The following is a 57,671-nucleotide window of genomic DNA, read 5'->3' on the forward strand; positions in this document are numbered from 1 at the left end:
AGGCGTTTGTGCTGGCGATGGTGATCCTAGTATTTTCAATCATTAGCATGAAAATCACCAAAGCGGAGGAGCCGATCGTATGACAAATCCAGAGACGATAAAAACGGGCGTCGGTACCCGGCGTCCACAAATCGGTGTACCCATGCAGAAGCGATTAGCGAATGTACTGTTTTATACGGTTGGCAGCATCATCGCGGTCATTATGTTTTTGCCCTTTTATTGGAGCGTGCTGACCTCGTTTAAACAAGACGAAGACATGTTCACCCTGCCGATTAAATGGTTTACGGCGAACCTGACGTTCGAGCATTATTACAACGCGTTTACGACCGTGCCTTTTGGCCTTTATTTCTGGAATTCCTTTATTCTTGCGGCAGCTGGGGTGTTATGTAACCTGTTCTTCGGTTCGCTGAGCGGCTTTGCGTTTGCCAAGCTGAAATTCCGGATGAACCAGCCGTTCTTCCGCATCCTGCTTGTCTCCATGATGGTGCCGGGGATCGTGACGATGATCCCCAGCGTTTACGTGCTGCGCCATATCCCGCTGGCAGGCGGCAACGACTTGTTCGGCAGCGGGGGGTACGGGCTGATGAACTCGTTTTGGGGTATTATTTTGCCGGGGGCATCCGGGACGTTTGCGGTATTTTTCATGCGACAGTTCTTTCTGACCCTGCCCAATGACATGATGGAGATGGCGCGGATCGAAGGCTGCGGTGAATTCAAAATCTTCTGGCGCATTTACTTGCCGCTGACCAAGCCGGCGCTGGCTACACTCGGGATCTTTACGTTCCAGGCCGGCTGGAACGGCTTCCTCTGGCCGATGATCGTCCTGAACGATCCGTCGAAGGCGACGATTCAGATGGGGCTGCAGGCTTTTTCATACAATTATCAGACGGACTATGGGCCGATGATGGCGGGGGCGCTGGTGGCGATCCTGCCGATCCTGGTGCTGTTCCTGCTGCTGCAGCGGTATTTTATCCAGGGGATCGCGTTTAGTGGAATCAAGGGCTAGGACAGAGGGGAGAGATCATATGAAGACCACCACGAAGGAAACTGAAATCACGCAGCAACGGGCCGACTTGGCTCAGACGGCGCTGGACGAATTATTCTGGAACGAAAAGATCCAAATGTACAATATTCAAACGCCTTGTGAAAACGGGGCATGCAACGAGATTTTTCATTACTGGTGGATGGCGCATGCGGTGGATGTGCTGGTCGACGGACTGCGGCGCACGGGGGACCGGCGATATGCCCAGCGGCTGGAGCAGCTGTACGACGGACTGCTTCAGCGCAACGGCGGCGCATGGCCCAATGAGCTGTACGACGATATGGAGTGGATGGCGCTCGCTTGGCTGCGCGCCTATCAAGCCACGGGCGAACCGCGCTACAAGGAGGTCTCCCAGCTGCTGTGGCAGGACATCCAAACCGGATGGAACGAGCAAATGGGCGGCGGGATCGCCTGGCAGAAATCGCAGCTCGACTATAAAAACACCCCGGCCAACGCCCCTGCCATCATCCTGGCGGCCCGGTTGTACCAAGCGTTTGGCGATCCGGACGATTGGGCTTGGGCGCAGCGGATCTATGAGTGGCAGGCGGCGAACCTCGTCGACCCGTCCACCGGGTTGGTGTGGGACGGTATGAACCGTACCGGGGATGGGACGATCGACAAGGATTGGCGGTTCACTTATTGCCAAGGCGTCTTTATTGGAGCTTCGGTGGAGATGTACCGGGTAAGCGGTGATACAGCCTACTTGGAGGCGGCGCTTCGCACGTTCCGCGTCGTCCTCCAGGAGTTTACCTCCAGCGAGACCGGCCTGCTGCCGGAGGAAGGGGACGGCGATGCCGGACTGTTCAAAGGCATCCTGATCCGCTACTTGGTGCAGTTGGCTCAGGCGGCCCCGGACCATCCCGAGATTGCCGAGTACGTCGCCCTTCAGGCGGAACGCGCCTGGAGCCGGCTGGCCGCTCCGCAGCAACCGCGGTTCGGCACGGATTGGAGCTGTGGTCCAGCACCGGAGGGGGCCGTGTCCCTCAGCTCGCAGCTAAGCGGCGTGATGCTGATGGAGGCGGCGGCAGCGCTTGAAACGGGTGCGGATCAGGCGGCCTCGGAGCTAACGCCGGATGCTGCGCCCCAAGGGGAGATGCCGTGATGGATCGCCGCGAGCTAGGCTGGGCCCAACTGGCGGACCGCATGCACCGCGACCTGTTCGACTGCTACGGGAATGAGCAGACCGGCATCCTGGACCAGTGGTATCCGCGTACGGCGGGCCGGGCCGGCGAAAATTTCTACTACTGGTGGCAAGCCCATGTCCTCGACGTGCTGGTGGATGCTTACGAGCGGACCGGCAACCCGGCGCTGCCCGATCGGATGAGGCAGTTCTGCCGCAGTCTGGAGCGTTATAACGGCGGGACGTTCACGCAGAATTATTACGACGACATGGAGTGGACGGCGCTGGCGCTGCTGCGGGCTTACCGGGCGACCGGTGAGGCGTGGTATGAGGAGAAGGTCCAAGAGCTGTGGGCGGACATCCAAACGGCTTGGAATGAGCATTGCGGCGGGGGGATGGCGTGGAAGAAGGATCAACTGGATTACAAAAATACCCCAGCCAATGCGCCTGCTGCGATTCTTGCCGCCCAGCTTTACGGCTTGTTCGGTCGGCCTGACGATCTCGCTTGGGCCAAACGGATATACGATTGGAACAAAGCGCATCTGGTTGACCCTGCGACCGGCTTTGTTTGGGATGGCATGAACCGCACTGGGGACGGAACAATCGACAAGGACTGGCGGTTCACCTATTGCCAGGGCGTCTTTATTAGCGCGGGAGCGGAATTATACTTCTACACCGGCGAATCAGCCTACTTGGAGGATGCAAGGCGCACCGCAGCCGCCTGCTTCGAGGAGCTGTGCGAGCCTGATATTTGCCTGCTTCCCGCGGAAGGCATCGACGATACCGGGTTATTCAAAGGCATCCTCATTCGCTACCTCGACCGTCTCTTGGAGATCGACCCAGAGTGTCCACGCGTGCGGGAGGTTATTTTCGCCAATGCGGAGACTCTTCGATCCAGCGGGCTGCTTGAGAACCTGGCGCTGTGCGGCCCTTCTTGGAAGGAGCCGCCGACCTTGCCGGTTCAGCTCAGCGTCCAGTTGAGCGGCTTGATGCTGCTGGAAGCGGCGGCAAGGCTGGAGGCGCGAAAGTGAGGAACATGTCATACAGAACCGCCGGAAGCGAACGTACGGCATAACGAGCATAACGAGCACAATAAGCACAACGACTACGAGACAACACGGAGGAGATTAACCATGACTGAGCAACTGACTCAATCCGATATTATTGTCTTGGTGGAGACGAAAATGAAGCATCGCCCGAAAATCGTGGAGATGTTCAAACGGTGTTATGAAAATACGCTGGAAACCACCATCCATCGCCACGACGACGGGACGGTGTTTATGCTGACCGGCGATATCCCGGCCATGTGGTTGCGCGATTCCGTGAACCAGCTTCGGCCGTATCTGATCCCGGCGGCGCAGGATGCCGGCTTGCGCGAGATTATCGAGGGCGTGTTGAGAACGCAATACCAATCGATCCTGCGGGACCCGTATGCCAACGCGTTTAACGAATTTGAGAATTTCCGCGGCCATCAGACGGATTTGACTGAGATGTCCGGCTGGATTTGGGAACGTAAATACGAGGTGGATTCGTTATGTTATCCTCTGCAGTTAGCCTATCTTTATTGGAAAAATACCGGGGAAACCCGCCACTTCACGCCGGAATTTAAGCAAGCGGCCGAGTTGATTTTGCAAACCTGGCGGACTGAGCAGCGGCATGAGGAACTGTCAAAATACACGTTCGTCCGGGAAAACAGCGGGGAAACAGATCGGCTTCCGGGACCGGTCGGCTATACGGGGATGACCTGGTCGGGCTTCCGCCCGAGTGACGATGCCTGCAAATACGGGTATCTCGTTCCGTCGAACCTTTTTGCCATTGTGGTGCTGGGGTATTTGTTGGAGATCAATGAGAAGTTTTTCGGAGATGACGCTTTCGCCGATGAGGTACGTGCGCTGCGAGAGGACATTCGGCAGGGGATTGAAAAATACGCCATCATCGAGGATGCGGAGTTCGGGAAGGTGTACGCGTACGAGGTTGACGGGCTTGGCGGCGTGAATCTGATGGACGATGCCAACGTGCCCAGCCTGTTGTCGCTGCCTTATCTCGATTACTGCAGCAAAGACGATCCGATCTATCTCAACACGCGCCGGATGATTCTGAGCCGCCGCAACCCTTACTACTATGAAGGAACGTATGCCAAAGGCATCGGCAGCCCGCACACTCCGCCAGACTACATTTGGCACATCGCCTTGTCCATTCAGGGAATCACCGCGCTGGAGGAATCGGAAAAGCTGGAGATTCTGGATATGTTCGAGCGGACCGATGCCGGAACGAATCTGGTGCATGAAGGGTTTCACAAGGATAATCCATCGGAGTATACGCGGGAATGGTTCTCCTGGTCCAACGCCATGTTTGTTGAATTCGTGCTCAGTTTATGTGGTCTGGAAATTGCCATGTGCTAGCTTTCGGGTAAGGAAAACAATCCGAAAATGGAGAAGGTTACGGGAACCGGCGGCTGGCAGGAGTTTAAGGTGTTCTCGGCGGAGGTCACCGCTCCGGTACGCGGCAAGCATATCGTTTTCCTGTACTTCAAAGGCTCGGATTGGCTGTTTAACCTGGATAAGTTTACGTTGGCGATCCCGCCGTATTTACGGCACCGCCTGTTACGCCTGAGCCGCCTCGTGACCACACCCCACCAGGAGAGGTTGAGCATGTGCGAGCGGTAAAGGAAAATGGACAGATTCGGCTAACATGGGACGGACCGTATGATATGGACGGCGTGAAGGTGCAGATCCGTCTGCTCAAGAACAAGAAGAATGTCTCCAATGGATATACCGTTTCGCTGGGAGATTTGCTCAAGAAGTAAATAAAAACAGACCGGGGCGGATGTGGGATCCTGCCTTCGGTCTGTTTTTCGCGATTAGAATTAGCGTCTTAAATATTCTGCGCGTACTCTGGTGCGGGAACTTTGGTTAAGACAACGTACAGGCTGGCGGGCTCCGTTCCGTCATTCCGGTAGGAAAAGGCTTCCGCTCCTTCCAGATGCAGTGCTTCACCCTGATTCAGCGGCGAGGTTGCTCCGTCCACCGTGATCGACCCGCTGCCTTGCAGGGCTAGAATAAATACGTCCGTATTCGGATGCGTGTGGGTTGGCAGCTCTTGGCCCGGCATAAAGTTCAGCACGAACACGACGCTTTCGCCTTTTTTGAAGGCGATCCGTTTGGAGAATTTCTCGGCTTGGAAGTCCTGAAGCTGGGCTAATGCTAATTTTTCCATCTTGATGATTTCCTCCTTGTAACGGTCGCGTGGACCGGATCGTTTGGCTGGGTTTCTCCGGTTTGATCGCCGGAATCCCTGCTCCTTGTCTCCTATGTTAGCATCGAGTTGCTCCTTTCTTCTTGATTCAGATCAAGTTTGCGAAAAAATGCCCCTATTTCAAAACTCTGTGAAATGGCCACTACTGCAAATTGGAGTAAATTGGAGAAAGGGGATATGGATGTTTTTTGAAAATGTGGTGAAAGGAGTAACGCTCGTGAAACGTTTTCCGGGGATGGATCAAGAAGCGGTCATGATGGAGATTAAGCAGCTCAAGCAGAAAGCTGACCGGCTGCTTGCGATGTCAATTCGGCTGAATCAACCCAGCTTGGCGGACGAAGCGGAGCGGTTGTACCAGCAAATTGACAGGTTGGCTTTGCTCACCGGGTAATTTGACACATTTCATCCTAAGCCATACGTTTAAATATAGCTCTCATGTAAAATAACATCACATCCGAGTGGATGGATGTTATTTTTTTTGACGTAAATGTATTGACAATCCCTTTTGAACGCCTATAATTAATCACAAGAATAATAGTTTAATCAATCACACCCAAGAGTTATGATAGAATACCTGACATGAAGGAGGGTGTGAGTATGGCCATCTCAACCGCTGGCGAATGGAAGCAGGACATTTTGAGGATTTACAACGCGATAAATAAGCAAATCTTTAACGTGGGTGTAAAACAGCAAAAAGTAGATTTCGTCGGCAACAAAATTGTGATTATTTCTTTGAACGGGCGAGTGCCTGTCTTAAAGCTATTGGATGAGGCTTATCCTCACTCCACGAGGCAGCTGGATTACTTGTTGTTTCAGGTGTTCAAGCGGGAGATTAAGGCAGCCCTCGAACGGCAATTTCAACTGAATATCGTCGCCGTACTCAAAGATTACGATGCAGAGACCGAATTTTCCGGTACGATCGTTGTCTTGGATCGCGACGTGGAGGATTATCTGAAGGAGTCGTCGGAACTTCGCTAATCGAAAGAGCCGACCAATCGTCAGTTTGGACTCGCAGCGCTATTGTTAGGAGGCGCTATGGGTTTTGACTGGCGATTTTTTTATATCAAAAAATGAAAATTTCAAGGAGTGGAGGCGTGGAGCATGCAACCCAAAATCGAGATTAACGGAGTTAGTAAATGGTTTCGCCGGAACGGCCGAGATATCCCGGCCATGCAAGAAACGAGCCTGAAGATTGAAGCGGGAAGGTTTGTCAGCATCATTGGCCCAAGCGGTTGCGGCAAGTCTACCTTGTTCAACATCATTGCCGGACTCATTCCACCCTCTACCGGAGAGGTGCTTGCGGACGGGGAGAATATCGTGGGGAAGACGGGATATGTCGGTTACATGCTGCAAAAGGATATGTTGCTGCCGTGGCGGACGATTCTAGACAACATCATTCTGGGGATGGAAATTCGCGGCGTCCCTAGAAAGGAAGCGGTGGATCGAGCTTTGCCCCTGATGGAGAAGTATGGACTCAAAGGTTTTGATAAGCATTATCCCAAGGAATTGTCGGGAGGTATGCGGCAACGGGCTGCGCTGCTGAGAACGTTGCTTTACGACCGCGACATCATCTTACTGGACGAGCCGTTTGGCGCGCTTGATGCACAGACCCGGCTAACGATGCAAAATTGGCTGTTGCAAATTTGGACCGACTTTGGAAAAACGGTGTTGTTCGTCACCCACGACATCGATGAAGCAATTTACTTGTCAGACGATATTTATGTCTTCTCTTCGCGGCCGGGCCGGGTCAAAACGAAAATCACGGTCACGATGGAGCGCCCGCGCAAAACGGAGGATATGACGTCCCCGGATTTTATGGAACTGAAACATCTCTTGCTTGACCAGTTATCGGCGGGACATGCGGAGGAAGAACTCGCGCTTTGACCGTTTGGATAAAAAAATAACGATCTAGGAGGGATGAAGTGTGGAAGAAACTGTGCGTAAATCGACCTTTGTGATCCATTCTCTATCCACCGATGCGGCGGTAACGGTAGCCGAAAAAAAGCTGAAGCCCCCGTCTGCCTCAAATTCAGCACCGCTGATTTATGACGAGGAGGCAGCGGAGCGGAAGAAAGCCCGCAGAATCGGCTGGGGAAGGGTGGCCGTAGGGGTTCTGCTGTTCATCATCTGGGAGGTGTTTACCCGGATCGGTTGGCTGGATTCTTATTATTGGAGCAGCCCGAGCGCGATATGGCAAACGACCTGGCTGCAAGTGGCAGAGGGCGGGCTGCTGGGGGATATCGCCTATACAGCAGGCTCAACCGTGCTGGGCTTTGTGTTCGGCACATTATGCGGAGCTTTGTTGGGCTTGTCCTTCTGGTGGTCACGGAGCTATGCCGGCATTAGCGAACCTTACTTGATTATATTAAACGCGATGCCCAAGCTGGCTCTTGCGCCTGTCCTCGTCATTTTGCTGGGAATCGGCTTCTTCTCCAAAGTGGCGCTGGCTTTTTCCATGACGGTTGTGGTATCTGCCTTGTCCGCCTACAGCGGGGTGAAGAGCGTGGACCCGGACATGGAGAAGCTGATGTATTCGCTTGGGGCCAAACGCTGGCAGGTGTTTACCAAAGTCGTCATTCCATGGTCGATGCCTTGGATCATCAGCAGCTTGCGTATCAACATTGCTCTGGCGCTTGCCGGGGCCATCGTCGGTGAATTCATCGCCTCCAGCCAAGGCGTTGGACGCATGATCATGTATGCGGGGACGATTCTTGACATCAATCTCGTGTGGGTTGGCGTAGTGGTTTTGTCTGTGCTATCCATGGCTATGTATTGGGGAGTTGTACTCTTGGAAAGAGGGTTGTCCAAAGGTTTCGGCGTCAAGTAGCGGGAAACCTGTCAGTCAACCGGAAAGAAAATGTTCATGAGGGGGAAGTTGGATGAGAAAGAGCAGACTGTTACCGTTATTATTGGGATTGGCTTTGACGGGCAGCTTACTTGCAGGATGCGGAGGGAAAAGCGAGCCAACGGAGGAAGCGGCAGAGGGGAGCACAGAGCTCAAAAAGATCGTCATCGCCGAACCGGTTCATTCCACGGGATATCTTCCGCTCTATTTGGCTCAACGGGAAGGTTACTTTAAGAAACGGGGATTGGATGTAGAAGTGATTCAGGCTGCCGGCGGCGCTCACGTCACGGCGGTGGTTAGCGGGGACGCATGGGGCGTCATCGGTGGAACGGAGTCCAATGCGCTGGCAAACAAGAAAAATTCCGATCCCATCGTGTCGATCGTCAACGTCGTTAACCGAGCCAACGTATACTTGGTAGCCAAGAAGGGGCTGGCTCCGGCCGGCAGTTCAGAGGCGGATTTGAAGGAGTTCTTTAAGGGGAAGAAGATCAACGCCGGACGTCATGGCGGTACTCCTAATTTGCTGATCCGTTATTTGCTGATCTACTTGGGACTGGATCCGGAGAAAGATGTCACTCTGCTTGAGCCGGCGGATGCCTCGACGGTCGTGACGATGGTGCAGCAGGGAGCGGCAGATATCGGCAATGGGGCGGAGCCGCAAATTAGCGACGGGATCTCCAAGGACGTCTGGGGCGAACCCTTTTATAAATTCCATGACTTCGGCGATTTCTCCTATTCCGTGCTCAGCGTGAAACAATCGACGATCGATAAAGATCCGGAAACGGTGCAGTTGTTCACCGACGCTATTATTGAGGCGCTGAAGGTGGTTCAAGAGGATAAAGAACTAGCGATGAAAAACATGAAAGCCGAGTTCCCTACGTTATCCGATGATGCGATTCAGGCCTCCCTTGACCGCGCCTATGCGGACAGCCTATGGAGCAGGGATGGGTTCATTACGGAAGCCGCAGTGAAACAAGACATGGACGTGCTGATCAAAACCGGGATTTATACGGGCGATTACTCCTATGACCAATTGGTCGACATGCAGTTCGTTAATTCATCCAAGTAAGGAAAGGGAAGGTGAAGCGAAGTGAATTTAGAGCAGAAGCTAATGAACAGCCGGACAGCCATCGTGGTGGTAGATGTTCAAAATGATTACTGTCACCCGGAGGGAGCTTTAGCCCAAGCGGGTAATGACGTTGGTGCCGTGGCCGACATGATGCCGAATTTACATCGCTTGCTGGCGGCGGCCAGAGAATTTGGGGTACCGGTGATGTTTATCCAGACCTTTCATGAAGAAGCGACCGATTCCGAAGCTTGGAAAGAACGATCTAACGGAAAATCGATGGCGGTATGCCGGAAGGGCACCTGGGGGGCGGATTTCTACGAAGTTGCCCCCGAGCCGGGTGAGGTTGTCGTGAACAAACACCGATACAGCGCTTTTGTGAATACTCGGCTCGATTCGATCCTGCGGAGCCAGAAGATCGAAACGCTGATCATGACCGGTGTCAGCACCAATGTGTGCGTGGAATCGACGGCCCGGGACGGTTTTATGCTGGATTATCACATCGTGCTGCTTCGCGATGCTTGCGCCTCTTATTCCAATCAAGCTCATGAAATGACGATCAAAAATATCGAAGGATATTTCGGTGAGGTCACGGACACCCGGGAAGTGATTTCCTTGTGGGAACGGGCTTGGAAGACGACCGTGAACCCAATGACAATGACACAAGTGTAAAGCAGGTGCAGGCATGGGCATGAACGGCAAATACCGTACACTGGTTCAATATATCATTTGTACGGGAGCCTTTTTATCTAACTGTTCCGCCGGCATGTTCAACATCGCGCTGGTTGATATCGCTAGAGATTATCAGATCGGTCTTGCCTCCGCGCAATGGGTTGTTACGGCTTATCTGCTGGTCATTTCCGTACTCCTGCCGGTGATGGGGAAACTCGGGGATATCCGGGGACGGCGGTCCGTGCATAATCTGGGTTATCTCGGTTTCGCGTTAGGGGCGCTTGGCTGCGCGCTTGCCCCGTCACTGGGCTGGCTGATTGCCTTCCGTATCGTGCAAGGCCTTGGCGCTTCGATGTATCAGGCGACGAACATGGCGCTGATCGTTTCTCTGTTTCCTCCTGAAAAGAGAGGGAGAGCCTTAGGGATGATCAGCACCTTCGTGGCCGCCGGTTCGATGATCGGCCCCAGCCTGGGCGGTGTACTGATTCAATGGATATCTTGGGAGGCATGCTTCTGGCTGCTGGCCGGTACCGCGTTAGTGGCTTGGATGATGGCCCAGCGGTTTATTCCGAAGGATCAGCCGGAGGAGCAAGGGCACATCGATGTAACCGGAGCTCTGCTGTTTGGGACTTCGTTAACCGGCCTTGTCACAGCGATTCATCTAAGCTCGGAATGGGGATGGGGATCTCTGCCTGTGGTCGTGTTGCTGCTGTTGTTTGCGGGTTGTGCCGCCGGGTTTGTGATGTGGAGTCTCTCCACCAGCGACTCCCCCTTCATCGATCTCAAGCTGCTCGGCGATGCTGCGACGAATACCGGGCTCTGGATCACCATCGTTACGTATATGGCCGCGTTTTCGGCGCAACTCGTATTGCCGGTGTTTCTTCGCCATGAGCTTAGCACTCCGCCGGCGATGGCCGGATTGATGATGATGGGTTATCCGCTGGCGTTGATCGTCGCCTCCCCGTTATTTGGCAGTTTGTCGGACAAGCACGGTTCCTTACCGTTGTTGACGGCCGGATTGTTGGCGATGTCCGGGACGTTAGTTGCTTTAGGTTTTCTTTCCTCCTCGTATCCGATGTTTCTATTAATTACATTGATTGTTTTGCTGGGTGCATCCATGGGGATGATCACTTCGCCCAATACGAGCCTGGTGATGGGCCGTGTGGATCCTGGTCACTTGGGGTTAATCAGCAGTTTACTCGCGTTGTCGCGTAATCTTGGCATGATATTCGGTACTGCGGCAGGCGGCGCGTTCATAGCCGGCGCAGACGGTTATCGGATGGTTTTCGTCCTTTGTCTCGCGTTGGTGTTAGGTTCCGTAGTTCTTCTGCTTGTTACCGTTCGTCAAGCACGGCACCGTCGTCGCCATGAGGAGACGGTATCGCCATCCTAAAAAAGCCATTGCCTGGACGTTAACGTCTGGGCAATGGCTTTTTGGCGTGATTCGCTTACAATGTGACCCCCGTTTTGAAAATAGCCAGCTCGCGGACCTCGTTCTGCTCGTTCCGGGTGGGTTGACCGCTGGCTACCGCGATAACGTAATGGATAAACTGCTCCAGCACTTCTTCCATCGGCGTATCCAGCAAGACCCCGGCGTTGAAGTCCATCCAGTGCTGTTTCCGGGCGAACAGTTCGTTGTTCGTGGCGACCTTGACGGTAGGGACGAAGCTGCCAAACGGCGTCCCGCGGCCGGTCGTGAAAAGGACTAGCTGGCAGTCGGCGGCGGCCAGCGCAGAGGAGGCGACCAGGTCATTTCCTGGTGCCTGCAGCAGGCTAAGGCCTTTCTTGCGCAGCTTCTCGCCGTATTTCAGGACGTCGACCACCGGGGCGGTCCCGGCTTTTTGCGTGCAGCCCAGCGATTTGTCCTCCAGCGTACTAATGCCGCCGGCTTTATTGCCGGGCGAGGGATTTTCATAGACAGGCTCGCCGTAGGACAGGAAATATTGCTTAAAATCGTTGATGAGAGCAACAATTTGCTCGAACACCTCTTGACTCTCCGCGCGGGCCATCAGCATCTGCTCGGCCCCAAACATCTCGGGAACTTCTGTTAGAATCGTAGAGCCGCCCTGCGAAATGAGAAAATCGGAAAAAGCGCCGAGCAGCGGGTTGGCCGTAATGCCGGAGAAACCGTCCGAGCCGCCGCACTTAAGCCCAACGTTCAGCTCGCTGAGCGGCACCGGCTCCCGGCGGTCGTTGCGCGCCGCCTCAACCAGTTCTTCCAGCAGCGCCAGGCCAGCCTCCAGCTCATCCTCGACCTCCTGAGCTACAAGAAATTTGACGCGTTGCTCGTCGTAATCGCCTAGCCGCTCCCGGAACTCGGATACGACGTTATTCTCGCAGCCCAGTCCAAACACGAGAACGCCGCCTGCATTGGGGTGAAGCACGGCGTCTGCGAGAATGCTGCGCGTCATGAGATGATCTTCCCCAAGCTGCGAGCAGCCGTAGGGGTGCTTCAACACGGTAATGTTGTCGAAGGGGCCAAGATCCGGGTGCTCCGCTTTAAAGGCGCGGATCATTTGCTCCGCAATCCCGTTCACACAGCCGACGGTAGGCACGATGTACAGATCGTTGCGTATGCCGGTTTTTCCGTTGGCCCGACGGTATCCCTGAAAGGTTAGGGAACGCTTCGGATAAATGACCGGGTGCAGGTTCGGATGATATTCGTATTGTTCCTCACCGGCGAGGTTCGTTTTTACGTTATGCGTATGCACCCACTCGCCTGGAGCGATCGCGGTTATGGCATGGCCAATCGGATAGCCGTATTTCGTGACGGACGAACCGGCGGGAATGGCGGTGAGTGCGATTTTATGGCCTTGGGGAATGTCCTGCACCGCTCGAACGGACTCCTTGTCAAGCTGGAGATCTTCACCAGCTGCGATTGGCCGCAAAGCCACCGCTACGTTGTCGCGCGGGTTCATTTTCATTAATCGTCGCATCGACTGCCGCCTCCCAACCATTGTAATGTCGCTCGGGCGCCAAAAGCGTCCAGCTTCCGGACATATTGCTCCAGGGTGTCGGCCAGTTCGGGAACGCTGGATAAGTCTTCTCCCCACAGCTTCGTTTCCCGTAACAGGGCCGGAATCGCTTCAGCGGGCTGCGACCACGCCTGATCAAAGAGGGCCAGCACCTCCGGGCTGTCCTTCCGCGCAAGCCGGTCGCCCCGATAACCGACCAGCAAGGCGGCGAAGGCTAGCGTGATCCGCTTCGGCAATTCGCCCCGTTCCCGCTGGTAGCGAAGGAGCACAGGCAGCAGCCGGGTCTGGAATTTAGCGATGCTGTTTAGCGAGATCGAAGCCAGCTCGTGTCGGATGAACGGGTTCATAAAGCGTTCCCGCACGGCCTCGGCATAAGACAACAGCCCGGATCTGGGCAAATCAAGCATCGGAACGATCTCCTGCTCCATCAGCTCCCTAACGAACACAGACAAATCCTCGTCGTTCATCACATCCTCGACCGTTGTCAGACCGGCGAGTAAGCCCAACGCGGCCATCGCCGTGTGGGGGCCGTTCAGCAGATGAACCTTCTGCTCGCGGTACGGACGCAGGTCCTCGGTGAAGATGACGTTTAATCCCGCCTCGGACAGCGGCAGCCGTTCAGGCAGCCAGGCCGGGCCTTCGATGACCCACAGCAGGTAAGGCTCGGCGGTCACCATCAAGCGGTCTTGGTAGCCAAGCTGTTGTTCCAGCTGCCTCGCTTTCTGCTGCGGAAATCCGGGGACGATCCGGTCCACGAGGCTGCAGCAAAAGGTGTTTTCCCGTTCAAGCCATTGAATGAACCCATCGCCAAGATCCCATTCGGCGGCGTAGCGCAGCACGATCTCGCGCAGCTTCTCGCCGTTGCGGTCGATCAGTTCACAGGGGATGATCGTAAATCCCGCTTTGCCCAGCTGATAGCGGCGGTAGAGCAGGGCGGTCAGCTTGCCGGGAAAGCTCCGCTGCGGCGCGTCCGTGAGGCGGTCCTCCGGGTTGTAGGCGATGCCGGCCTCGGTAGTGTTCGAGGTGATGAACTCCAGCGAATCTTGCTCCGCTAGAGCGAGAAATTGCTCATAATCGGTGTAAGGACTGATCAGCCGGCTGACGGAGTGATTGATCTCGTGTTCGTTGACCACTTGCTGCTCCGCGATCCCGTTAATAAGAACCGTGTAAAGGTGATCCTGCTTCGCATAATGTTCGGATACCGGGCTGCTCTGCGGCTTGATCATCACCACGCTGCCTTGAAACCGGCCTTGCTTGTTCATCTGCTGCACCTGCCAGGCGGTAAAGGCACGCATGAAATTCCCTTCGCCGAACTGGATCATCCGTTCCGGGTAGGCAGGCAAATCGGGAAATAAGGTTCGGGATAAGAGCGGGTATTGCGGTGTGTCCATCGTTTTTTCGCCTCCTTGTTTTAGATGCTGATAGGAGATTAAGAGAAGTTAGGTATTTGCACACGTGAACATTTTGGAGTATGGCGAGCTGCCTGGCTTGCCGGAAAGGACCAGGACAAGCTTGAGAAGCTGTCGAAGTGCGGGACGAAGCGAACCCTTAGCGGCTAACAGAAGCAACCCATAGCGGCTTGCAGACGATAAGCATAATTCAGCGCTACAGTTCAAATCAAGAGATCTTGGCCACGGACTGACGGATCACCAGCGTCGTTGGGACGAACAGGGTCTCGCCAGGTGGTTCTGTTGGTTGTTCCTTATCCGATGATTCTGTACTCGGGGGTTGCATCAGCTCGATCAGCTTGCGGGTTCCCAGCTCGCTGATATCAGCAACCGGCTTGCGGATGGTCGTCAAGGCTGGATTCGTGTAACCTGCGAACACGATATCGTCGAACCCGATCAGCGACACCTGATTGGGCACGTTCACGCCCCGGGCGAAGCAGGCGTTCATCGCCCCGATCGCCATATCGTCGTTCGCGCAAAACACCAGCGTTGGCGGCTCCTTCAGATCCAGCAGCGCGTTCATCATCCGGTACCCGCTGTCGATGCTGTAATCTCCGGCAACTTGATATTCAGCGGGAAGGGCAAGACCATGGGCGAGTAAGCTTTCCAGGAAGCCTTGCTTCCGTTCAGCCGCAGACCGAAAGCCTGCTTTGCCTTCCATGATGGCCAGCCGCCGATGGCCTTGGGCGATCGCATAGTTGATCGCTTCCCGCACCCCTTCCCGATCATTGGCAACGACGTTCACGATGCCGGGATCGTCCAGATAGCGGTTTAGGACAACGAGCGGGATGCCCGCCTGCTTCACATGGTAAATAAACGCATTGTCGGCATCGCTTTGGCTCATGACTAGGATACCATCGAAGCGGTGCGGCGAAATGCCCTCCAAATGGCGGATGCCGTCGATCCCGTGCACAGTAAGACTGTAGTTTTCATCCAGCGCATGGTGAATGCCCTTAATCGCATCCACGAGGAAGCTGGCCGACGTGCCTTGATCGATGCTGGAGAAGAACAAACCGATCGTATACGTCTTCTTCATCACCAGACTTTTGGCGCTGACATTCGGAACATAATTCATTTCGGCGGCGATTTTTTCGATTTTCGCCCGCGTCTCCGGCTTAATCAGCGGGCTCCCGTTTAACGCCCGGGACACCGTGGTGTGGGACACACCGGCCACGCGGGCAATGTCTTTAATCGTAATCATAGAACCTCAACTTCCGCAGGAATTCGCAAGTTTTTCACGTTTTCATTCTATTCCCAGATATCTAAAAAAGTCAAGAAAAACAAGCAATGCACACGTGAAAATAAAATTTGCCCCAAGTTAAATGTAAGCGCTATAATTATCGGTAAAATAAACGGAGAGGATGAGCGGATATGCACGTTGAGGAGCAGCGATCAAAGCTATGGGAGGCGCTTGGGGAGTTGCCGTCCTTTGAAAGACCGGTTTCCGCCCGGTTATTAAAGCGGGAGGCGTTGGACGGATATGAGCTGGAGACCTTGCTGCTGGATTTAAACGGGCTGGAGCCGGTACCGGCATATTTCGCTAAGCCGCAGGAAGGGGAGGGACCTTACCCGCTTGTCGTGTTTAATCACTCCCACGGCGGAAATTACGGGAACGGCCGCAAGGAGTTGATTCGCAGCAGCGGTTATCTTCAAGAACCGTCTTTTGCCAAGGTGCTGATCGGCCTAGGCTGCGCGGTATGCAGCATCGATATGTGGGGCTTTCATGAGCGCAGCGGCAAGACCGAAGGCGAGCTTGTAAAAGAAATGTTGTGGACCGGACGATCGTTATGGGGCATGATGATTTACGATAATTATCGGCTGATCGACTATCTGTGTACCCGGGAAGACATCGATCCTTCGCGTATCGGCACGATCGGCATGTCCATGGGAGGGCTGATGGCGTGGTGGCTGGCAGCGCTCGACGAACGGGTGGGCGTCGTCGTTGACCTCTGCGGGCAGGTTGATGCAGAAACATTGATTGCGCGGCGCGGTCTGGAACATCACGGGTTTTATTACTACGTGCCCGGGCTGCTGAAGCATTTTACGACCCTCGATATTCAAAAGCTCATCGTTCCCCGCCCCCGTCTCAGCCTGGTTGGCCGCAACGACCGGTTATGCCCATTTGAAGGGGTACAGCTGCTTGATCAAGGCTTACGTGAAGCCTATGGAACCGCTGGAAAGCCCAACCATTGGCAAACCGTCATCACCGGCGGCGGTCATATGGAAACCGCGGAAATGCGCGCGGCGTGGCCAGAATTTATCGCCCAGCATCTGCTGCATTCCGCGCCATAGGAAGGGGTTCGCGCCCGGAGCGGTCATCAGCCGCGTTCCCTTCCGCGAAGCTCCTCCGACGGCAGCCGGCCGAACTCGCGCTTGTAAAGCCGGGCGAAATAAACCGGCTCTAAGCCGACATAAGCCGCGGCTTGACGGATCGTCATGTCGGGATGATCCATCAATAGGTGCCGGGCTGTTTTCAGCCGGATCTGATGAAGGTATTGCAGCGGCGTTAACCCCATCGCTTGCCGGAAGAGCCGGGTCAGCTGCTTCTGCGAGTAGCCGACGTGGCCTGCCAGTCCGGCGATGGTGATCGGCCGATTCAAGTGGTCATGCAGGAAGCGAATCGCAACATCTACAACCGACGCCCGGTATGAGGCGGGGGGAGCGGCGGGCGGTACCACTGGGACGCCTGAATCGGCCTCTACGCTCGTTTGGCCTGACGTATCCTTGAGGATGGCTAGAAACAACGAATACAGCAGCTCGGTCGTTCGCCAAGGGTCATGCTCGTTGCCGGACAGCTGCCAGATGGCAAGCAGGCGATCCGTAAATAACGAGACGTCCGAGAGCTGCAGCAGCCGAGGGGCATCCCCAAAGCCCCAATGGCTTAGCACCTCGCCGAAGTTTTCCAGCAATGTGACATACCCGACGAACCAGGGCTCCTCCCCGTAAGGCATATATTCATGAGCGCAGCCGGCGGGGATGTAGAGTAATTGGCCGGGGCGAAGAATGTCCCATTTGTCCTTGTTAACATAAAGCCGGCGAAACTGCCCTGTCCCGGAGATCGTCAAGAACAGCTGATGCGCCGAGAATCCCTTCATCCGCGTGAGCGGAGGCTGAATTTCCGTACCAACTGTATAAACGGATAACGGCAGAAGCTCGTTGCGGGAAGGGGTTAAATTACTTCTGAGCGGAAGCAGGTCCATGGGGAGTTCCTCCAATTTGTCCATTTTGTCTGGTGGTTTGTCCGATTTGTGGCTTCCGCCCGATTATATCCCACCTCTATAATGAGAGCAAATCGTTTGGGGAGTGTGAATTAGGTGGAACTGAACCGTGAATGGGAAAATTTATCGTGTCTGCACATCGGCCGGCTGCCGGCCCGCGCCTCCTATATTCCGTATGGGAGCGTCGAGACAGCCCGAACGGGAAAACGCGGGCGCTCACCGCATTATCAAACGTTAAACGGAAGCTGGAAATTCCGCTATCATCGCAGCGTTCGCGAGGTAGACAACCATTTCTTTGAGACGGATACGGATGTGAGCGCTTGGGACGATCTGATCGTGCCTTCCTGCTGGCAAACGAACGGCTATGATCAGTTACATTATACGAACGTCAACTATCCGATTCCTTACGATCCGCCGTTTGTGCCGGACGACAATCCTGCGGGTACATATGTAAGGGATTTCAATTTGCCTGAAGCGTGGATGAAGAGGCAGACGCGGATCGTATTTGAAGGGGTGAACGCTTGCTTTTACTTGTGGGTGAACGGTCATTTCGTTGGTTACAGCCAAGGCAGCCGGATTCCGGCGGAGTTTGATCTCACGCCGTTTGTAGCTGCAGGCCGCAACCGTCTCGCCGTGCTGGTGTTGAAATGGTGCGCCGGCACTTATTTGGAGGACCAGGATGTCTGGCGGTTTTCCGGAATTTATCGCGATGTCTATTTACTGTCCCGAGATAATACACACATCCGTGACGTGTTTAATCAACCGCTGCTGCCTTCCGACCTATCCGAAGGCAAGCTGCGGTCGGAGATCGAAACGACGGGCAGCCTGACGGTGCAAGCGGAATTGCGGGATCCGGCGGGCAAGCTGATCGGACGTCATGAGGCACAAATCGACGGCAAAGGGGCGATTGAGCTGGACGTGCCGCAGCCACAGCTGTGGAACGCTGAGCAACCCCGGCTGTACGAGCTGGTTTTGACAGCCGGTCAAGAAGTGCTGCGCTTTCGGGTCGGCTTCAAAAAGGTGGAGATCACAGGCGGCATCTTCCGCATCAACGGCCGCGCCGTGAAGCTGAAAGGGGTTAACCGCCACGATTCCCATCCGGAGCTGGGGCAGACGATTCCGGTGAACCATATGATTACAGACCTCAAGCTCATGAAGCGGCATAACATTAACACGATCCGGACCTCGCATTATCCGAATGACCCGAAGTTTCTCGATCTCTGTGATGAATACGGGTTTTACATCATTGATGAAGCGGATCTGGAGTGCCATGGCGTGACCAGAACGGGCGAGCTCGAAGCGGGTGTCTTCCATAAGCTGTCGAACAACCCGGATTGGAAGGAAGCGTTCGTGGAACGGGCTGTTCGCATGGTCGAGCGGGACAAAAACCACGCCTCCGTCATCATCTGGTCCATGGGTAATGAATCCGGATATGGGGCCAACCATATAGCCATGGCGGAGTGGACGAAAGCGCGGGATGCCTCACGTCCGGTGCATTACGAAGGAGCGGATCCCCGGTATTACAGCGATTCGGATACGTCCTGCCTTGATATGGACAGCCGTATGTACCCCTCGGTAAAGGAGATCGAGCGGTATGCGCTCGATGAGAACAGTTCCAAACCGCTGTTCCTCTGCGAGTATAGCCATGCCATGGGTAACGGACCGGGCGATTTGCAGGATTACTGGAACGTGATTTATCGCTATCCGAAGCTGATGGGCGGCTGTGTCTGGGAATGGTGCGATCACGGCATTGCCGCGGAGACGCCGGACGGACAACGTTATTATGCGTATGGCGGCGATTTCGGTGATCAGCCAAACGACGGGAACTTCTGTATCGACGGCTTGGTCTTCCCGGATCGCCGGCCGCACACTGGGTTGCTGGAATTAAAGCAGGTTATTGCGCCGGTGCTGATCGAGGCGGAGGATGCGGTTCAAGGCCGGTTCCGCGTGCTGAACCGTTATGATTTTAGCAGCCTGTCACATCTGGCGGTCAGTTGGAAGCTGGAGCGGGAAGGAGAAGTGCTGCAGCAAGGGCGGTCAGGCCCGCTAGCCGCCGCACCGGGTGAGACGGAGATTCTCTCTCTTCCCTATGATCTGACGCTGGCGCAGGAGGGGTCGGGACCGCTCACCTTAACCTGCTCGGTCCGGCAGCAGCTGGACACACCTTGGGCGGAGGAAGGGTACGAAATCGCCTTTTATCAATTTGAATTGCCGGGGGCCAAGGCAGCGTTGGCCCAAGAGCAACGGCAAAGTGAAGAATACGCTACCTTTATGACGGCGGATGAACAGGACGGCTTGCTCACGGTGCGTGGGTTTGATTTCGAGCATGTCTTTGACCTGAAGAAAGGGATGCCGAAGCAGGTGTCGAAGCACGGCGTACCGTTGCTCGCTAGTCAGGCCCGGTTTAACATCTGGCGGGCCCCGATGGATAACGATATGCACATCCGCAAGGAATGGGAAGCGGCAGGACTCGACCATGCCGCGATGAAGGTGTACGGGAGTCACTGGGAGCAAAAGCCGGACGCTTCGGTCGAAATCATCGTCGACTTCTCGCTCGCCAGCTACACCTTCGAACCGTTCGTGCGCGGCAGCGCCGTATGGACGGTTGGGGTCACGGGCGAGATCCAACTGAAGGTTCATGCCGAAGCGCGCGAGAATCTTCCTTTCTTACCGCGCTTTGGTCTCGAGCTGACGATGCCGAAGGGGACCGAGGAGATCGAATATTACGGCTACGGTCCGCATGAGAGCTACATCGACAAACGGGCGAGCGTACGGAAAGGCAAGTATTTGCTGTCGGTGGACGACATGTTCGAGAACTACGTCATGCCGCAGGAAACCGGTTCTCGCTACGGTACGGATTGGGCAATCGCATCCACCATTCAAGGCATGGGACTGAAATTCACAGCGGCACAGCCGTTCTCGTTCCAGGCTTTGCATTACACCGCCGAGGACCTGACGGCAGCGCAACATACGTACGAACTCAAGCGCCGCCCCGAAACGATCGTCACGCTCGATTACCAAATGAGCGGCGCCGGTTCCGGCTCCTGCGGCCCGCAGCTGGCAGAGCCTTACCGTTTTGCCGAGAAGTCGTTCGATTTCGAGTTGACGATCCAGCCGGTATTTAAGGAAGAAGAATAGAGACTGGATCAGTCGTAGTAAAGAACCGTTCCCTGGCCTAGTGGCTGGGTGAGCGGTTTTTTACGGTTACGGAGGTAGGTCGTCTATCCGATCCCCCCTTTTGAAGGATTATCCCGTTGCATCAGGTGTTGAAGAAAGAGAAAGAGTAACAGTAAGCAAAAATTGAAAGAGTAAAGAAAGAGTAATACAAACGGAAGTAGAAACATAAACAGAAACAGAATTAGAAACAGAATTAGAAGTAAAGATAGACATAGACATAGACACAGACACAGGCAAGATATAGACATGGACATGGATATGGATATAGATATAGGCATAGGCATAAATGTATGCATAGTTATAGATATTGTTGAAGGTGCAGATGTAGATATTGATGTGGTTGCATATTTGGATATGTATTTGGTAATAGAAATTGGTATAGATTATATACATGTATCATGAATATATATTACAATACATATCCAAATACAGATTCGAGCACATATTTTAATATAGATTTGAATACAGATTTATCCCTTGCCTGTTGTTCAGCCCTTGCATTAAGCTGCAGCTGCAATGGACGGGTTCTGGTGATGTGCGATTAACTGGCGGTAAGGGATCGCTGGAATGGACAGGCACATCTGCAGCAGGTCCTGGCGCATTTCTTCCTCGGAAAAGGTCATGCGCAGGTAACGGCGGACGGTGTACTCATTCAAATACGCCTGCAAATGCGTTATCCCCAAGGCGACATACGTGCGCCTGATAGAGTCCCTTGCTTCTCTCACGACTCTCCGTAGGGGCAGATACATCCGATGAACGAAAGGGAACCACCGCTTGGTTGAGGTATGGACGTCTACATGCTTGTTGATGAACTCCGCGAGATCGCGCCGGGTAGCCCATTGCTCGCCTCCTCTTTTATGCGGTATCAGTTGGATCTTCACCCGCTCGGGCTCACCAGACTCCGTGACCGTGCAGCCGGCGACGACTGCGGTGGCATAAGGTTGAGAAGCTGGATGAAAGCGGTTGGTGTCCGTCCCATACTGATCGCGGTTCACCTTTACCTCTCCAGAGAGCAGTTCCCGGGCATCACATTCACCGAGGGTATGGCGGATTTTGTGCAGCATGAGCCAAGCGGTCTTGTAGGTAACTTGGATTACCTGACTCAACCGCAGCGCCGAGATGCCGTCGGGAAGCAGAAACAGCTCCATGGCTTGGAACCACTTCACCAAAGGCAGATGGGTTCTTTCAAAAATGGTGCCGACCAAAGGCGAGGCTTGATAGCCGCATCTTCTGCACTCAAACAAAGGAAGTCGTCGGGAGGACAGGCGGGTGCATTCGGTATAAGCGCAGCGCGGGCAAACAAATCCGTTTGGCCACTTCATAGCGATGATCGCCTCGATGCAGTCGGCTTCACTTTGAAAACGGCTACTGATAGATTGAAGCTCCATGCTCGTACCTAATTCCATGTCCGATCCCTCCAATTTAAATCCCTCTAACTCAACAATTACGCACATTCGTTCTCTTTTTCCTCATTATACCAAACAAATGTTCCGTCATCAAGAAAAATATCCCAACTCTCCATCTTGTTCTATCTACTCTAAAAAGGTTGGATGAATTCATCTCCTATAAAGGTCGGATGATTTAATCACCTATTTCTGAACGAAAGGGATAATGGTGTAAAAGAGGCGCGAAAAAAGGGGATAAGGGGGAAAAGGAGCGGGAAGCCCGCATTGAGCAGCAAAAGTGGAGGGGGATAACCAGGGCCGCATTTTCCGCTGTCAAAAAGTTCGTTGAGCCGGGTGCTTGACGGGGGATTTATTAAGGAGTATATTATTAACCGCTGAAATATTTAAGTAGTAAATTAATTAAATTGTTAAATTAATCGAACGGCTCAAGGCAGGAAGGAGGAGAGAAACGTTGGTGAAAAAAGAAGAGCTGTTCGAAGTCACCTCGATGTTTCGAACGCTGTTCAAGGCGATCACGCAGGAGTGGAACAAACGCGGGGGTGAGTTTAACCTTAGTTTTCCGCAATATAAAATGCTCTACATGCTGCACACCTCCGGTACGCATACCGTATCGCAGATCGCAGAGAGCTTGGGGATTACCTCGGCAGCAATCACGGGAATTACGGACCGGTTGGTTACGGAGGGGTATGTGAACCGCGAACGCGGGGAGAACGACCGCCGGGTTGTAAACATCTCGATTACCGATCGGGGGAGGGAAATCATCAACCAGATCACCGAACGGCAGAAGGAGATGCTCGAGGGGATTTTTGATCAGCTGCATGAGGAAGATTTACAGCATTTGCGGCGAATTCTTGGCGTGGTGCTTGCAAATATAGAAAATAAATCATAACGGAGATGGAGAAACTACATGGAACATTTATCACTTAAACGCAAAGTTTCGATCATGATCGCTATCATGGCCGCGATGTTCTTCGCCGCCATCAACCAGACGATCGTGAGCACAGCCATGCCGCGAATTATTTCGATTCTGGACGGCATGGACTATTATACTTGGACGATCAATATTTACTTGCTGACGTCCACAATTGCTACCGTCCTGGTCGGCAAGCTGTCCGATATGTACGGGCGGAAGCCGTTCCTGTTGATTGGGATTCTGCTCTTTATGATGGGCGCTTTTATGACGGGGACGTCTTCGGACGTGTTCCAGTTCATCGCTTACCGGGGGATTCAAGGGATCGGCGCCGGGATTATCCAGTCGACGGCCTTTACGGCTGTAGGTGACTTGTTCCCGCCGCGGGAGCGCGGGAAATGGATGGGTCTGATGACCGCGATTTTTGGCTTTTCGAGCGTACTTGGCCCAACCTTGGGCGGTTACCTCGTCGATCACATGGATTGGCACTGGCTGTTCTGGATCTTCCTGCCGCTGGGCATTGTAGCATTTATCATGATTTTGTCGCTATTTCCAAAGATGGAACGCGGCAGCTCTCAAAGTATCGACTATGTAGGCTCGTTGTTTATGACGACAACAATTGTGCCGCTGCTGTTGGCCTTCTCTTGGGCGGGAACGACCTACGCTTGGGGTTCGACGCAAATCATCGGTTTGCTGGTGGCCACAGTCGTGTCTGGTTTGATCTTCGTGTTCGTGGAATCGAAGGCGAAAAATCCGATTTTGCCGCTGCACTTGTTTAAAAACGATGTGGTGACGATTTCGAATATAATCGGTTTTATTATGAACTTCGGAATGATGGGCGCCCTGATTTACTTGTCGTTCTTCGTACAGGGCGTGTTGGGCATTTCGCCGACTTATGCCGGCTACGTTACGATGCCGATGTCTATCGTCATGGTTGTCGCGAGCGCCATCACTGGTCAGTTAATCGCCAAGAAAGGGAAATACAAACAGTTTGCCTTGTTTGGTATTCCGATCATGATCGCAGGGATGGTCATCATGATCTTCATGAACAGCGTACCGGTTGCCATTCTTAGTATGATCGTATTTGGTTTAGGCTTGGGTGTCGGGATGCCGGTATTCTCGCTGGCCACGCAAAATGCCGTGCCGCATAAAGAGCTTGGCGTTGTTACTGCATCGACGCAGCTGTTCCGTAACCTTGGCGGTACGATTGGGATCGCCGTGATGGGGACGGTCATGTCCAACAACTTGACGAAAAACCTGAAAGAGGCGCTGCAATCCTCGTCTGCACCGGATATGAGCCAGATGGATCCGCAATTGGTTCAGCGAATGACGGCCTTCGCTAATCCGCAGACGTTGATGAACAAGCCGCTGCTGGAGCAAACGCAAGCAAGTTTGCCGGCTGATGCACAGCCGCTGTTTGCACAGATGATCCAAGGCATCCGTGATGCCTTGGGAACTACGTTGTCTACCGTATTCTTTACAGGTACGTTGGTGTTGGTTGTGGCCTTCGTGCTGGTCTTCTTCCTTCGTGAGCTGCCGCTTCGGTCCACGAACCAGGAACCAACACCCCAAACTGCCAAGGAAGGCGGCGAGGAAGGTGCGGTGCAAGCGGCAAAAGCCTCGGCTCCGCATCAAGCTTAAGTCAGAAGTTCTCTATGTAAGTTTTAGCTGTTTCATCAAGCCAGAGTTATCGCATTTCGGATGCGAAGACTCTGGCTTTTTGCGTTAAGTTGATGTGAGAAAAACGTGGCGAAAATTGTTGATTTAACAGAAGTATTGGACAATTTTGCGGAATTAAATTTCAAAATATATTTTCTTATTGAAATAAAATTTCAACGTCTTTATAATTGCCCTAAGAGCAAAACTATCAGCTGATTTAAGTAAGGCCAAGGAGGGTTGCAGATGAGCGAAGTGAATTGGCTCGAGGCTACGGAAGCGGCGGAAGCGATGGGACTGGACCCGGATCGAGTTCCGTGGATCGGGAATACGCTGCGCGAAGCGGTGAGCGCAGGGGAGATTCCCGGCGGAGTTGCGGTTGTGTCCCGGCGCGGCAGGCGAATTCGCTTCACCTGCGGTAACGCCGTGGACGACGACACCGGGAAGACGCCGGTCTCGTTTGAGACGATCTTCGACTGCGCCTCGCTGACGAAGATCGTGGTGACGCTGCCGCTGACCTTGCTGCTGGCCGAACGCGGGCAGCTGCGGCTGGATGATCCGGCAGCGTTGTACTTGCCGTCCCTGGCCGCCGCGGAAGCGAAGCGGCGGTCAGGGACGGGGGTAGAGCAGATGACGCTCCGGCATCTGCTCACGCATACGGCGGGCCTGGCACCATTCTACGATCTGCACTCCTACGGCTTCAGCCGGGGGGAGATTGTGGATTTCATTTGCCAGGCTCCGCCGGAGGCAGCCCCGGGCGCTAGGGTGGTGTATAGCGACCTGGGCTATATTTTGCTTGGCGAGATCATCGCCAAGGTGGCGGGACGCCCGCTGCCGGAGCTGGCGTCAGCGGAGCTGTTCTCGCCGCTGGGCCTCGCGTCCAGCGGCTACCTCACGACGCCGGCGCCGGAGGTGCGCCGGCGTCTCGCCTCGACCGCCGAGCCCGGTGCGGCGGTCGGCTCGGGCCCCGCGGGCGTTCCCGTCGTCGTCCACGACGAGAACGCCCGGGCCCTGGCCGGCGTCAGCGGGCACGCCGGCCTGTTTGCCACCGCGGACGATTTGGCATCGTACGCGGAGCTGTGGCTCGGCCGCGGCTACAGTGCCGCCGCCGGCCGGCGGGTGCTCTCGGCCGCGGCGGTGGCAGCCGCGACGCGGCCGTGCACGGACGGCGTGCCGGGCGGCCGCCGCGGCCTCGGCTGGGTGCTGCGCGGCGACCCGTTTGACGCCGCCGGCGACCTGCTCTCCCCGGTGGCCTACGGCCACACCGGGTTCACCGGCACCAGCCTCTACATCGATCCCCAAAGGGAGCTGGTCTGCGTCCTGCTGACCAATCGCGTCCATTACGGGAGGGATCGATCCGTAGCCGGCTTGCGCGCCAAGTTTCATAACACGGTCGCTGCAGCGATTGCCGATGCATAGCAGCTGTGGCAACAGGGCCAGTTGGCCGCGAAGAAGTTGTTCAACAAGTTCAACGATAGAGAACAGGAGGAGATCCATCATGGGACAAATCGCAACCCGGGGGTACCGGCCTGGCGACGAAGCGAAGCTGGTCGAGCTTTGGAACCGCGTGCTGCTCCTCGACCCGGTGACGGCGAAGCGGTTCCGGAATCTGGTGCTGCTGGACGCCAACTTTGATCCGGAAGGCATGCGCTTCGCCTTTGACGAGACGGATCGGTTAGTCGGCTGCGTCTACGCGGTGCGGCGGCTGCTTCCGATGAGCGGCACAGAGCTGGAGCCGGAGAACGGCTGGATTCCATTTTTCTTCGTGGATCCCAAGTTCGAACGGCAGGGCGTGGGCAGCCGGCTGCTGCTTGAAGCTGAACGCTTCTTGCGCGAGCACGGCCGCACTAAGCTGTTCTTCGCTTCCTACGCTCCCAATTACATCGTGCCTGGCATTGACGCAGCAGGCTACCCGAAAGGGGCGGCATTTTTACAAAAAAACGGCTTTACCAAGCAATACTCCGCCGTTGCGATGGACTACAGCCTGGTGGGCTATGAAACTCCGGCCGAGGTCGAAGCGCTGAAGCTGCAAAGGGAGGAGGAAGGTTATACCTTTCGCACGGCACAGGATGCCGATTTGACGGAATTGATCCGCTTTAATCTGGAATTGTTTAATTCGGACTGGGCTCGGGCAATCCGTGAGGGCATTCTTCAGGGGTTGCCGCTGGAGCAAATTATGGTGGCCCGCGAGCGCGGCCGGCTTGTCGGCTTCTGCTTGTTTGGCGGGTACGAAGGAGTTCGCGAACGGTTTGGACCGTTTGGCGTTCATCCGGATCAACGCGGCCGGGGCATCGGCAAAATTCTGCTTCATCACTGCCTTCACACCATGCGTGCCCATGGGCTGCACGGAGCCTGGTTTCTCTGGACCGGCGAGCAGAGCCCGGCAGGGTATCTGTACAAACAAACAGGTTTTTCGGTTACAAGAACCTTCGACATCATGGTAAAGACCTTCGCATAAACACCTCATCCGTGCTGCGGTAAAAACAGAACAGCAACAAGCAAATACGATCCTAAGTCCTATCCTGGGAGGGAGAAGCGTGAATAAAACGTTCATTTGGCTTTTAACGATCGTCTGCGCCATTGGCATGACCGCCTGTTCTTCCGGCAACAACGCAAGTTCCTCCTCGAAAGTGACCCTCACCTTGCTTTCGCATTATACCGGTGAAAACGAGAACCTCCTCAAACCTTACATCGAACAATGGAACAAAGAAAATCCCGACATCCAAGTGAAGCTGACTCCGGTCGAATTTGACCAGCTGCTCAGCACAATGATGACCAAGCAGACAGCCGGTCAGGTGGCTGACATCGTCCATACGTACACCTTATGGGGCGGACAGTTATCCAAAAATAAGGTATTGGCCCCGGCACCTGAGGATATCGCGGCTGACATCAGAGTGAATTACCCAGAATCCGCCGTGGCTGCAGCAACGATCGACGGGCAAATCTTCGGTTATCCGACCGAGGTGCAGGCCTATGGTCTGTTTTACAACAAGCGGCTGCTGAAGGAAGCAGGCTTTGACCAGCCGCCGAAAACGTGGGATGAACTGCTGCAAATGGCTACTGCCATCGAGCAAAAAGACAAGGACGGTAAAACCACGGTACAAGGGTTCGGCTTCTTGCGAGGTTATGCCGGTAAAGTGGTACAGCCATTTATGGGGCTGCTGGCTACCGCCGGAGGCACGTTGTTAAGCGAGGATTTAAGCAAGCCGAATCTCGACAGTGAGGCTGCAAAGCAAACGATCGATCTTTATTCGAAGGTTTACGGAAGTAACGGGATCTCCGACATCGGGTTCGAGACGACCAAGGCGTTTGGCGCCGGTCAAGTGGCGATGACGATTGAGGCCGGCTGGTGGGCGGGTTCCTTGAAAACGCTCATGAAAGACAGCTTCGTCGACGTAGGTGCAGCCCCGCTGCCTTCACCGGACGGTCAAACTCAGGGCTCCTTGGCGTATACCTGGGCTTGGGGCGTAAACTCCAAGTCGAAGCATCAGGAAGCCGCCTGGAAGTTCCTCAAGTGGTTTAACTCGGTTGAGGTGAAGAACGGGATGACGCCGGAAGGAAACTTCTTGATCGAAGGCTTTAATACGGTACCAGCGCGCAAAACCGATCTCGCCTCACAAACGATCCAAGACAAGCTGGCCGCCGACCCGATCGCCAAAACGTTCTCCGATGCGCTGCAATACGCGAATCCTGAACAAAGCCCGGCCACCGCTTCGGAAATCCAGGACATTTTGTATAAGCAGATTGAAAACATGTGGGCAGGCAAAGCCACGAAGGAAGAAGTGCTCGCAAATGCCCAGAGGGATATCCAGGCGAAGCTGGGACAATAAGGGGACCGGCTGATGAGACAGAAGATGGGTTTAGCATATCGTGAAGGCTTGGTTGGTTATTTGTTCCTGACGCCGGTGTTCGTGTTTTACGCGATCTTCCTGGTGATCCCGTTTTTCTTCTCTCTGTTCCTCAGCTTTACGGAATGGGGCGGCTTCGACCTCGCGTCGATCCGGTGGGTAGGTTTGGCCAATTACCGCACATTGTTTTCAGCGAATTCGAACTTTTTGCATCCGATCTTAACCAATACGTTTACGTTTGCGTTTGGTACGGTGGCGATTTCGTTTGTCTGTGCATTGGCAGTCGCCTATTTCATCACCCGTCTGCGCTGGGAGGGACTATGGCGAACGCTGTACTTTCTGCCATCGGTCACGACGGTTGTCGCCATCGGCAACATCTGGCTGTACTTGTACAACCCGACAAATGGGTTGATCAACGAGCTGTTCACCTGGGTGGGCATCCCTCGGCAAAACTTTCTGCAAGACCCCAACACCGCGCTGACGTCGGTCATTGTCGTTGGAGGCTGGCTCGGGATCGGCAGTTCGATGCTGATCCTGTCGGCCGGGCTCAAGGCGATCCCGGAGGACTACTATGAGGCTGCGGATCTGGAAGGGGGAAGTTTGTGGAAGGTGTTTCTTGGGATCACGCTGCCGCTGCTTAAACCATCCATCACCTTCGTATTGATCACCTCGTTTATCGGCGGACTACAGTCGTTTACGCTAACCATGGTCATGACGCGCACCGGAGGTCCGGGCGATGCCACCAACGTAGCAGGTTTGGAAATGTATAAGCAGGCGTTCTCCTTTGGTAACTGGGGACTTGCCAGCGCCATGGCGTTTGTGTTGTTTGTATGCATCATGATCATTACGGCGATCCAGATGCGGTTTTTTAAACAGGGAGGGGTGGAGAGCTACTAATGCGACGGAGAAAAAAGCCTTGGGTTTCCTTTACAATCATCGTCATCGGCTCCATCGCGATGCTGTTCCCTTTCCTGGATATGATCTTTAGCTCGTTTAAGGGGCCGGCGGAGTATAACAGCCTGTACTACCGCTTTTTGCCGGAGACGTTCCAGTTTGGCAACTATAAATTGGCGTTTGAATCTCTGAACATCGCTTTGTTGTTCAAAAACAGCCTGCTCAAATCCGTCATCACCACCGTTTTGGTGCTGCTGACAAGCTCGATGGCGGCGTACGCACTCACGAAGCTGCGGTTTCGCGGACGGGATGGGATCTTTCGGTTTATTTTGTCGACGATGATGATTCCGAGCTTTCTGTTCTTTATCCCGAACTTTTATATTATGACGCATTTTCCATTGGTAGGCGGTAATGATCTCTTTGGCAACGGGGGCGTAGGCGGGATGACGACGTCGATCCTGTCCTTGATTCTCCCCTTTGCGGTTAGCGCGTACGGCATATTCCTGATGCGGCAGTTCATTATGACGATCAACAACGCGTACCTGGAAGCCGCTCGTATTGACGGTGCATCGGAGTTCCGTATTTATTTCCGGCTCATTCTGCCGATGACCGGGCCTGCGTTAGCCACTCTGGCGATCTTTGAATTTATTGGGCAGTGGAACGAGTTCATTTGGGCATTGATCATTAACTCAGTAAATCCCGAGCTGGCGGTCTTGCCCGTTGGGGTGCAAATGCTGAAGGACCACCTGGATCCGACGTTGACCCAACCGCTTCTGATGGCAGGACTTGTCATCTCGACGGTGCCGATCCTCATCGTGTTTATCATTCTGCAAAAATATTACGTCCGCGGCATGATGAACTCTGGGTTGAAAGAATAGGCGTGGCGGATATTTTGATTGCCAACAATACTACAACTTGAAGGGAGATTCCGGATCATGGAAATGGATAAACCACAACATATATTGGCCATCGGCGGGCATGCCGGAGATATGGATTTAACAGCGGGGGCCGTTATCGCAAAATACGTACAGGCGGGACATAAAGCGACTTTCCTGCACTTGACGCCAGGAGAGAAGGGGCATCCCAAGCTGTCCCCGGACGATTATGCGAAGCAAAAAATCGAAGAGGCGCACAGATTCGCCGAGATCGTTGGGGCGGACGTACGGTTTCTCGCCTATAAGGATGCGGAGCTGCCGGTCGACGAAGAGGTTAAATACCAGGTTGCAGACGTGATTCGCGAAGTGAAGCCCACGCTGCTCATCACGCACTGGAAAGGCTCGATGCATAAGGATCATGCGAACACGCACTACATCGTTGAGGATGCCCGGTTCTATGCGGCGCTGAAAACGATAGAGCGGGCGCTGCCGAATCACTACTCCGGCCCGCTCTATTATACCGACAACTGGGAGGACCCGTATGACTTCCAGCCAGAGGTGTTCGTGGATATCCCGGAAGAAGCCTATGAAACCTGGGTAAAAGCGATGAACGTGTACGCCTATGCGCGCGGTGAAACGTCCGGCTTCCCCTTCATCGAATACTACAAAGCGCTGACCATCGTGCGCGGGGCGCCGGTCGGGTTTAAGCGGGCCCAGGCGTTTATGGTTCCGCGCGGTGCTTTAAATAAGCGGGTGCAGTTTTTATAGTCTACATGCCGACCGGGGCCTTAGGGTCCCGGTTGTTTGTTTGCTGTGCATTTTAGTATACCTGTTGATCGCTGGCGCCCTCTTTTCAACCATTATCCCGTTTGTTCAGAATACCTGGGTTAGGGGTAAGGGGATGCTTCGTTTAGGCTGTTCTTTAGTTCATCGATTCGATCGAATGAGTGGTATCAACATCAACCTGATTCAGATACATAATGATGCAAAAACGCAGATTTAGATCATAAGGTTGCAGGAACCCCTGACTGAAGGGGATAATGGTGGAAAAGGACCCGGACAACGGATCAAATGGAGAGAGGCATCGGCTGTTCCGGATTTGAGGGCAGAAACTAAGATAAGGGCGGATGCCTTTGGTGACGATTTGCTGGCCGCCCTGCGCAAGGAAGGCATTGATGTCAGCGGCGTCAAGCGGCTGGCCGATACGGCAACGGGCGTTGCTTCGATTTACGTCGCTGATGGTGACAACAGTATCCTGGTTGTTCCCGGGGCCAATGACCAGGTGACTCCGGCGGATATCGATCAGCACCTGGACAAGCTGAAGGAGGCCGATATCGTGCTGCTCCAGCTGGAAATCCCGGTGGAAACGGTGTTCTACGCAGCGCGGATCGCTAAATCGCTGGGCAAGAAGGTGATTTTGAACCCCGCCCCGGCTCGGGAACTTCCGCAGGAGCTTTATGGCTGCATCGACTACATACGCCGAATCGCACGGAGCTGGGGCGGTACGCCGGGATGGGGGCGGACACGTCGGACACGAACAGTGACTTCCTCCGCCTGGCGATGCGGCGGCTGAAGGAACTATTGCCCCGAGTCCGGAGCTGCGCAAAGAATTCGCACACCGGATGGAGCGGTATGCGGATTTTAGCGCCAGCTATCTGCGGGAATTGAACAGCAGCCCGGAATGCGCCGTGCTGGCGGACCGCATCCGCGAAATCGCGCGCGAACGCCCGGTCACCTTGCTGTATGCCGCCAAGGACCCGGTGTATAATCACGCGAACGTGCTGCGGCGTTGGCTCATAGAGTGAATATAGAAAAAGCTGCTCCCTCGCTATAGAAGTGAAGAAGCAGCTTTTTTCGCATGAAGAATTGTGGTCAGTCCCCGGCATAGATCACCGGATTCAGCTTGTCAATTAGCAAGCGTCCCTCCGCACTCAAATAGTCCTTCCGCCATGGAACGGCTGACGATTCGGCCAAAAATATGGGTCAGGCCAGCGGCGGCGAATTTGCTGCCCTCTGCACCGGAGCGTGAACCGCAGTAGTTGATCGATTCCTCTAGGAAACGATCCGGCAGGTTCACCACGAAGTCGGCCCCCGCTCCTCCAAATCCCTATATTTCTTATCAAGGTGATTCCGGTCACACTGCCACTTACGAAGGATGGAGAAGGATTGACAACCCCAAAAGCGAGCGATACTACGGCAGGTATCATTAAGCCAAAGCTCTTGGACGCGATCGTCCAAGAGCTATTTTTGCGTTTTTCTAGGTCGACTCCATCCGCTTAACGCTTCACCCAAGCTAACTCTAAATCCATCTCCCGGATGCATTCATCGGAATCATACCGGTTGTTGTCGATCAGCGGCGTTACAGGGTAGGCCTGCATCTCCTCCGCTGCATGCGGTCGCAGGATCGGGTCCAGCGCGTCGAGATCATTAATTTCTTCATCAAGCCACCGGGTCATGTCCCCAGGGGACAAAATCGCCGGCATCCGGCTCTCGAACTCCCCGATCAATGGATTAGCCTCCGTCATGACGAGGGTACAGGTGCGGAGCGGTTCGCCGCGCGTATCCCGCCAAATTTCGTACAGGCCGGCGACGCCAAAGATGCCGCGGTTTTTCAGCACTACGCGCACGGGGTATTCCTTCTTGCCGTCCTTCTTCCAATAATAAAAGCCATTGCAGGGGATCACGCAACGCTGTGTGCTGATGAGCCGACGGTACGTCGGATTTTGGTGGACGTTTTGCAGATCGGCATTCACCGCATCTTTTCCCCAATAAGGAACGAGCCCCCAGCGGAACTCGTCGAGTACCCGCTCCCCGTCCTGCTGAAGCACTACCGGCGTGGGTTGTGTGGGGCTGATGTTAAAGCGGTTTTTATAATAACACATGACTCGTCCGATCTGAAAATGCTCCTGAACCTCCGGCAGCTCGGCCGCCATGGAAAACCGTTGACACATAAACTTCTGCCTCCTTTACCGAGTTGTGATGTAGTGTTTGCTAATGGAGGAAAATAATGCATATTTATTGAATTTGATCTGAACAAGTTTTGATGAAAAATAGAATCAGGTGATCTTATGACAACGAATGCGGATAAATTGGACAGATTTAAAGGCTGCCTCGCAAATCAATTTGGACAACCAAACGATTGAAGTCGAGGATGATTACTCCATCGATGACATACTCGAATTGGCAGGAATATTGACTCCGGAGCAAGTTTTCGATCAGCATGTCTTTCGATGTGACCAGGTTCTTCCTGCACATGAGCAGCTCCAACATCTGTGATTCCTTAGGAGGAAGTTGGACTTCGCCAGAACCGCATCGGAGCGTATGAGCGAGCGGATCAAGGCTTAAGTCGCCGCATGTCAAAAGTCCATCCTTATGCAATATCGTTCCTCGGCGGCCAAGCGCTCGCAAACAGGCTAGCAGTTCATACGTTTGGAACGGCTTGGACAAATAATCATCGGCTCCGCAATCGAGACCATGAATTTTGTCCTCGGTTTCTCCTCTCGCCGTGAGCAAAATGATGGGGTTCATGATGTCGTTTTCCCGTAGCTCCTGGAGAACATGAAGTCCGTCCATTCTCAAAACTTGGCTTGATGAAGTGCTGACACAAGGCTGGGCATATGGCAGGAACGGGGGAGATAAGCTACATGATGGTCATTTTATATTTTCCACCGATAATTGACAGCGTGTAATAGAAACCACTCTTTTCTAAGGCTGGTCCTGGTACAGCGCAACTGGTGTTTTTCATCTTCAGAGGGATTTCTTTTCCTCCGTACAGGCACGGATGGGCCTCCGCCCACATACAATGAATTGACCCAAAATGAAGCGAGGTTGTATTCATCGTGATGTGAATCTGCGGGAGGTGTCATCTTTGCCGGGATTGTTTACCGCAATTGCTTTATTCATTAAACAGCTGACGTTGCTCGTATCGTATGTCAAAAATAATGCGTTTCCGCAGCCCCTGACCGAGGAAGAGGAAACGAAGCATCTGCAGCGTATGGCGGAAGGGGATGCGGAGTCTCGCAATATCCTGATTGAGCATAACCTGCGGCTGGTGGCGCATATCGTCAACACGTTGTGAACACGAACCGACGTCAGGAAGCAGCGCGTTTTGTGTGCAGCGGGCGGTTTGTGCGGTGAGGTGGGCCGAGCTATATGGAGCCTGAATCAGCCGGTCCGAGGGGGCCGGTTTTCTGCTTCTTCTGGAGTTAATACCGATACTTGAGAGCCTTGTACGGCAAGTATTCCGTATACCAATGGAGCTTGCCATTAAGATTGAAGGGAATAGCCGTATTCTACCATACTTCATATCTTCCAAATCTAGTATAATAAAGTATCGACATTTTTCTCCGAAAGGGTATGCGCGCGGTATGATGAACTTGTTTGATGTAGTACCGGAAGGATTATTTCATCTTCTGACGGGTTCCAATCGGAAGATATATGCGGAAGCACTGCTGCTTTTATACGAGCATTCGCAAAGGGAGCGGTTCGGCATTCGCTATGAAGTCATGCGGGATCTGCTGCAGGAGCTGCTGGAGACTCAACAAGAAACGGGTATGGTCATTTCTGCCGATGAGGATGAGCCGGTTGGAGCTGGAAGAGAGGATCAGCTTACGTTAGAGGATGTCTCCAGAGCTCAGGCCAATGCATTGCTGCGACGGCTGGAACGGGCGAAGTGGATTGATGTGGAAACCCGCAGCCAGTTCGAAGCTTATATTGTACTTCCCCATTATGCCAGCCGGCTGATTGCGGTGTTTCAGGAATTATGCGAAGCACGGACGGTCGAATATCAACGGTTTGCTTTTGTAACTTATCAGCTTCTTACCGGCGAGGAGGCCAAAATGCGCCCTTGTTTCGCCGTAATGGAGGCGGCACAGGTAACAAGGCAATTTCGCCATGAATTGATTGGGTTATACAATAATATGAAGCATCACATGGAGACAGTTGTTCAAAAAACTTCGATTCGCGAAGTGCTGGACCATCATTTTGAAACCTATAAATCGCAAATTGTAGATAAAAGCTATCACCGGCTCAAAACGTCGGATCATGTGGCGCGCTATCGTTTTCAAATCCTTCATACGGTTCAGAAGTGGCTCCTAGATCGGGGTTTGCTGCAGGAAGCTGCAATGGACGGCGTCAAGAGCGAGCTGTATGAAACGGTTGAACAAGCGGAATATGCCGTCAAGGAAGCTTTATTCTTCATTGAAGAAACCTTTGTCGGGCTGGAAGAGATTTTCTATCAGATTGATGTGCGGCATAACCAGTATCTTCGTTCTTCCTACGACCGGGCCAGATATTTGAGTCAGCAGCATGAAGGATTGGACCGCCGGTTGACACGTCTGCTGGAGCTGCTCGGCCAGCAAAAGCAGGATGCGGAATACTCGCTGTTCGCGATTAATCAGGTTCGCGGATGGTCAGAGCAGTCACTCCTGCCGCCGCGCCGCCGAAGGATGGCTCATCAGCCGGAGACCCATGTTACGGTTCCGATTCCGGCACACGTGATGGAGGAGCTGCGACAGAGGAACGTAGAGAAAATGCGCAAGGCCATTACCCGTAAAAAAGTGGATGATTACGTCATGACCCGGCTTGGTGACCGAAAGCGCATGGAACTGATCGAGCTCGCTCCAAGTAGTGCCGAGGAATTTCTTATGCTGGGGTATGTTTATTTGTATGGCTCGGATGGTGGCTCGCGTTTCAGCTTGGACCGGCAAGGCAAGCGGCAGACGGTTAGTGTCGGAAGATATCGATTCCATAATCACGACATTGTCCGTAAAGAGCGGGGAGGATAACGATTCATGATGTTTCAAGATTTGAGCGACTCTGAACAATCGAAGGTCAAAGAAGTAATCCAGCGACTCATGGAGGTTAACCTTCTGATCAAAGACAAGGACCGGGAGTTGTATGCGACAATTCGTCGCTACCGTACCGCGTTGGAGGGCTATTATCGATTCCTTGGTTGGGAACTTGTCGTGGACGAGCGGCATGAATGCGTCTATCTGCATATTCCCGATGGCCGTCTTCGCCGTAGGCTTGACCGGGAACAGACACTATGGCTGCTGGTGCTGCGCTTACTATATGAGGAGAAGAGGCAAGGCCTATCGCTGGCGGATTATCCTATGATTACCCTTTATGAAATTCGCAGCAAGTACGAGACGTTCCGGCTGGAATGGGTAAACCGTACCGCATTGGACAGGCTGGTTAGATTGTGCGTTCAGGCCCAATTGATTGAACCGCTGGATTCCGACATTCGTTCCGATGATGCCCGGTTCAAGCTGTTCCATACTTGGATCTATATGATTCAGACGGATGAGATGCAGTCGTTGCTTGATAAGCTAGAATTGTACCTGACGAACGCGGAGGGAGGATTGCTGGATGAAATGGATGAAGCGGCTGCGTCTGATTAACTGGCATTATTTCAAGGACGAGGAGCTGGAATTCGGAAAACAGACGTTGATCACTGGACAGAACGCCGCGGGAAAATCGACGATTATTGACGCGCTGCAGGTGCTTTTCGTTGCTGATCATCGAATGATCAAGTTCAATGCGGCTGCACACGATGACGCCAAACGCAGCTTTATCAATTATCTTAGGGGAAAAATCGGCAGCGACGAGCGCTCCTTTTTGAGGGACGGCGATTTTACGACTTATATTGCAGCTGAATTCCGGGACGAGGACCGTAAGGAATGGTTCGTTGTCGGGGTAGCGATTGATGTATACCGGGGAAGCACGACCGGGGAAGAAGAGTATTTCATTTTGTCAGATCGGCGGTTGGATGATTTGCAGTTTGTCAAATCCAACGGCCAGCTGCTCAATCGAGACGAATTCCGCAAGCGCTACGGTGGGGAAAGCGTCAGGGTCAGCGGGCTCTCCGGAAAAAAGGCTTTGTTTGAAAGGAACAAGACCAACTATCAGAAAGCCTTACTCGCCCGGATGGGACAGCTTCATGATCGGTTTTTCACAATATTCACCAAAGCGCTCTCGTTCAAGCCGATCCAGAATATCCGTGCTTTTGTCTACGATTATATACTCGACCGAAAAGAGCTGCAGTTGGATTTGATGCGGCAAAATTTCGAGATCCACGAACGGTATCGCCAGGAGCTGGAGCATCTTCAGGAGAAGAAGCTGCACCTGCAATCCATACGTGAGTGTTATGCCCAGTATGCCAAATACAAGGAGACTGCCATTGAGCAGGATTATGTGATCCGGCGCTTGAAAGCGGATTACGAGAGTGAGAATCTGGAGCAGACCGAACGGGACAATGTCCGGCTGGAAGAAGAGCTGCGACAGCTTGCGGATGATATTGACCTTGCCGCCCGGTTGCAGGCGGAAGCCCGGGACAAGCAGCAGGATGCTTACCAGCGCTGGCAGAACCATGCTGCGGAGAAGCGCAAGAAAGAGCTGCACGAGGACATTGCCCGGCTCACCGCTCAACAGAGCGAGGGAGAGAGGCTCTTGCTCACGTATCGGAGACAAATTGAACGGGAGCTTCAGCTATTGGCGAACTTGTACGATTGGCCGGACAATCCGTACTGGACATGGAAGCCTGGAGAGAGGGAGACGCTTCGCAGTTATCAGGAGAGCCTGGCGCGTCTTGACGCTGTGGCACGTTGCGGAATCATTGAAGTCCATGAGGAAGAAGAGTGGACACGGGATCTGGCTGAGATTGGAGAAGGTCTAACGGCGTGGCGTGACAGGATGCTCGTTCAACATAACCAGTTGCAGGAAAAGCTGGGTGAAACGGACGCTCGAATCGAAGAGTTAAGAACGATCATTCGTGATCTGGAGCAGCAGAAGCGCAGCTATGCCGAACCGGTGCGCCAGTTGAAGGGCATCTTGGAGGAACGGCTGCGGGGCCGCTCGGCGGTTTGGGTGTTTTGCGAGCACATGGAGCTCAAGGAAGAGCTTTGGCGTAATGCGGTGGAAGGGTATTTGAACACCCAGCGCTTCGATCTGTTGGTTGAACCGGAATGTTTCGCAGAGGCATTGTCTATTTATGAAAGAGAGAAGCGAACCTATCGGCTGGAAGGCGTCGGTCTCGTCGATACGGAGAAGGAGAAGCGGTATTTGGGAACGGCCGTAACCGGTTCCCTGGCACTCGAGCTGCAGGCGGAGCATCCCGTAATCCAGGCGCACGTCGAGCATTTGCTGGGCAAGGTGATGAAGGCTGCAAACGAGCAGGAACTGCGACACCATCGTACAGCGGTGACCCAATCATGCATGGTTTACAACAACCTGGTAGCCCGGCAGATGCGCAAGGAGCAATACGAGGTTCCGTTCATAGGCGCCAAAGCGATCGCCCGCCAGTTGGAAATCCGCCGCTCCGAGCTGGTGTCTGCCCAGGACGAACGGCGCATGCTGTATGCTTGGGGTGAACACCTTTCCGAATGGATCGGCAAATTGAAGGAAACGGGCTGTACCAAGCTTGCCGACCATCTTGGCCTGATGCGGCATATCCACGAATGCTCGGAAATGCTATTGCAGAAGACAGAGGAACTGAATGGTCTCGATTTCAGCGAAGCGGAGCGGCTGCAGGCGGAGTATGAGCAGTGGAAGAAGGATGAACAGAAGTGGCAACAAAAATGGGGATCCTTACTCCAAAAGCAAACGGAAACCGAATCGAAAAAGTCCGAAGCGGAAGGAAAGCTGCACTTGCTTCGGATTAAGGTGCAAGAGTACGAAGCCGCATGGCGGAATTGGATCAATGAGCACGGCAGCGAGCGGGAAGCGGGAGCGATGCAAAGATACGAAGAAGCATGCAATTCGTCCGCCTCCACTTGGCAGAAAATCCAAAATTGGGAAGGCAGCTGGAAGGGTCAGCAGACACTGCGCGACAGCCAGTTCAACAAGCTGCAATTAATGCGGCAAAAATATAATATCGATCAAAATTTTATCGCCGACATCCAGAAGGTCACGAACGAGGATTACGATCGGCTGCTTGAAACGATCGAACACCTGAATATTCCGGAATATCAGGATAAAGTTGCGGCGGCTTTGAAAGAATCGGAAGAGGAGTTCAAGTCCCACTTTATTTTTCGGTTAAGGGAAGCGATCGAGATGGCCCGTAGGGAGTTTCACGAGCTGAACTATGCGCTGAGGCATTTTCCTTTTTCCGACGACAAGTATCATTTTGAGGTTTCCCCTAGTGAACGTTACAAGCGCTTCTATGATGCCGTGATGGATCCCATGCTTTTGGAAAAGGGTTCATTGTTCGAATTACCGGACAATGATCGTACCGAGGTTCTGCATGAGTTGTTCGATCTTCTGGTCAAAGGTGAGGCCGGACAATTGGAGGAGTTCTCGGACTATCGGCAATACTTGGATTTCGATATTATCGTAACATCCGGCAACGGCAAATACCGCTTCTCGCAAGTGCTGAAGGAGAAATCGGGAGGCGAGACGCAGACACCGTTCTATATTGCGATATTGGCTTCCTTCCACCACTTATATTCCGGAAAAAGCACGCGGCTTGTCATTTTCGATGAAGCGTTCAATAAAATGGACGAGCAGCGGATTCAATCCAGTCTGCGGTTGATTAAGCAAATGGGTCTGCAGCTGATTGCCGCCGTTCCCGATGAGAAGATGCAGCATATGGCTCCTGAGGTGTCCACCACGCTGTTCGTCAGCAAGCATAACTACCAGTGTTATGTAGACATGATTGACAAATGGGACAACGGGGCGGAAGACGAGATGGCGAGAGCGGGAGCCGTGGAAATAGCGGAATATGAGGCTGAGGCGGCTGCCGCATCGAATTTATCGAACGTTGACAACGGGAAATCCCCCTCAGCCGATGATGCGGATGAAGGAAACGGTCAAGGCTTTTTATTCTAGATTTTATGGTAAGGGGTGATCTGCTTGGAGATTCATGAAACGCCATATAAATCCAAATTTGTCTCCCAGCTGCTAAACCTCCTGTTGGACAAATACGAGTTAAGCCAGTCTTTTGTAACCGGGCAGCCTTCCAAGCAAAGGCCGCAGCTATCTCTTAACAAAAGTCCATTCTGGCAAGATTATACAGACGAAATGGATTTCCGTAAACGAATTTGGATCAACGAAGCAGCTTCCGAGTTGGAGCGGCTCGGACTTGTTGAACTCAATTGGGCCCGGTTTCGCACCGGCGAGCAGTTGGAAAGAATCTATCTGCGATGGAGTGAGTTGAAGACGGCTTATCGCGTTGCGGGGCGGATGCCGAAGCGGGACAAGCTGGAACGCTTGCGGCACATCCTTACTCCCTTATCCCGCCATCCTTGGGAATGGGTCAGGGTGTGGTCTGAACAAGCCGATGTATCGCTAGCCGAAGGTAAAACTGCCCACCTGGAGGTGGACGATCCAGAGGGGTATAAGGATCTTGTTTGTGTATTGCTGGAGCTTCCTAGGCTCGAGCGAGCCGTTCCAATAAGATTACTTAGCCAGAGGCTGTTCAAGGACTCCAAGCACATGGAAAGAAACGTTCAACGAAGGTTGCTTTCGCTCGCCAAGCAGGCATCAGGAGAGGAGCGTGAAACCGAGGAAGAATGGCTTGATTTCCTCGGGGTGGCCAAAAATCCACAAATTGTGCTGGTAAGCGGGCCTCTTTCATTCCGTACTACCGACAGTCGTAAGGTTGATATTGGAGTGTTTGCCGGTGGGGTTGGCTTATCGGATAAAACGGTGGAAGAAATGTATCAAGTGCAAACAGTTGCCACTCGGATAGTAACAATTGAAAACTTGGCGACTTATCATCTGTGGCTCGAACACGCTTCCGAGCTCCGCGACACAGAGCTTGTTCTATATACCGGGGGATTTCCCCATCGGTCATTGCAATCCTTTTTGTGTAGACTGGCAGAGCATTTGGCCTCGGCATCGGAAAAGAACATTGAAGTGTATCATTGGGGTGATATTGATCTGGGAGGAATCCGGATTTTTGAATACCTGCGGAAGAAATTCTTTTCTAATCTGAGGCCCATGCTAATGGATGCGGAGACGCTTCTTCGTTACGAGTCCTCAGCGGCGTCAATCAGCGATGAATATGCCGGAAAGCTTGAGGAGGCTCTAAAGGATACCCGACTGACCCATTGGAGGCAGGTGCTGCAAACGATGCTTGATCGAAGGATACGCTTGGAACAGGAAAGTATTGTGGAATTGGATTAAAGAAGAAAACAATGGACATTAACTTTCTGACTTTTTGTTATGGAGGAAAACCAGACCACTCATCTTTGACGAGGGGTTCAGGTAACGTTCTTGTATTCACGAATCCGAGAACCTTAAGGCAGCGTAGCTGCCGGCCGCGACGCGGTTAGGTTCGCAGGGTTGTCTGCATGAATCTTCTCCCCCGAAATGCCTCGGGCAGACCAAGGGCCGTATGGCCCGAAGCGTGAATACGGTGTTAGCTGATGTTGCTGACTACCTTGAAATAGCCCGTACGATCTTTATGAAATTTCATTAAGTACGTGTTATAATAAAATTAATTTAGCTTTTCTAGATAGGGGTTGATCGAATGGCAGTTTCAAAAGATCATTTGAACAAATTAATTCAACAATTACCTGAAGAAGCCCTTCCAATCGCTGCTGATTTCTTGGAAAAATTAGTCACAAATAAAGAGTATCGTCATATCCCTTGGGATGATGAGCCAACTACTCAAGATGATATTGAAGCAATTAAAAAAGCTAAAGAATCCTTTAGACGTGGCGAGAGTATTAAACTTAAGGATGTTATCGATGACTTACTCAATTGAGTTCTATAAAGATGCTCTTAAGTATTTACAAAAATTAGATAGGACGAATCGTATTCGAATTACTCAACATCTACAAATTCTCTGTGAAGACCCTTATCATCCAGAGCTCGATATCAAAAGGATGCAAGGAACAATGGACGAATATCGATTACGAGTGGGTTCTTATCGAATTATTTATTCAGTTGAGAATGATAAGTTACTTATCCAAGTAATTAAAATTGGCTCTCGTGGTGATGTATATAAATCTTAACTTCTAGGTCTATTCTTACAGGGTAGGCCTTTTTACTTTTCTTCAGATCTTCAGCAATTTCAGCTAACGGCGCGGTTTGCGAAGTAAGGGTGGACGAGCTACATGGGCGATATGCCGGTCCGTGGGGACCGGTTTTCTGCTTCTACAGGATTCGGGGCGGTTTATGTTATACTGGTGATAAAAGAGCGGAAAAGCTTATGACATGGGGTGACATCGAATGGAAAAGGTCAATTCACCGGAAGAGTTGATGGAGAACATATCGAATATGAGCCGCGACAACTCCGTGTACCACTTTCATATTCCAGGAAAGGGAAAGTTCACTCTCGTCTTGCAAGAGGAAGAGCAGCGGTCCATTCAAGCTTGGCAAAGCCTTGAGCACATCGGAGTTACTGAAATCCTTATCTCCCGAGGACTTTCGATCATGAACCGCGTAGTTTTATGGTCTCCGGCAGTAAGCTCTCCCAGTTTCGCAGCGAGTGATTTTCTCCCGAGAAAACGTATGATTTCATATAATTATTCATTCTTGAAACAGAAGCTATACTCACCAATCCCATTATAGGCAAAGCTTATACTGAGGAAGACAGACCTATGCGGGACTGTCGCGTATCATTGTGAAGAGGTCTAGGATTTCTTTTGAACAGCAGGAGAATGAAGTTTAGAATGTTCCTGTTTTGTTTCCCGGAGAGAAATGAAAATGATTGCTCAGATTTATAATTGGGAGGAGAACAGTTGGCTATGCCCCTGCCAAATAAGTTGGACCGACAAATGTCTGAGGATGAATGCAGCATTGACGATATCCTTGAATCGGCTGGAGTTTTAACTCCGGAACAAGCTGCGCATTTGACTGATGAAATCAAAAGGATGCGCGAAGAAGAATGGGAATGAATCTAAATAGCCTACCCATTGTAATTCCAACCGGGATACAGTGGGATTGTTTATATACTCGGAATACTTAAAAGGAGAACAGACGATCATGGTTTATAGATGCAGAATCGAACTGAATGAGATTGCCCCGAAGATTTGGCGGGAGTTTCAATTTCATCCGGACGTGACGTTTCATCAGCTTCACAAAATCATCCAATCGGTCATGGGATGGGAAAATTACCATTTATACGAGTTTCATGTGAAAGAAAAGGTGATCGGTCTGCCCGATCCGACATTCGCAGATATGGAAGACCGAGAGGTATTGAATGCTCGAAGAGAAATCGTTCAGAAGCATGTTCACGAAGAAAACACCGTATTTACATACGTGTATGATTTTGGAGATGATTGGCAGCACACGGTTACGTTGATCAAAATCGACGCATCGACATCCGACCCGGCACCCTTGTGTCTGGATGGTGCCCGCGGCTGTCCGCAGGAAGATGTGGGAGGCGTGTGGGGGCATCAGCATATGCTGGAAGTACTGCTTACTCCCAATCATCCGGAGCGGGATCATTTTATAGGCTGGGTTCGAGAAGGATATGATCCCGAACATTTCTCCTGCGAAGAAGTGAATCAGGAGCTTGAGCGGCAGAAGGACAAGCTGATCCCCAAGTCACTGGTTAAGCGGCCGGTAGGGAAAAAGCCTGTGAAGCTGACGAAGTCTGCTCTGAATAAGCATCTGAAGCAGCTAAATAGCGACCAGCTTATCGATTTGGTGAAGGCTTGTCATGGCGCCAGCAAAGATATGGAGAAGTTTCTTGCTGTAAGAATACTGGGCGATGAAGCAGTAGAGTCTCTCTTTCAAGAGTATTGCAAGAAGGTTGAGAAAGAGTTTTTCCCTGAGCGGGGATTTGGCAAGCTGAGACTCCAGGAAGCGAAACATGCGATCTCGGAATTCGAAAGATTGACTGGAAATGCCAGGTACGCCCTGGAATTGAAGCTGGTCTACGTTGAAAATGGAGTTGATTTCACCCTAAGCTACGGGGATATTGGTGAACGCTTCTACTACAGCATGGTGTCCATGTATGCCGATATCATTGATCAAGTAAATAAAGATGAAACAGCCGAGTTGTTCGACGAATTCGAGGAGCGCCTTGAAGCCGTGGTTTCGAAAACAGAAGGGATCGGCTGGGGTTTTCATGACAATTTGGCTAATCTGCACGCTCAAATAAGATGGATTTAGGTGGGGAACTTAATGCGCGGCAGGAAGAAAAATAAGCGGACCGGTCAGAAAGCGGAATTCACGGGGCTGTTGGAGCAAGACGAGAATTTCTATTTTATCGCCGGATATACGGATGGCGGCTTCCCGTATGGAACCACGTGGGAGGAATATGAGGCGGAACAACGCGGCGAGTTGATCAAAGCGATAGTAGCTGAGGGAGAACCTATGAAAGAATTGAAATTGACCAAGCAGCAGTTTCAGGAGATTGTGGATGCATACGACATGTACGTAGAAGGAATAGAGTCCTTCCTGAATATCGAAACTGGAGATGTTGTCACGTTGCGAACGTTTGACCGGGATGAAGAGGACGAAGAATTAAGCGAGATCATTGAAGAAGGCTTTAATGAAATTTACTTTCGGATACCGAAACGGGAGTCGGATGAAGGATATACCGACATGGTTGATTTTGCGGAAACGGTTGAAGATAAAAAGCTGCAATCCACTTTGATGCACATATTAAGCGGCGGCAAGAGAATATTCCGAAGATTCAAGGATGCGTTATCTTCCGACAGTGAGCAGTTAGAGCGGTATTACCAGTTTGTTGAAGAGCAGAATCGCAAACGTGTTTCTGATTGGTTGGAATCCATTGAAGTGAAGTTGATTCTCAAGTAATAAAGAAATGTTTGGGCAGGGGATACCGGTGAAACGTTCTTCAAGACAGACGATGATTAAGCTGTATGCTCAAGCGGTCATTTCGGAACTTCAACAATTAGGTTATCCCAATGATCAAGCTAAAGCAGTCTTTTTTCGACACTATCGAGACATGAAACGCTTATTTGGTCTTGAGCAGAATGTATGCGATTTTGCAAAGATGATTGATGAATTTGAACGTGCCATGCAGAAGAAGCATGACCCGAGTGATCCCAATTCAATTGCTGTTGGCCATCTAAACCACTTGGCTAAAACATACATCCTTAAGCATAAAAGCAACAAATGAGCAGGATTATTTTCCAAATGGCAACCGATATACGACCTGTGTCGCTGTCACCATTTCTAAAAGATGAATATGTAGACGCTGCGGCAGACCAACATATTCCCTTCTTTACCACGGTGCGATCTTATCAGGTGTTCATCGACTATTGGAATTCCAAGATGGAAAGAAGCATCCAAAGGGGGTGGTCCTCTTGAATTTATCCGATTTTTCCAGATACATAGATCCTGCAGTTGTACACAGAGGGAAGGAATACGCGTCCGAAGGACGGGTAATTTCCTTGAAGTCCATTGCCGATGAAAAGTACACTGCGGTTGTGCGCGGGTACGAGGATTATGAGGTTTATGTAAGGCTAGACAACGAGAACAACATAATGGAATCGGAATGCGATTGTCCGTACGATTTTGGACCGGTATGCAAGCATCAAGTCGCCGTATTCCTCGAGCTTAAGAATAGAGAAGCAGACGGGGTATCTTCACCGGAACCGTCTCTCCGGCAACTGTTGGAAGCAGAGAGCAAGGAGAAATTAATCGAATTGCTGCTCTCGATTGCATCGGATTCATATACCGCGGAAGAGCGCATCAGACTCCACTTGTCGAAAAGGGGCGCGGATCAGGAGTTGGACGCCTGCCGACGGTTGATTCGATCCTACATTGACACATATTCGGATGATCATGGTTTTGTGTCTTGGCGGAACGTAAGCCGCGCGGTGGAAGGTGCGAAGATCGTCGCTGAAAAGGCTCTCTCCGCCTTCGATGAAGAGGAATGGTTGCACGGGCTGGCGATTCTGTTTTGCATCATCGAAGAGATGATTGAATTATTGCAGTCCGCCGACGATTCGGACGGTGGAGTCGGGATCGTGATCGAAAGCTGTCTGGAATCGATCTTCAAGCTGGTTCAGGATCGCCATCATATTCCGGCGGAAGAACGCTTGAAGATTTTCCGCCGGTTGTTGGAGGAGACACACCAGCCTTATTACGACGGGTGGTCGGATTGGCAGCTCGCGCTCCTCGAGGCGGCGGGCGCGCTGATCGAGTCGGAACAGATGCAACATCAATGGGATGATGCGGCGGATTCGCTCCTGGGTCATACGTCCGGAAGCAATTGGTCGCGGGAGTACACAGACGAGCGGGTAACTGTGCTCCGATATGGTCAAATTTTGGAACGTTCAGGTGAAGAACAGGCGAAAGCTTATTTGTATAAACATCTGCATTTCCCGGAAATCCGGGAGATTGCGATTCGTGCGGCGCTTGAGCAAGGCGATGCCGAGGAAGCGATCCGATTGGCGGAGGCCGGGGAAGCTCAAGATCAGGGGCTGCCGGGGCTCGTCTATCGCTGGAAGAAATATCGGTATGAGGCATACCATCGCACAGGACAAGTCGAACAGCAGCGGAAACTCGGGATGGAGCTGATCATGAACGGAGAATATGATTATTACCGGTCTGTGAAGGATACATTTTCGGATGAGGGAGAATGGTCCTTGTATCTGCAAGATATGTTAGATCAATTGGAGCAGAGCCCGAGGGGAGAGCATACGTATACCCAAATCCTGGTGGAAGAGGAGATGTTCGCACGGCTTTTGGAACATGTCCGCAAGGCACCTTACCGAATTGAATCGTTCTATGAGCAATTGCTTCCGCATTACCCGGAGGAGGTGAAGGCGCTTTTCGTGGCATATATCGAATTCCGGGCGGATCAATCCAGGGACAGGCGAGATTACGCCGATGTTTGCCGGATCATTCGAATGCTTCAACAGGTTGGCGGGCGGAAAGAAGCGTTCACCGTCACACAAGAATTGTTAACCAGGTTTCCGCGAAGACCGGCTTTCCGGGAGGAGTTGGGGAAGATCCGTTTTTGAACTTTATAATGGAATAAGAAGTCACGCGGTTTGTGCACAGCGGATTTTTTTGTGATGAGGGTGGACAAACCGGTATGCGAAACCTGTAATTTTGATCATAATCGAATATGTTATAATAATGTCTAAATGGAGACGGATTCGGTGGTGATCAATGATGGATCGTGTTCAAGATTTGCAAAAACTGATCAAACTTACGGGCGATCGCGCGAAACTGGATGCAAAAGCGAACGGGACTTACATTGTCTATCAAACGGAAAAAGGCCAGATTGTCAAAGAATATTCAAACGGTGTGATCGAGCCAATCGACAATCCTGGGGTTCATCATGAATGAGTACTCCACAGTGATGGTTGTATTCGCCGGCAATAACGGCAGCGGCAAAAGCACCATTCGCAATTTGATAGTGGATAGGCTTGGTATCAGTGTCAATATAGATCCCGACGCTTTAGCTCGCGGCATTGATTCTGACCATCCGGATCGCCGCAAAGTATCCGCAGGCAAAGAAGCGATTAAACTTGCGAGAGATTGTATCCATCATAAACGCGATTTTTCTGTAGAAACGACTTTGGCCGGCGGTAATGCGATAAGACTGATACGGGAAGCCAAGGCGAACGGCTTTGAAGTGACGATGTTTTATGTGGGTCTAAATGATGTTCGGCTCAATATCGAACGTGTTGCCGCCAGAGTTCGAAACGGCGGACATCATATACCGACTGAAGACATCATTCGGAGACAAACCACATCCATGCAAAATCTGCTAACTCATATCCATCTCATTGATCATTTGATTGTGATTGATAATAGCGAAGTTTCCGGTAAAATCGTTATGCAAGCTGAACATAGTATTTTAAAATATCAGGCCGAATCTCTTCCAAAATGGGTGCATAAGATCAAGGATCAGTTACATTGATTATGGAGAATCATATGAAGTTTGAAATTAGCAAATCTATGGAAAACAAAATTAATAATTGGGATAAATGTGAACCCAAAGATGTAACGGGAGCAAAGTTTGCGTACATATTTATACCAACAAGTCTAGGATTGGTTATCAAGGTCCAGTGTGATGTTTGTAAAAGGGAATTACTACTAACCGAAGATGATTAAATCTTGAATTTTACATTTCTCCCAATGTGAATAAGGAATTCTACGCGACCGGATTAGATCTGGTCGTTTTTTTTGTGCAGAACATATATTCGCTGACAAAGTGTTGTCATGACTTAACTATAAAATAAAAATATACTAGGTGATTCTTAATCCATTACCGGTGGTGTTGAAATGCAAATTGATAAGAATGATGTGAGGGATTGTTTGTTAAACTTAATCGCAGGTTTGTCACAGTGGGGAGAAGACTTCAGCGAGCCGCCGGCTCTATTGCGTCAAGGACATATGCAGTTTGTTCGACTCCTGATGTTGGAGGGAAAAAAAGCTCCAATTGATTTGCATTCACTTATTCAATTGTTGCAAAAACCGGCAGAAGAATGGGGAATTGTAGTAGCCGGTATCTATCCGGAGGAAGCGCCGCTCTTGATTCCGGATCTGGGCTTGTCACCAGACGCACGTGAATTTAAAATCATGTACGATTCGCCTGAAGAAGCTCAGACACAAGAAATAGTAGAGATATTGCGCTACTGCCGAGGGACAATGCCGATGCTAGAGGAGAAGTACCGAAAACTTCGAGAGTTCCTTATTACCAATCCGGTTGTATCTGCTTACCGTTTAATGGAGTTTGGGCTGGAGCTTAAGGATACAGAACTGATGAAAAAGCTTAGTCGCTGTTATGAAGAAATTTCGGACGATGTAGAACGATATCGCAAATGTCCACGATGCGGATGGACGCTGGAATTTCGTAACGATCACTGGCAATGCGGGGCAGAAGATCTTTGTGGGAAACTGGCCAGTCGCGGAGAGCTTAAGAAATGGGAAATCCATGAGCCCATGCATCGATTGCGTTATGGAATTTATCGGTACACGATGTTGCCAGGGTTGGCTGAACTTACAGCTAAAGATTGGCTAACGAAGAAAGGTTACAAAGTTGAACTCTTTCCGCAAGTAGACCGGTTTGATTTAGCCGTCGAATTGGATACGCATATCGTCTATCTGGATATGAAGGATTTTAAGCACCCCCTACACCTGGCTAACTTCTTCAATAAAATGCAACCCCACCAACTAGAGAAATATCGAGACCCACATGTATATATTGTCATTCCGCAATACCGAACGAAAATATACCCCGGTTACTCGAAGCTTGTTAAACAAGCACTTATGGCTCATGCGAGTCATCTGAAAGTCATAAATGAGCGGGATGTGCAGAAGCATCTGGCTGGGGAGGCAACGGAGAGATGAGAGTATCGTATTGGACCTATTTTGAGCAGTTCCTTCCGCGTCTCTTGCCATCTGGATTGCCGCGGCAAAACATTGAAACCATTTATACTGTGGAATTGTTCGTTACAGGATGTTTGATGGTTGATTCTTCTATGGATATCAGCGAAGGTTATACGATTTTATCAGGTTACGACTCACCTATTCTTCCCAAGCCTGCTCGGAAGGAGATTGCACACCGTTTAAGAGTTTTATATAGTGCTTTGCGCTCAAGGATGACATGGGACAACTTATTCGAACGATATGAAGAAGTTTCGGTTGAATATAGATTATATGAAAACGACGGTAGTCATTGGAGACTCCGGACTCCTGCCTTGTTCGCCGATCGCAGGAAATGGTACGAGCAATTATTAGAACAAGCTGTTGCCCATCTGTCTAAAGACATACACTTTGCTACATCAGGCAAGTTCCACTATTACAAATATAATCAGGAACAAGAGTCCATTCGTTATGTCGGAGAAATTCCACCGCCGTTGGTTAATACGTCAACATTTCCGAGATATAGACCGAAGGGGAGATTTACACTTCATCTTGGAGACGAGCATACCTATCAGACAGAGGGGATGCGAGAAGCTTCGGCAGCCTTGGAATGGAAGGAACGTGCAGGAATTGGCCTTAAACTAAAATCACTGACAAACCCTAGTATCCGACAGTTTGAGTATAAGGGACTACAGCATATCGTAGGGGGACTGGGGTCTGGAAAATCCACATTTATGGTGTTGGAAACGGATCGATTAGTCCGAGCAGGAGCTCGTGTCGGATTCATTGAGAGCAGTGTCCCTCAAGTATTAAACCGAGTTAAGGAACTTCGTTTATTGGGAATTAACGCTGTTCCTGTAATTGGGAAATCGGCCCGCCGTAAACATCAGAGAGATTATATATCCGCCCGTCGCCATCAGATTCGGGATGTAACGGATTGGGGGCAGGATTCTTATCTGGAACTCCGACATGTATCTGATTTTTGCATCATCCATGCCCTTGCCAATGACCATGAGAATACGACTGATTATCCATGTCGTCAGATCATTCAGCAGGAGAAAAAGTGCGTATGCCCCTATGCAGCCAGTTGCGGAATCTATCGCGACTTCGCAGCCCTGATCCAGGCGGAAGTATGGGTTACAACCTCAGCAAGCATATTGAAAACAAAACTACCTGTTATGCTGGACCCTTACGAGAGAACAGTCTATGAAGCGATGTATGACTTGTTAGACATCATTTTCGTTGATGAAGCCGATGCGGTTCAGAAGCAATTCGATGATTCCTTCGTCTCCGAGATTGCATTGTTTGGTAACTCTCAGCATCTCTTTGAGAAGACCCTGTTAGAATCATTTCGAAAAACGATAGGTTATTATGGTAAGTATGCACATGACGAGGTTGTACAAGACTGGATGGATGTTCTGAATCGCCTTGAAAGCACCATCCGCCGCGGTGTATATCGTACATTGAATTTAACGCCTGAATTCGCTCAGTTTTTGTACCGGAAGCTATTACGGCTCTCTACCGAAGCTTATCGCATCAGTAGCGCTTTCGCCAAGGACGAACAGAATCGGGAGAGAATTGAACAGGAATTACGCAACTATGCGGATCATCCGCTAGAACACCGTATCTATGCAGATGTAACGAAAATGCTGCAAGCTCGAACGAAGAAGGAGCGGGAACAAGCTCTAACTGCCATTCTCCATAAGTTGGGCGGTGAGACAAACCCTGTTGGAAGAATGAAATTCCCGGTTCATTCGTTGGAATTATATTTATGTCTGGCACTTATCGATCATGATATGCAAGTGTTCATGGATCTTTATCCGCTAGTTCAAGCCAAATTAGGAAAATTATCTGAATTCGAGGGACTTTACACGATTCAACGTGAGTTTTCAGCAATTATGAAAGATGCGATGACAGGACGAATGACCGGGTATCTGTATGAAGTAAAACCTGGGAATGACACAGGTACATTCAAAGCCGTTCAGTATTCAGGTGTCGGTCGGCTTCTCCTTGAAGACTGGCAATCGATCTACGCTGGAATAGATGGATATGAAGGTCCTGCGGTTGTTCTGCTTTCAGGTACAAGTCTGGCTCCAGGATCGGCCCATTATCATGTTGCATCGTTGCCTGGATGGCTGTTGGAATCCAATCTGGCTGTTCCAGTCATTCACCAGGAATATTATCCGATCTATGAGCACGGGAAGGAAACCCCTATCCAAATATCCGGTGAGATTGAGGATAGGAGAGAACGAAATCTACGTGCGCTAACCGCCAAGTTAATGCCCAAGATTGAACAAGAATTGCTGGAGTGGCGTTACTCGGGTACAAATCGTAAAGTGCTGTTGATTGTCAACTCTTATGAGGACGTTGCTGATGTCGGAGCCGTATTTGCATCACATTCTTCTTGGAAAAATAGATACCGCCAGTTAACGAGGGACCCGGATCCTTTTCATGAAGCCGAGTTTTCAAGAGCAGAATTAGAGCGGTTTGCTAACGAAAACGCTGATGTGTTGATCGCCCCGTTACTTGCGATAAGTCGCGGTTATAACATTCTGGATGATACGAAAGGTTCATTATTCGGATCTGTATTTTTTATGATACGGCCATATCCGATACCGCAGGACATGACCTATCTCATCCAACTTTTGCATGCCAAACTGCCTGACATCATTGAACGTGCCGATTTTGAAGGCAAGCTTTATAGGCAGGCACTGGACCTCATTCGCAGCGAAAGTAATAGCTTGCTCCACCGGATGTACCGTAAACCAGACTATTGGTCCGTATTAAATCCTGCGGAGAGAAAGACCATAGCCTGGTATACGTTTATCCCAGTCTGGCAAACGATTGGAAGGCTTCTTCGCAAAGGCACACCGGCGAGAGTGTTCTACTGTGATGGTAAATTTCTAGCTCAGCCCATGCGCACGGATGTTGGGGAATCGATGTTGGATTACTGGCTGAAGATCATGGTGGATCATGAATCAAATCCAGCGTTTCGCAGTTTATATGGACCATTTATAGACAGTATGAAAGTCATGATGGAAAGGAATGAGGCCCATGAGTCGGACTGGTAAATTGCTGCAGCTGTATGCTTTCGAGAGCGACCAAAATGCTTGGAATAATAAGCAGATCTATCTACTGGATATACCAACGGTTTGGAGAGAATTTATTCGTCAATTTTATAATGGCGTTAAGCTGCCCTTTGCGATTAAGCCATTAGGTAAAAAACTGCAAAGTATATTTCCACAGATCGTCTCGGTCAATAACCAATTTTATCTGGATGAAAACCGTCCGTGGCTCATTGCAACGCGGCCAGTCCCGGTTGGAATGATCCTATTACTGGCTAAGGGATGGATGAACCAAATAGCAACGAGGCAAGGCGTAGCTGCACCGGATGATTTGGATACGAGTACAATGGACTGGCGAAGCGAGGCGGTAGATTCCATTTTGCATCGTGATTCAAGGTTAAAATATGAATTGCTTCCTGCTCTAGTTGCACATCAATTTTGCTTGAGTCCGAAACAACTACTGCTTGATAACCGGGATGAGCCTGTTGAGCTTATGTTCTCGCAGGTATATGCCACGCAAAAGGCAGAGTGCATGTCTGAGCCCATAACCACTAGATCTGGTACTTTTTCTTATGTCGTCCGATTTCGGTTACAATATAGGGCCGGTGAGCCGGAACGACTATTATTGATGGTTTCGGCTGGAATAAGACGGTTTATTACGAAACCACAGGAGACCAAATATCTGAAAGGCGGCATTAATAGCACGTTATTGGTTTCCATGGACAATCCTCTGATCAAAGATCAGGGAATGGGATTACGTTCGTACGCGAGTTTATCTTTTCGCAGAGAAGGTGGAACTGAGCCTTATACACGTTGGTCTGAAGGGCTCGACGAATTGTTTTGTGATGTCTTATGGGGCAATCCGTTATCGACTGAGGATATCTTAACAAATCCAGTCAAGTATCACTCAGATCGTTCCCCTAAGATATGGGTCGTTCATAATAACAGAGTCTTTAACCCCCTATATGTTGAAGCGGGAATCAGCATTCAGGAGAAAATGAGATTTTACGAGATGGTACGGGAGAATGTATCCGACTGGAGATCGCTTACGCCGTTGCCACTTGTGCCGAAGCCTAAGCTAGAAGGGGCAAGGAGGCGAGTAAGAGAACCGATCCCACCCGTATACTGCGGTCATGATAAAGATTTTGTGCTTGAAGTGTGGGGACCGGACTCTCTTTATCAATGTGTCGTCGAAGCATTGAAGGCAAAAAAATATAAAGGAAAGTTGCTGGCTGAACATGTTGACGGAGAAGTTTTTAGGTTGAACTCTTCCTCTCGAAACCGCATCATTGTGGTCAAGTGTGACAGGAAGGACTATGTAGATGGCTTGGATCGCGGAGCACTTAAGGACCTGGCGGATGAACATCGAACCAACAAAATCCTCCGAAGCATCGAACATGTTAAAGGGAATCAAGCCATAACTTGCTCATTGATTGAAATATTGCCTAAAGACGACTGGAAGAAGCTTGGCGAAGGAATAGATCCCAAGCAAGCCGTACGCAAAGGGTTTCAATTAACGGGGAGGATCACTCAATTCGTCTATCCCGAAAACGGGGCAAAGAAGTCTAAACGTAAGAAAGATAAACCGGAGTCAAGCTATATTCACAAAGTCTTCAACTGTATTTTGGATTTATTGGGGGATGCGGGAGTTATCGATTACAAGGCACATATGGATGTAAATGAACAACGCCCAATCATAGCCTATGATCTGGTTTCAGGTGATAAAGGAACTTATGCGATTCTTACGAAATTGGAAGACGGTGTATTAATGGTAAAAAGCCGGGGCAGTGAGGAATGGTTGAGTTTATCAGAAGCTGTGTTGAAAACAGATCAATTTGATCCGCTTCCCAAAGCCCCGGATGCGCTAAAGAAAGAGGTCGCTCGCTGGTTCGGTGAGCAGTTAAGAATGGAACGAATGAGTGGCAAGGAGCCGATCGTATTAGTTGAAGCGGAGCTTCGATATAAAGGGGTGGACGGCATTCAAAACAACAAAATTGGCCGTGGTAAGATTCCTGACTTACCTGGATGGATACAGAACGATCAGGGGATGACCGTTATTCGTGTTAATTCCAATGATGACGTTCCAGCCTATGGTTTTCGCCCCATGTCATTCTCTATAGGTGTCTATTCTGATAACGAGTCAGGACTGTATTACGGTGTAGGAACCAAACCCAAGACCCAGAGGAACATTGCCAAATCTATGACCAAGTACGATAACCCTGAAACGGCATTTCAGCAACCCCGAGTTGTGGAATATATGCCATTAGGTCCGATGGATAGGCAAGACCGAGAGCGCTTAGCTTGGATGGTGCATCGCTTACGTGAAGTGTGCGTCACCTTTGAATCGACTACGGCACAACCTTATCCCTTGAAAATGACGGGTACGTTAAAGAAATACTTACAATTCAAGGAATATGAGATTACCGAGGCAGAGGCAGAGTTTTTGGAGTTGTAATTGGGGGTGAACAGAATGACATTGATTAAAGATCTGAGTACGAATGATGAATTCGTCGGCTTCTATTTGCTGAAAGAGCTGGAGCTGAAGCAGACCAACACATCCCCGGCAAAGGATTACTTCGATTTGGTGCTGTGTGATGCCAGCGGCCAGCTTCCTGCCAAGTATTGGGATGTGAAGGAAACGGAAAAAGACGACTTTTCTCCGATGACGCTAGTCAAGGTTCAGGGAATCGTTCAATTGTATCGGGAAAAGCCGCAGGTTAAGATCACCCGGATTCGCAATGTAAGTAATGAAGACGGTGTGTCCCTAACCGATTTTATTCGGGCGGCTCCAATTGAATCTGCGGAATTATTAGAGGTCATATACAGAGTCATCGAGAGTATTTGGGATCCGGTCATTCGTGATATTGTAAGCTTTTGCGTCGATAAGGTGAGTGAGAAACTGGCTCATTATCCGGCAGCCAAAATGCACCATCATGCTTACTTCGCAGGCTTGGCCTATCATATCGTTCGTATGCTGGAGATCGGAGAGTTCCTTTGCAAGCAGAGGCCATTTCTAAATGCGGACATGATCAAAGCCGGGATTATCCTACACGATATTGCAAAGCCAGAGGAAATGATCGCTCAGCTTGGGGTCGTGACAGATTACAGCACCCAGGGTAAGTTGATCGGTCATATTGCCATGGCGGCTAGTTGGATCACTGAAGCGGCTTTGCGGCTGGAGCTTCCACTCGATTCGCAACAGGTGATCGGATTGCAGCACCTTATTCTCTCACACCATAACCTCGGGGAATGGGGAAGCCCGGTACAGCCGCAAACGGCGGAAGCAGTAGCGCTACATCATATCGACGCACTGGATGCTAAGCTGCAGATGGCAGAGGATGCACTAAGTGCCACTTCTGACAAGGAGTTGTGGACACAGCCCATCCGAGGGCTGGAGAATAAAGCGTTGTACAAGATGACATTTAGAAATTGAAATATACGTAGAAAATGCAATGGAATAAAAATACTTTGCGGCAAAATAGCGGCAATGGTATAATGTTATTGAGGATGGTGATGTTATGTTTACACCCAAATATTCAATAACGGACTCCATTGCCCGCAGACTAATGGATATACAACGCGCCAGTGTTGTGGTGGATTTGCTTCCATTGCCCGCATCTATTCTGGACTTGCTTAAGAAAGAATCGATGGAAAAGACGGTCATTCTTTCTACGAAAATTGAAGGAAACACACTTGATGAGGCGACAAAGCGAAAAGTCTTGTACCAAACCAGCAATGACAATGAAGAGCAGGAAGTTTATAACTTAATGAAAGCTTTGGAATACCTGGATGAAGCCGAAAAAAGGCAGCTCCCGGTTACAGAGGAATTGATTAAAAAGCTGCATGCCATTATCCGAATATCGCACGGACGAAGACCGCGAGTTAGCGAGTATCGCGAAGAACAAAATCAAGTTGGCAGCCGCAATGCTTCCGGTTTTTATTTGCCGCCGGAATGGCAAGATGTTCCGGTATTAATGGAGGATTTGGTTGCCTGGGTGAACTCGCCGGAAACCTATTCGGTTCCGGTTCCGATCAAGGCCGGGATATTCATGTGGCAGTTTCTAACGATTCATCCGTATTTGGACGGGAATGGCCGAACGGCCCGGATGATTACGACGTATCTTTTACGCCGCGGCGGATATGGTTTAAAGGGGTTATTTGTACTCGAGAATTTCTATGACCGCAACTTGTCTGAATATTATCGCCGACTCCAGTTGGGTCTCCATCACAATTATTATTTTGGGCGGAATGATGCTGATTTGACGCCTTGGCTGGAATTCTTTATCGATGGTTTGGCGGAGGTTTTTCAAGAAGCCGCTGCCATCGTAACCGAGAAATCTGCTCAAATGACGAAAATCGAACCGGATCTAATTCGCAGGTTAGATCCCCAGCAAAGAATGGTGTTTGCTCAATTAACCTTTAAACAAGACACCCTAACGACAAGTGAAATGAGGGATCTGCTGCGTATGTCGGACCGTTCAATAAGGGAAAAGGTTAGTCATTGGAGAGAAGAAGGATTCATTGAGCCGCGCGATCAAGACGCCAAAAGAGTTCGTTCGGTCAAATTATCCGCGGAATACGAGAAGTTGGCACAAGACATTCGGAATGCGCCGGATCAGTTTGCCCATTTTCTAAAATGAATGCAGCACTGCGATCTCAAGTTGAGATGCCGCAGTGCTTTTTTTGTGCGCAGAACATATATTCGCTGACAATCTATGGTCGTTGCGATCCGTCATAATGAAGGAAAGACATGCGGGAGTGAGTACAGTGGATCAACCGATCTATATCGCCGTCACAGGCACGCAGCATTACTACGGAGCAGCATTTCTAAAGCCGGGTCAGGTCGTTCACTTGATCAAAGACCCGGATAATCCGCATGACCATGAAGCGATAAAGGTGGATATGATCCCATTGGGCAAAATCGGTTATGTCGCCAACAGTCCGCATACCG

56 protein-coding genes and 1 pseudogene (2 of these 57 only partly in view) are annotated in these 57,671 nt (G+C 51.3%); 48 read left to right on the forward strand and 9 right to left on the reverse strand.

The genetic code is table 11. The annotated features are described in order from the left end of the window. The 7 genes from ACL02P_RS01040 to ACL02P_RS01070 all read left to right on the forward strand — a co-directional run. A protein-coding gene (locus tag ACL02P_RS01040; RefSeq protein ID WP_036644696.1) for a carbohydrate ABC transporter permease crosses the window boundary here: on the forward strand, positions 1-83 show its final stretch. Its footprint begins 805 nt before the window's first position; the window shows 83 of its 888 coding nt (coding positions 806-888); the start codon falls outside the window, past its left edge; its stop codon occupies positions 81-83. Continuing rightward, positions 80-1,006: a carbohydrate ABC transporter permease gene (locus ACL02P_RS01045; protein ID WP_397376587.1), complete on the forward strand. Its 927-nt coding sequence runs from the start codon at positions 80-82 to the stop codon at positions 1,004-1,006. The genes ACL02P_RS01040 and ACL02P_RS01045 overlap by 4 nt, the downstream gene beginning before the upstream one ends. Positions 1,007-1,025: 19 nt before the next feature. Then, entirely contained in the window at positions 1,026-2,144 is a 1,119-nt protein-coding gene (locus ACL02P_RS01050; RefSeq protein ID WP_412836642.1) for a glycoside hydrolase family 76 protein, read from the forward strand. Next, a complete protein-coding gene (locus ACL02P_RS01055) occupies positions 2,144-3,193 on the forward strand; it encodes a glycoside hydrolase family 76 protein (protein WP_412836643.1) in 1,050 nt (349 codons plus the stop codon). Before ACL02P_RS01050 ends, ACL02P_RS01055 begins: the two co-directional genes overlap by 1 nt. A 102-nt stretch (positions 3,194-3,295) precedes the next feature. Next, complete coding sequence (locus tag ACL02P_RS01060) at positions 3,296-4,564, forward strand: glycoside hydrolase family 125 protein (RefSeq protein WP_412836644.1); 1,269 nt, start codon at positions 3,296-3,298, stop codon at positions 4,562-4,564. Positions 4,565-4,591: 27 nt separating this feature from the next. After that, complete coding sequence (locus ACL02P_RS01065) at positions 4,592-4,828, forward strand: carbohydrate-binding protein (protein ID WP_339299791.1); 237 nt, start codon at positions 4,592-4,594, stop codon at positions 4,826-4,828. Next, positions 4,816-4,968 carry a hypothetical protein gene (locus ACL02P_RS01070; protein ID WP_009224339.1) on the forward strand — a complete coding sequence of 51 codons (153 nt, stop codon included), beginning with the start codon at positions 4,816-4,818 and terminating at the stop codon, positions 4,966-4,968. The genes ACL02P_RS01065 and ACL02P_RS01070 overlap by 13 nt, the downstream gene beginning before the upstream one ends. 68 nt (positions 4,969-5,036) lie before the next feature. On the opposite strand, the gene ACL02P_RS01075 is transcribed toward ACL02P_RS01070, so the two are convergent. After that, positions 5,037-5,378 (reverse strand): cupin domain-containing protein, encoded by a 342-nt coding sequence (locus ACL02P_RS01075; RefSeq protein ID WP_323077299.1) that lies wholly within the window; start codon positions 5,376-5,378, stop codon positions 5,037-5,039. 256 nt (positions 5,379-5,634) lie between these two features. Here ACL02P_RS01075 and ACL02P_RS01080 point away from each other — a divergent pair, with 256 nt between their 5' ends. The 7 genes from ACL02P_RS01080 (at position 5,635) to ACL02P_RS01110 (ending at position 11,393) form a co-directional block, all read left to right on the forward strand. Next, a complete protein-coding gene (locus tag ACL02P_RS01080; protein ID WP_157268794.1) occupies positions 5,635-5,808 on the forward strand; it encodes a hypothetical protein in 174 nt (57 codons plus the stop codon). Between the two features lie 206 nt (positions 5,809-6,014). Continuing rightward, positions 6,015-6,395, forward strand: a complete 381-nt coding sequence (locus tag ACL02P_RS01085; RefSeq protein ID WP_323077296.1) for a Na-translocating system protein MpsC family protein — start codon at positions 6,015-6,017, stop codon at positions 6,393-6,395. Between the two features lie 123 nt (positions 6,396-6,518). Next, positions 6,519-7,301, forward strand: coding sequence for an ABC transporter ATP-binding protein (locus ACL02P_RS01090; protein ID WP_016311240.1), 783 nt, complete (start codon positions 6,519-6,521; stop codon positions 7,299-7,301). Positions 7,302-7,341: 40 nt separating this feature from the next. Further along, a complete protein-coding gene (locus ACL02P_RS01095; RefSeq protein ID WP_397376588.1) occupies positions 7,342-8,244 on the forward strand; it encodes an ABC transporter permease in 903 nt (300 codons plus the stop codon). Positions 8,245-8,296: 52 nt separating this feature from the next. Beyond that, entirely contained in the window at positions 8,297-9,331 is a 1,035-nt protein-coding gene (locus ACL02P_RS01100; protein WP_260070247.1) for an ABC transporter substrate-binding protein, read from the forward strand. A 42-nt stretch (positions 9,332-9,373) separates the two neighbouring features. After that, positions 9,374-10,000, forward strand: coding sequence for a cysteine hydrolase family protein (locus ACL02P_RS01105; protein WP_036644808.1), 627 nt, complete (start codon positions 9,374-9,376; stop codon positions 9,998-10,000). A gap of 13 nt (positions 10,001-10,013) precedes the next feature. Further along, positions 10,014-11,393 (forward strand): MFS transporter, encoded by a 1,380-nt coding sequence (locus tag ACL02P_RS01110; protein WP_009224331.1) that lies wholly within the window; start codon positions 10,014-10,016, stop codon positions 11,391-11,393. Positions 11,394-11,448: 55 nt separating this feature from the next. Here the strand turns inward: ACL02P_RS01110 and ACL02P_RS01115 are convergent, their stop codons facing one another. The 3 genes from ACL02P_RS01115 to ACL02P_RS01125 form a co-directional block, all read right to left on the reverse strand. Further along, complete coding sequence (locus ACL02P_RS01115) at positions 11,449-12,936, reverse strand: UxaA family hydrolase (protein ID WP_260070249.1); 1,488 nt, start codon at positions 12,934-12,936, stop codon at positions 11,449-11,451. Next, entirely contained in the window at positions 12,924-14,366 is a 1,443-nt protein-coding gene (locus ACL02P_RS01120) for a tagaturonate reductase (RefSeq protein WP_412836645.1), read from the reverse strand. The genes ACL02P_RS01115 and ACL02P_RS01120 overlap by 13 nt, the downstream gene beginning before the upstream one ends. A 226-nt stretch (positions 14,367-14,592) precedes the next feature. Continuing rightward, positions 14,593-15,624, reverse strand: a complete 1,032-nt coding sequence (locus ACL02P_RS01125; RefSeq protein WP_009224328.1) for a LacI family DNA-binding transcriptional regulator — start codon at positions 15,622-15,624, stop codon at positions 14,593-14,595. 170 nt (positions 15,625-15,794) lie between these two features. On the opposite strand from ACL02P_RS01125, the gene ACL02P_RS01130 reads away from it, so the two are divergent. Beyond that, entirely contained in the window at positions 15,795-16,715 is a 921-nt protein-coding gene (locus ACL02P_RS01130) for a dienelactone hydrolase family protein (protein ID WP_412836646.1), read from the forward strand. A 26-nt stretch (positions 16,716-16,741) separates the two neighbouring features. Here ACL02P_RS01130 and ACL02P_RS01135 read toward each other — a convergent pair whose 3' ends face one another. Next, positions 16,742-17,623: an AraC family transcriptional regulator gene (locus ACL02P_RS01135; protein WP_339299773.1), complete on the reverse strand. Its 882-nt coding sequence runs from the start codon at positions 17,621-17,623 to the stop codon at positions 16,742-16,744. Positions 17,624-17,737: 114 nt separating this feature from the next. Between ACL02P_RS01135 and ACL02P_RS01140 the strand changes: the two genes are divergently transcribed. Further along, on the forward strand, positions 17,738-20,779 hold the full coding sequence (locus ACL02P_RS01140) for a glycoside hydrolase family 2 TIM barrel-domain containing protein (protein WP_323077292.1): 3,042 nt from the start codon (positions 17,738-17,740) through the stop codon (positions 20,777-20,779). Positions 20,780-21,064: 285 nt separating this feature from the next. After that, a complete protein-coding gene (locus tag ACL02P_RS01145) occupies positions 21,065-21,220 on the forward strand; it encodes a hypothetical protein (protein ID WP_157273359.1) in 156 nt (51 codons plus the stop codon). A 98-nt stretch (positions 21,221-21,318) separates the two neighbouring features. On the opposite strand, the gene ACL02P_RS01150 is transcribed toward ACL02P_RS01145, so the two are convergent. After that, complete coding sequence (locus tag ACL02P_RS01150) at positions 21,319-22,224, reverse strand: transposase (protein WP_412836647.1); 906 nt, start codon at positions 22,222-22,224, stop codon at positions 21,319-21,321. Positions 22,225-22,675: 451 nt separating this feature from the next. Here ACL02P_RS01150 and ACL02P_RS01155 point away from each other — a divergent pair, with 451 nt between their 5' ends. The 10 genes from ACL02P_RS01155 (at position 22,676) to ACL02P_RS01200 (ending at position 32,212) form a co-directional block, all read left to right on the forward strand. Continuing rightward, positions 22,676-23,113 (forward strand): MarR family winged helix-turn-helix transcriptional regulator, encoded by a 438-nt coding sequence (locus ACL02P_RS01155; RefSeq protein WP_009224322.1) that lies wholly within the window; start codon positions 22,676-22,678, stop codon positions 23,111-23,113. An 18-nt stretch (positions 23,114-23,131) separates the two neighbouring features. Next, positions 23,132-24,775 (forward strand): MDR family MFS transporter, encoded by a 1,644-nt coding sequence (locus ACL02P_RS01160; protein ID WP_009224321.1) that lies wholly within the window; start codon positions 23,132-23,134, stop codon positions 24,773-24,775. A gap of 261 nt (positions 24,776-25,036) precedes the next feature. Then, on the forward strand, positions 25,037-26,209 hold the full coding sequence (locus tag ACL02P_RS01165; RefSeq protein ID WP_412836648.1) for a serine hydrolase domain-containing protein: 1,173 nt from the start codon (positions 25,037-25,039) through the stop codon (positions 26,207-26,209). Between the two features lie 79 nt (positions 26,210-26,288). After that, the gene (locus tag ACL02P_RS01170; RefSeq protein WP_412836649.1) at positions 26,289-27,248 is read left to right on the forward strand and encodes a GNAT family N-acetyltransferase; all 960 of its coding nucleotides are present in this window, start codon (positions 26,289-26,291) and stop codon (positions 27,246-27,248) included. Between the two features lie 79 nt (positions 27,249-27,327). After that, positions 27,328-28,620 (forward strand): ABC transporter substrate-binding protein, encoded by a 1,293-nt coding sequence (locus tag ACL02P_RS01175; protein WP_009224318.1) that lies wholly within the window; start codon positions 27,328-27,330, stop codon positions 28,618-28,620. 12 nt (positions 28,621-28,632) lie between these two features. Beyond that, on the forward strand, positions 28,633-29,535 hold the full coding sequence (locus ACL02P_RS01180) for a carbohydrate ABC transporter permease (protein WP_198136173.1): 903 nt from the start codon (positions 28,633-28,635) through the stop codon (positions 29,533-29,535). Continuing rightward, on the forward strand, positions 29,535-30,410 hold the full coding sequence (locus ACL02P_RS01185; RefSeq protein WP_412836650.1) for a carbohydrate ABC transporter permease: 876 nt from the start codon (positions 29,535-29,537) through the stop codon (positions 30,408-30,410). Before ACL02P_RS01180 ends, ACL02P_RS01185 begins: the two co-directional genes overlap by 1 nt. Before the next feature lie 57 nt (positions 30,411-30,467). Beyond that, positions 30,468-31,175 carry a PIG-L deacetylase family protein gene (locus tag ACL02P_RS01190; RefSeq protein WP_028540032.1) on the forward strand — a complete coding sequence of 236 codons (708 nt, stop codon included), beginning with the start codon at positions 30,468-30,470 and terminating at the stop codon, positions 31,173-31,175. Between the two features lie 331 nt (positions 31,176-31,506). After that, positions 31,507-31,980: a PfkB family carbohydrate kinase gene (locus ACL02P_RS01195; protein WP_412836651.1), complete on the forward strand. Its 474-nt coding sequence runs from the start codon at positions 31,507-31,509 to the stop codon at positions 31,978-31,980. A 49-nt stretch (positions 31,981-32,029) separates the two neighbouring features. Beyond that, positions 32,030-32,212 carry a DUF488 family protein gene (locus ACL02P_RS01200; RefSeq protein WP_323077282.1) on the forward strand — a complete coding sequence of 61 codons (183 nt, stop codon included), beginning with the start codon at positions 32,030-32,032 and terminating at the stop codon, positions 32,210-32,212. A 101-nt stretch (positions 32,213-32,313) separates the two neighbouring features. Here the strand turns inward: ACL02P_RS01200 and ACL02P_RS01205 are convergent, their stop codons facing one another. The 3 genes from ACL02P_RS01205 to ACL02P_RS01215 all read right to left on the reverse strand — a co-directional run bounded on the left by ACL02P_RS01205 (position 32,314) and on the right by ACL02P_RS01215 (position 33,935). Next, positions 32,314-32,487, reverse strand: a complete 174-nt coding sequence (locus ACL02P_RS01205; RefSeq protein ID WP_323077281.1) for a hypothetical protein — start codon at positions 32,485-32,487, stop codon at positions 32,314-32,316. 196 nt (positions 32,488-32,683) lie between these two features. Beyond that, on the reverse strand, positions 32,684-33,358 hold the full coding sequence (locus ACL02P_RS01210; RefSeq protein WP_412836652.1) for an SOS response-associated peptidase: 675 nt from the start codon (positions 33,356-33,358) through the stop codon (positions 32,684-32,686). A 148-nt stretch (positions 33,359-33,506) separates the two neighbouring features. Further along, complete coding sequence (locus ACL02P_RS01215; protein WP_412836653.1) at positions 33,507-33,935, reverse strand: response regulator transcription factor; 429 nt, start codon at positions 33,933-33,935, stop codon at positions 33,507-33,509. Positions 33,936-34,002: 67 nt separating this feature from the next. Here ACL02P_RS01215 and ACL02P_RS01220 point away from each other — a divergent pair, with 67 nt between their 5' ends. The 21 genes and pseudogenes from ACL02P_RS01220 to ACL02P_RS01320 form a co-directional block, all read left to right on the forward strand. Further along, entirely contained in the window at positions 34,003-34,086 is an 84-nt protein-coding gene (locus ACL02P_RS01220; protein ID WP_412837297.1) for a hypothetical protein, read from the forward strand. A 189-nt stretch (positions 34,087-34,275) separates the two neighbouring features. Continuing rightward, positions 34,276-34,473: pseudogene (locus ACL02P_RS01225) on the forward strand (RNA polymerase subunit sigma-70); the annotation flags it as partial. 301 nt (positions 34,474-34,774) lie between these two features. Further along, complete coding sequence (locus ACL02P_RS01230; protein WP_023554900.1) at positions 34,775-36,193, forward strand: Wadjet anti-phage system protein JetA family protein; 1,419 nt, start codon at positions 34,775-34,777, stop codon at positions 36,191-36,193. 6 nt (positions 36,194-36,199) lie between these two features. Beyond that, entirely contained in the window at positions 36,200-36,808 is a 609-nt protein-coding gene (locus tag ACL02P_RS01235) for a DUF4194 domain-containing protein (protein ID WP_023554899.1), read from the forward strand. Then, positions 36,777-40,232: an ATP-binding protein gene (locus tag ACL02P_RS01240; protein WP_127608671.1), complete on the forward strand. Its 3,456-nt coding sequence runs from the start codon at positions 36,777-36,779 to the stop codon at positions 40,230-40,232. Before ACL02P_RS01235 ends, ACL02P_RS01240 begins: the two co-directional genes overlap by 32 nt. 24 nt (positions 40,233-40,256) lie before the next feature. After that, positions 40,257-41,531: a Wadjet anti-phage system protein JetD domain-containing protein gene (locus ACL02P_RS01245; protein WP_083351195.1), complete on the forward strand. Its 1,275-nt coding sequence runs from the start codon at positions 40,257-40,259 to the stop codon at positions 41,529-41,531. A 346-nt stretch (positions 41,532-41,877) separates the two neighbouring features. Beyond that, positions 41,878-42,114, forward strand: a complete 237-nt coding sequence (locus ACL02P_RS01250; RefSeq protein WP_023554896.1) for a hypothetical protein — start codon at positions 41,878-41,880, stop codon at positions 42,112-42,114. Further along, positions 42,098-42,364 carry a type II toxin-antitoxin system RelE family toxin gene (locus ACL02P_RS01255; protein WP_023554895.1) on the forward strand — a complete coding sequence of 89 codons (267 nt, stop codon included), beginning with the start codon at positions 42,098-42,100 and terminating at the stop codon, positions 42,362-42,364. The genes ACL02P_RS01250 and ACL02P_RS01255 overlap by 17 nt, the downstream gene beginning before the upstream one ends. 729 nt (positions 42,365-43,093) lie before the next feature. Continuing rightward, a complete protein-coding gene (locus ACL02P_RS01260; RefSeq protein ID WP_157462203.1) occupies positions 43,094-43,249 on the forward strand; it encodes a hypothetical protein in 156 nt (51 codons plus the stop codon). A gap of 88 nt (positions 43,250-43,337) precedes the next feature. Next, positions 43,338-44,471: a DUF6155 family protein gene (locus ACL02P_RS01265; protein WP_412836654.1), complete on the forward strand. Its 1,134-nt coding sequence runs from the start codon at positions 43,338-43,340 to the stop codon at positions 44,469-44,471. A gap of 12 nt (positions 44,472-44,483) precedes the next feature. Continuing rightward, the gene (locus tag ACL02P_RS01270; protein WP_412836655.1) at positions 44,484-45,122 is read left to right on the forward strand and encodes a UPF0158 family protein; all 639 of its coding nucleotides are present in this window, start codon (positions 44,484-44,486) and stop codon (positions 45,120-45,122) included. A gap of 28 nt (positions 45,123-45,150) precedes the next feature. Then, positions 45,151-45,447: a hypothetical protein gene (locus ACL02P_RS01275; protein WP_157179516.1), complete on the forward strand. Its 297-nt coding sequence runs from the start codon at positions 45,151-45,153 to the stop codon at positions 45,445-45,447. Between the two features lie 178 nt (positions 45,448-45,625). Further along, complete coding sequence (locus ACL02P_RS01280) at positions 45,626-47,299, forward strand: SWIM zinc finger family protein (RefSeq protein ID WP_412837298.1); 1,674 nt, start codon at positions 45,626-45,628, stop codon at positions 47,297-47,299. Between the two features lie 151 nt (positions 47,300-47,450). Next, the gene (locus ACL02P_RS01285; protein ID WP_019537557.1) at positions 47,451-47,630 is read left to right on the forward strand and encodes a hypothetical protein; all 180 of its coding nucleotides are present in this window, start codon (positions 47,451-47,453) and stop codon (positions 47,628-47,630) included. Next, positions 47,623-48,207, forward strand: a complete 585-nt coding sequence (locus ACL02P_RS01290) for a zeta toxin family protein (protein ID WP_240353108.1) — start codon at positions 47,623-47,625, stop codon at positions 48,205-48,207. The genes ACL02P_RS01285 and ACL02P_RS01290 overlap by 8 nt, the downstream gene beginning before the upstream one ends. A 365-nt stretch (positions 48,208-48,572) precedes the next feature. Continuing rightward, a complete protein-coding gene (locus tag ACL02P_RS01295) occupies positions 48,573-49,640 on the forward strand; it encodes a hypothetical protein (RefSeq protein WP_197186982.1) in 1,068 nt (355 codons plus the stop codon). Continuing rightward, entirely contained in the window at positions 49,637-52,726 is a 3,090-nt protein-coding gene (locus ACL02P_RS01300; RefSeq protein WP_412836656.1) for a hypothetical protein, read from the forward strand. The genes ACL02P_RS01295 and ACL02P_RS01300 overlap by 4 nt, the downstream gene beginning before the upstream one ends. After that, the gene (locus ACL02P_RS01305) at positions 52,710-55,175 is read left to right on the forward strand and encodes a pPIWI_RE module domain-containing protein (protein WP_412836657.1); all 2,466 of its coding nucleotides are present in this window, start codon (positions 52,710-52,712) and stop codon (positions 55,173-55,175) included. The genes ACL02P_RS01300 and ACL02P_RS01305 overlap by 17 nt, the downstream gene beginning before the upstream one ends. Before the next feature lie 15 nt (positions 55,176-55,190). Next, a complete protein-coding gene (locus ACL02P_RS01310) occupies positions 55,191-56,153 on the forward strand; it encodes a 3'-5' exoribonuclease YhaM family protein (protein WP_412836658.1) in 963 nt (320 codons plus the stop codon). Between the two features lie 85 nt (positions 56,154-56,238). Next, positions 56,239-57,360 (forward strand): Fic family protein, encoded by a 1,122-nt coding sequence (locus tag ACL02P_RS01315; RefSeq protein ID WP_412836659.1) that lies wholly within the window; start codon positions 56,239-56,241, stop codon positions 57,358-57,360. A gap of 127 nt (positions 57,361-57,487) precedes the next feature. After that, on the forward strand, positions 57,488-57,671 hold the 5' portion of the coding sequence (locus tag ACL02P_RS01320; protein WP_316010949.1) for an HIRAN domain-containing protein. It continues 194 nt past the right edge of the window; 184 of the gene's 378 nt are visible here — the first part of the coding sequence; it begins with the start codon at positions 57,488-57,490; its stop codon lies beyond the right edge, outside the window.

This window comes from Paenibacillus sp. MB22_1 (assembly GCF_047200555.1).
Lineage (GTDB): Bacteria > Bacillota > Bacilli > Paenibacillales > Paenibacillaceae > Fontibacillus > Fontibacillus phoenicis.

Bases quoted from the DNA above. Each gene is read 5' to 3' on its own strand.
- ACL02P_RS01045 (WP_397376587.1), top strand. From the start codon at position 80: ATGACAAATCCAGAGACGATAAAAACGGGCGTCGGTACCCGGCGTCCA.
- ACL02P_RS01050 (WP_412836642.1), top strand. From the start codon at position 1,026: ATGAAGACCACCACGAAGGAAACTGAAATCACGCAGCAACGGGCCGAC.
- ACL02P_RS01055 (WP_412836643.1), top strand. From the start codon at position 2,144: ATGGATCGCCGCGAGCTAGGCTGGGCCCAACTGGCGGACCGCATGCAC.
- ACL02P_RS01060 (WP_412836644.1), top strand. From the start codon at position 3,296: ATGACTGAGCAACTGACTCAATCCGATATTATTGTCTTGGTGGAGACG.
- ACL02P_RS01065 (WP_339299791.1), top strand. From the start codon at position 4,592: ATGGAGAAGGTTACGGGAACCGGCGGCTGGCAGGAGTTTAAGGTGTTC.
- ACL02P_RS01075 (WP_323077299.1), bottom strand. From the start codon at position 5,378: ATGGAAAAATTAGCATTAGCCCAGCTTCAGGACTTCCAAGCCGAGAAA.
- ACL02P_RS01085 (WP_323077296.1), top strand. From the start codon at position 6,015: ATGGCCATCTCAACCGCTGGCGAATGGAAGCAGGACATTTTGAGGATT.
- ACL02P_RS01090 (WP_016311240.1), top strand. From the start codon at position 6,519: ATGCAACCCAAAATCGAGATTAACGGAGTTAGTAAATGGTTTCGCCGG.
- ACL02P_RS01100 (WP_260070247.1), top strand. From the start codon at position 8,297: ATGAGAAAGAGCAGACTGTTACCGTTATTATTGGGATTGGCTTTGACG.
- ACL02P_RS01105 (WP_036644808.1), top strand. From the start codon at position 9,374: ATGAACAGCCGGACAGCCATCGTGGTGGTAGATGTTCAAAATGATTAC.
- ACL02P_RS01110 (WP_009224331.1), top strand. From the start codon at position 10,014: ATGGGCATGAACGGCAAATACCGTACACTGGTTCAATATATCATTTGT.
- ACL02P_RS01115 (WP_260070249.1), bottom strand. From the start codon at position 12,936: ATGCGACGATTAATGAAAATGAACCCGCGCGACAACGTAGCGGTGGCT.
- ACL02P_RS01120 (WP_412836645.1), bottom strand. From the start codon at position 14,366: ATGGACACACCGCAATACCCGCTCTTATCCCGAACCTTATTTCCCGAT.
- ACL02P_RS01125 (WP_009224328.1), bottom strand. From the start codon at position 15,624: ATGATTACGATTAAAGACATTGCCCGCGTGGCCGGTGTGTCCCACACC.
- ACL02P_RS01130 (WP_412836646.1), top strand. From the start codon at position 15,795: ATGCACGTTGAGGAGCAGCGATCAAAGCTATGGGAGGCGCTTGGGGAG.
- ACL02P_RS01135 (WP_339299773.1), bottom strand. From the start codon at position 17,623: ATGGACCTGCTTCCGCTCAGAAGTAATTTAACCCCTTCCCGCAACGAG.
- ACL02P_RS01145 (WP_157273359.1), top strand. From the start codon at position 21,065: ATGGACATGGATATGGATATAGATATAGGCATAGGCATAAATGTATGC.
- ACL02P_RS01150 (WP_412836647.1), bottom strand. From the start codon at position 22,224: ATGGAATTAGGTACGAGCATGGAGCTTCAATCTATCAGTAGCCGTTTT.
- ACL02P_RS01160 (WP_009224321.1), top strand. From the start codon at position 23,132: ATGGAACATTTATCACTTAAACGCAAAGTTTCGATCATGATCGCTATC.
- ACL02P_RS01165 (WP_412836648.1), top strand. From the start codon at position 25,037: ATGAGCGAAGTGAATTGGCTCGAGGCTACGGAAGCGGCGGAAGCGATG.
- ACL02P_RS01170 (WP_412836649.1), top strand. From the start codon at position 26,289: ATGGGACAAATCGCAACCCGGGGGTACCGGCCTGGCGACGAAGCGAAG.
- ACL02P_RS01180 (WP_198136173.1), top strand. From the start codon at position 28,633: ATGAGACAGAAGATGGGTTTAGCATATCGTGAAGGCTTGGTTGGTTAT.
- ACL02P_RS01185 (WP_412836650.1), top strand. From the start codon at position 29,535: ATGCGACGGAGAAAAAAGCCTTGGGTTTCCTTTACAATCATCGTCATC.
- ACL02P_RS01190 (WP_028540032.1), top strand. From the start codon at position 30,468: ATGGAAATGGATAAACCACAACATATATTGGCCATCGGCGGGCATGCC.
- ACL02P_RS01200 (WP_323077282.1), top strand. From the start codon at position 32,030: ATGGAGCGGTATGCGGATTTTAGCGCCAGCTATCTGCGGGAATTGAAC.
- ACL02P_RS01210 (WP_412836652.1), bottom strand. From the start codon at position 33,358: ATGTGTCAACGGTTTTCCATGGCGGCCGAGCTGCCGGAGGTTCAGGAG.
- ACL02P_RS01215 (WP_412836653.1), bottom strand. From the start codon at position 33,935: ATGAACCCCATCATTTTGCTCACGGCGAGAGGAGAAACCGAGGACAAA.
- ACL02P_RS01230 (WP_023554900.1), top strand. From the start codon at position 34,775: ATGATGAACTTGTTTGATGTAGTACCGGAAGGATTATTTCATCTTCTG.
- ACL02P_RS01235 (WP_023554899.1), top strand. From the start codon at position 36,200: ATGATGTTTCAAGATTTGAGCGACTCTGAACAATCGAAGGTCAAAGAA.
- ACL02P_RS01240 (WP_127608671.1), top strand. From the start codon at position 36,777: ATGAAATGGATGAAGCGGCTGCGTCTGATTAACTGGCATTATTTCAAG.
- ACL02P_RS01250 (WP_023554896.1), top strand. From the start codon at position 41,878: ATGGCAGTTTCAAAAGATCATTTGAACAAATTAATTCAACAATTACCT.
- ACL02P_RS01255 (WP_023554895.1), top strand. From the start codon at position 42,098: ATGACTTACTCAATTGAGTTCTATAAAGATGCTCTTAAGTATTTACAA.
- ACL02P_RS01265 (WP_412836654.1), top strand. From the start codon at position 43,338: ATGGTTTATAGATGCAGAATCGAACTGAATGAGATTGCCCCGAAGATT.
- ACL02P_RS01270 (WP_412836655.1), top strand. From the start codon at position 44,484: ATGCGCGGCAGGAAGAAAAATAAGCGGACCGGTCAGAAAGCGGAATTC.
- ACL02P_RS01285 (WP_019537557.1), top strand. From the start codon at position 47,451: ATGATGGATCGTGTTCAAGATTTGCAAAAACTGATCAAACTTACGGGC.
- ACL02P_RS01290 (WP_240353108.1), top strand. From the start codon at position 47,623: ATGAATGAGTACTCCACAGTGATGGTTGTATTCGCCGGCAATAACGGC.
- ACL02P_RS01295 (WP_197186982.1), top strand. From the start codon at position 48,573: ATGCAAATTGATAAGAATGATGTGAGGGATTGTTTGTTAAACTTAATC.
- ACL02P_RS01300 (WP_412836656.1), top strand. From the start codon at position 49,637: ATGAGAGTATCGTATTGGACCTATTTTGAGCAGTTCCTTCCGCGTCTC.
- ACL02P_RS01305 (WP_412836657.1), top strand. From the start codon at position 52,710: ATGAGTCGGACTGGTAAATTGCTGCAGCTGTATGCTTTCGAGAGCGAC.
- ACL02P_RS01310 (WP_412836658.1), top strand. From the start codon at position 55,191: ATGACATTGATTAAAGATCTGAGTACGAATGATGAATTCGTCGGCTTC.
- ACL02P_RS01315 (WP_412836659.1), top strand. From the start codon at position 56,239: ATGTTTACACCCAAATATTCAATAACGGACTCCATTGCCCGCAGACTA.